Genomic DNA, 41,575 nt, shown 5'->3' on the forward strand with positions numbered 1-41,575 from the left:
ACTTGCCCATTGTTGAGGAAAAGCCTCACGGGTATGAACTTGAAGGGCAAGTTGAAAAACTTCAATTGCTTGTTCGAGGTTTTCTGCCCTCTCACCTCGAATTCGGTAAAGATAGGCATTTGCTAGATTATTCTGGCTCATTGCCCATTGTTGGGGAAAGGCTTCACGGGTATAAACTTGTAGTGCAAGTTCACAGGCGGCGATCGCTTGTTCGAGGTTTTCTGCTCTCTCACCTCGAATCCTGCTGTTGTAGGCATTTGCCAGATTATTCTGAATACCTGCCCATTGTTGGGGAAAGGCTTCACGGGTATAAACTTGTAGTGCAAGTTGACAGGCGGCGATCGCTTGTTCGAGGTTTTCTGCACTTTCACCTCGAATTCGGTCAATGTAGGCATTTGCCAGGTCATTCTGGGTCATTGCCCAATCATGGGGAAAGGCTTCACGGGTATAAACTTGTAGTGCAAGTTGACAGGCGGCGATCGCTTGTTCGAGGTTTTCTGCACTTTCACCTCGAATTCGGTCAATGTAGGCATTTGCCAGGTCATTCTGGGTCATTGCCCAATCATGGGGAAAGGCTTCACGGGTATAAACTTGTAGTGCAAGTTGACAGGCAGCGATGGCTTGTTCGAGGTTTTCTGCCCTCTCCCCCCGAATTCGGTAAAGATAGGCATTTGCCAGATTGTGCTCGGTCGTTGCCCAATCATGGGAAAACGTTTCACGGGAAAAGACTTGTAGTGCAAGTTGACAGGCGGTGATGGCTTGTTCGAGGTTTTCTGCACTTTCACCTCGAATTCGGTGAATGTAGGCATTTGCCAGGTCATTCTGGGTCATTGCCCAATCATGGGGAAAGGCTTCACGGGTATAAACTTGTAGTGCAAGTTGATAAGCAGCAATGGCTTGTTCGAGGTTCTCTGCACTCTCGCCTCGAATCCGCCTACTGTAAGCATTTGCTAGATAATACTGGATCGCTGCCCAATCGTGGGGAAACGTATCATAGGTCAAAACTTGCAGGGCGAGTTGACAAGCAGCAATGGCTTGTTCGAGATTTTCTGCACTTTCACCTCGAATTCGGTGAATGTAGGCATTTGCCAGATAACCCTGGGCCATTGCCCAATCGTGGGGAAACGTCTCACGGGTCAAAACTTGCAGGGCAAGATAAGAAGCAGCGATCGCTTGTTCGAGGTTCTCTGCACTCTCGCCTCGAATTCGCTTACTGTAGGCATTTGCCAGATTATTTTGGGTCATTGCCCATTGTTGGGGAAAAGCCTCACGGGTATAAACTTGTAGTGCAAGTTGACAGGCGGCGATCACTTGTTCGAGGTTCTCTGCCCTTTCACCTCGAATTCGGTAAAGATAGGCAATTGCCAGATGATTCTGAATACCTGCCCAGTATTGGGGAAACGCCTCACGGGTCAAAACTTGTAGGGCAAGATGAGAAGCGGTGATGGCTTGTTCTAGGTTCTCCGCACTCTCGCGATCGCCTTGAATTCCACAAAGATAGGCATTTGCCAGATTATTCTGAATACCTGCCCAGTAGTGGGGAAACGCCTCACGGGTCAAAACTTGCAATGCAAGTTTATAAGCAGCAATGGCTTGTTTGAGGTTCTCTAGCCTCTCTCCCCGAATCCGCTGAATGTAGGCATCCGCTAGATAAGCCTGGGTCATTGCCCAATCATGGGGAAACGCCTCGCGGGTATCAACTTGTAGTACAAGTTGATAAGCAGCAATACTCAACTCTATGTTCAGCCAGCACCGTCCTAACGGGAACTTGTTAATCAAATTACCAAACTCCACGAAAATAACTGCTAAAGTATGCTGCTCTGGCTTTTCTGACAACAACCATACTGCTTGCGGTGAAGTTTGCAGTAGTCGTTCATTCAGTTGTTCGTGGTGCTGTGCCAAAAACTGTGCGGCATTGCCATTGTTTTGATTCTCAAGATACTTTACATACTGCTGCATCACCCCTAGTAGTATTGCATCCACCAACTCAGCGTCCTGCTGCAAGACTGCTATTAACTCTTCCCCACTGACACAACCCACAAGCTGCTCAATCAGCTTCACATAAGCCTGCATCCGTTGTTCATCCATAATCCAGAGGTTTCCTAAAAGTCAAAGATTGAGAATTAACTGCGATTTTTACCCTAATATTTAGATTTAGTGAGTGCGATCGCTCTTAGCTCTTGCAAAAAACACATACTATGTCCACTGATAGAGGATAATAATTTTTTGACCTGTATTGCCGTGTTGTTAACTAGTGTTGAGTGTTGAGGTTGAACGGTTTTTGATGCAAACACAAGACAGGGTAAAAGTCAAGCAAGTCGCCCAAGCGATCGCGGCTAGCCAAGAATATCTGCTTTCAATTCAAAATCTGGCGGGTTATTGGTGGGCAGAGTTGGAATCTAATGTCACCATCACTGCCGAAGTCGTCCTGCTGCATAAGATTTGGGGAACAGACCAAAAAAGACCTTTGCACAAAGTTGCAGCCTATCTGCGTCAAGAACAACGCGAACATGGCGGTTGGGAGCTTTTTTTTGGTGATGGCGGAGAACTTAGTACCTCAGTTGAAGCCTACATGGCGCTGAGACTGTTGGGTGTACCCGCAAGCGATCCGGCGCTGGTTCGGGCGCGAAGGTTTATTCTCGAACGCGGTGGAATCGGCAAAACTCGGATTTTTACCAAGTTGCACTTAGCGTTGATTGGCTGCTACAACTGGCGCGGTATTCCTTCGCTACCACCTTGGATAATGTTGCTGCCCGAAGCTTTTCCAGTTAATATTTACGAGATGTCTAGTTGGGCGCGTTCCAGCACTGTACCGTTGTTGATTGTATGCGATCGCAAACCGATTTTTCTCACTGACCAAGGTATCAACCTAGATGAACTATACGTTGAAGGTGTGGATAAAGTCCAGTGGGAATTACCCAAAAATAACGATTGGACAGATTTATTCCTCGCCTTGGATGATGGCTTCAAGTTGGCAGAACGTCTCAATTTAGTCCCCTTCCGAGAAGAAGGCATCAAAGCCGCCGAAAAATGGATTTTAGAACGGCAAGAAGCTACAGGCGATTGGGGCGGCATTATTCCAGCGATGCTGAATTCCATGCTAGCTTTGCGGTGTTTGGATTATGACCGAAACGACCCCATTGTAGAACGAGGGTTGCAAGCAATTGATAACTTTGCGATCGAAACAGAGGACTGCTACCGGATACAGCCTTGTATTTCACCGATTTGGGATACAGCTTGGGTGATGCGTGCTTTGGTGGATTCTGGTTTTACACCAGATCATCCGGCTGTGGTAAGAGCTGGCGAATGGTTGCTGGAAAAGCAAATTTTGGACTACGGAGATTGGGCTGTTAAAAATCGCCAGGGAAAACCAGGAGCTTGGGCGTTTGAGTTTGACAATCGCTTTTATCCCGATGTCGATGACTCGGCTGTGGTGGTGATGGCGCTGCATCAAGCCAAACTCCCTAATGAAAAATTGAAGCAAGGTGCGATCGCCCGTGCCTTAAAATGGATTGCATCCATGCAGTGTAAACCAGGCGGTTGGGCTGCTTTTGATTTGGACAATGACCAAGATTGGCTTAACTCCATCCCCTACGGAGACTTGAAAGCCATGATCGATCCAAACACCGCAGATGTTACCGCCAGGGTAGTAGAAATGCTGGGTGCTTGCAATTTGTCAATTGAATCCCACAACCTAGAGCGGGCGCTTACTTATCTTCTAAATGAACAAGAAACAGAAGGTTGTTGGTTTGGGCGTTGGGGTGTAAATTACATCTACGGTACTAGTGGAGTTTTATCAGCTTTGGCGTTGATTGACCCTCAAAAGTATAAGCTCAATATAGAACGAGGGGCAGCTTGGTTAGTGGGATGTCAAAACCCAGATGGTGGTTGGGGCGAAACTTGCCGCAGCTACGACGATCCCAGTCTTAAAGGAAAAGGACGCAGTACTGCATCTCAAACTGCTTGGGCTTTAATTGGCCTGTTGGCAGCAGGTGAGGCAACTGGTAAATTAGCACTTGAAGCCATTGAACGGGGAATTAACTACCTTGTGACAACTCAACAGCCGGATGGTACTTGGTTTGAGGCAGACTTCACAGGTACTGGTTTTCCTTGCCATTTTTATCTCAAGTATCACATGTATCAACAATACTTTCCTTTAATTGCGCTAGGTCGCTATCAAGCAGTGATTGGAAAAGATTAATAGTTAGACTGATGACTGTTAAAAGTCATCAGTCTAATTTCGTCACTTATGATTAAAAATTTCTGCGTAATAAAGTCAGCCTTGATGATCGTTCTTCGACTTAATTTGCGGTAAATTCTGTGAGTAATGTATTGATTAAAATATTGATTATTGTATCAAATTTGAGGTAGAAAATAAGCCTCAGAGTTTTTCGCGATCGCTGATATTAAACTCATTAAAAGCTCAGCCAGATTGCTTTCAAGCTTCAATCGTTTGATAAAGTATACTAAACTCTAGTAAATTATTTACATTTTTGCGTTGGTTGGAGGTGAATTTGGGTGTTAAATATGAAAAAATAGATTCAATTATCAACGTCAAAAGTTTGACTATCCTGATTATGTCTCTATTAATGTTCAGATATTTTAGTGGTAAATAAAAAACTATAAAAAAATAGAAGATTAATCTAAAATTAACATATTTAAACCAACCAAAAGGCAGATTAAATTAGCTAGAATTAGCTCTAGCATATTGAAAACAAAACAAAGGGCGTTCCGAATTGAGGGTGCAACTAACCCAAGGACATAGATAATCACAGAGTAAGAGTTTTAGTTTTTACTCTGTGTTTATTTGTTTATACCAAGCGCAAAAAATTCAAAATGTTAGTTATAAATTGCTAAATTTCTGCACCTGCTTTTGCTTCGGCACCCATTGGTGCAACGTAATCACGGAAAAGAGTAATCTGTTGCTCAAAAGATAATCCTTGAATTCTGCTAAACAGCGCTTGAGATTCTGAGGAAAGCTGATAATCACCAGGTACAGGAATGACAGTGCCATTTTCCATACCTTCAGCTAGTAGATACCAAAAAAGTAGCTTTGTGGTATCACCTAAAGAACCATATTCGCGAGAAATTTGGGTATCCACTTTGTTAATCAAATCACGCTGAACTTGTAATTGTTGTTCGTGAGATAATTCTTTGACTTGATTAAATAAACCTTCAGCAATTTCTGAAGAAGCAGTACTAGCGCCAGGGGCTGCTGGAGTAATTGAGTTACCTATTTCTTCATAGATAAACCAAAACAAAGCCAACTGTTGATCTACATCTAATTTTTGCCAAGCTTGCACATGTTGACGAATAGTTGGATCGCCAGTTTGCGTGTATGTCATTGTTAACTCCAATTGCAATTAATTAAGTGTTATTTGTAACGTTAACAAATCTACATCTGGAGTTTTACCCTACTGAAGACAGATGTATCTGAATCACAAAGAAGAAGAATTTAGAAATAAAACATAAACAAATTGGGGGAAGTATAAGTAACTCAGTGGAAAATTTATAGGGCGTTGCATAAATGCGGGATGAATTGAGACTTTTGTACAAAGCAGAATATTGATTCTTTGCGTCTTTGCGACGGCAGTCGCTTCAAGTCGGCAGAGCCGCCCAACGCGCTGCCTCGCCTTTGCGTGAGACAAAAATCATCCCATTAATCAGCAACGCCATTTATATGCAAAATTTCCTGAATTACTTGTTGTACAGCCTGTTTACTCAAGCTACCATCTACCCGTGCAATTCGTGAGGGATGGGATGCTGCTAATTCTATGTATCCTTGCTGAACGCGGCGATGAAAAGCAATTGTCTCTTGTTCAATGCGGTCTAGTCCTACTTCACTTCCTCTTTTGCGGGAGAGTCCCACCTCGACATCGACATCCAGCCAAATAGTTAGGTCACTTTCTAAGCCACCAGTGGCAATATAGTTGAGTTGATTGATTAAGCTGATGTTCAAACCTCGACCATATCCTTGGTAGGCAATGGTAGAGTCAGTGTAGCGATCGCATAAAATATATTTCCCAGCTGCAAGATTTGGCTTAAGTTCTTGTTCAACGTGTTGGGATCTATCAGCAGCATACAACAAGAGTTCTGTCACTTCGGCAACTGGTTTATCTTCTGCCTTTTCTAATAGCAAGCGGCGAAGATCTAAACCTAACTGTGTTCCTCCTGGTTCACGAGTTACTACCACAGAAATACCTAAACTTTCCAACCACTGACAACAAAGCTGTATTTGGCTGGTTTTACCGCAGCCTTCCACCCCTTCAAATACAATTAATTTCCCACCCATGCTTTTTGCTGCAACAATAGCGCCAACTGTAAAATCCTAACCTGCAATTGCGATCGCTGGATGAAAAGGGTGTAGGCGGTGGGGAACTTTATACTTCAAAGCAGGGGTTTCAAACAAGGACGCTTTAAAAACACCCCGTTTTCGGTCAATACCGATGTTTCACTAGGTGCGTACAGCTTTTGCATTCATATTATCAGACTACACCATTGCCTTAAACTATCTAGAAAATCAAAGTCTGACAATTAAATTAAACTTAGACAATTATCAATCTCACTTAGCAGACATCCAACAGAAATACACAACTAGCGATTTAAAATTTCTCGAAAAGTTTAGCGAAAGTGAATTTTATGGCAAAAAATATCAGCGACAAGTAGAAGTAGATTATGCAATTCTCAGTCCTAGATTAACCGGCGTTGCAAAATCTCAATAACACCATCCAAGGTATTATCGACCTAGAACAAACCAAAAGCGATCGCACCCTCAATACCACTATAGCGATCGCAGGCGTCGGACTCGCCACCAGCCAAATAGCCTCCGCCGTCATTCTCGCCCAGCCAAATGATTATCAACAACATCTGCGGTTTCGGGCTGAAGTTTTTAGCTGGAGTGTAGGCATCGGTATCTTCTTTGCTGTGCTAATCTTTATTAGCCTCCGCTTTCGCCGCTAACAACTCTTCCCTTAGCGTCTTCTGCTTATTGAATATTTTAACCATGCCCATGCAACCCACAATCGAAAGCATATACACAGACGGTGCTTGCACTGGTAACCCCGGTCCTGGCGGTTGGGGTGTTGTCGTCTACTTCAGTGATGGCTCAATTCACGAAATGGGCGATGCATCACCTTACACCACTAATAATAAAATGGAGATGCAAGCTGCGATCGCTGCCCTCCAATTTTTGCAAACATCTCAACAAGCTCAACCCATCACCCTCTATACTGATAGCGAGTACCTCATTAACTGCGTTACCAAGTGGGTAAAAGGCTGGAAAAACAAAGGCTGGAAAAAATCAGATGGTAAACCCGTCCAAAACCAAGACCTTTTAGAAATCTTAGATGAACTCAATAGCCAACAGGTAAAATGGCAATATGTCAAGGGGCATTCTGGTAATATAGGTAACGAACGTTGTGATGCGATCGCTCGCACCTATGCCAGTGGCAAAATCCCTTCTCTAGAGCAATTTTCTCCCACAAATCTTTATAAAAATTTACCTAAAACGAGTGAAACAAATGTAGCAAAAGTAGCTGATTATGACAAAAATTCTAGAATAATTAACCAAAATACACACCAAGTCACTACTTCTGCACCAGAAACAACCGTTATGGAACCATCAACTGGGCCAAATGCGGCCACAATCGATGAAAAATCACCGGAAATAAGGGTTTTGCAACTTCGCAACTTGGTCGAAACTTTGCGTATAGCTGACGAAATTTCCGAAAAAGGCTACTTAATTACTAGTTCCGAATTAGCAGATCTAATGGATGTCCACGCCAGTGCTGTTACCAGTAGAGGGGATCAGTGGCGCTGGCGAAATTGGATAGTCTCACGTGTGCGCCGTGAAGGAAATCAAATTCTTTGGGAACTAGAACGCGGGGATCAAGTGGGAGGTGAAGAGGAGTGATACCAATTCAAAATTCAAAATGACGCTCGCGGACACGGCTTAGCTGCGCTAACAAAATTCAAAATTAAGAAAACTAGATATCACAAGGGTTTGAGCTTGTGTATCAGGAGTATTCTTTTTTCAAATTGGTTAGGACTTACGCACTGAAGCCTGAAACATAGATCCCCCCTAGCCCCCTTAAAAAAGGGGGAACCTCCAAGCCCCCTTTTTAAGGCAGGGCTGTTTCATTTCATTTCAAACACAATTTGTCAAGATGGTCAGCGAGAAAAATTGTAAGTGAGAGTGACGACCAGATGAACTTTTAAGCACTTAAACAACAGTAAAATTGTTCATTTTATCGGCACGTTGGTAACAAAATAATCAATCTTTAATTGCTATAACCCTTGATTTTTCAGGCTATTTAGGGAATGAAACAGCCCTGCTTTTTAAGGGGGTTGGGGGATCTGAGTGCGTAAGTCCTGTTGGTATGAGAAAGCAGGGTAGGCAGGGGAGAAGACCCTGCCCCCTGCCCTACCCATCACTATATTTTCTTCCCCGCCATTCCCGTGGGGTGCGGAATGCAGATAAGAAGATTCGTAGCACAGCTAGGGGATCAGCTAAAGGAGAAAGCCAGAATAACCAACTGCCTTTGGCACTTTGGCGATCGTATGAAGGTGCGATCGCCAATAGCATACCAAACCGAATCACCACCAGAAATAAATTCAAACCCAGTAGGAGAAATGATGGAGTCGGTAGAGACGCGACGCCAGTCGCTACAACGGGGGGAACCCCCGCAACGCGCTGGCTCATTAATCGCGTCTCTAGTGAAGGTGACAGAGAAATCAACAAGTAAGTCAGGATTATTAAAAGTGGTAAACCTTGGACTGCAAAGAGTAGCCACAAATCACCCCATAGCTGAGAACGAGAGCTTGCATCTTTGAGGTCAAGACTCCGCCCCCATTCCTTCCATGTTTCCATCGCCCCTTCATACATCCGTACCTTTAGTACTTTTGCGCCATCTAAAAATCCAACTTTATAACCTTGAACAGCAATATTTCGTGCCAAAGTGACATCATCACAAAAAGAACTACTTGCGCTGCTGTAACCACCCACAGCCGCTAAAACAGAACGACGGCACAAAAAACACTGTCCATTTGCCATTACCCGTTCTGGCTGCTGTGTATTGATCCCAGCTGGGTCAAATCGGTAAAGCAGAGTCATCAACAAAGCCGGTTGTAGCCAGCATTCCCCTGGATATTTGAGAATGAATTGGGGTGAAAGGGAAACTAAGTCATAACCTTGTGCTTCGGCCGTCTTCATCAAGCCAGCAACCAAACCAGAATGCGGTTGAATATCAGCATCCAGTCCCAGAAACCATTCACTAGCTTCTGAGCTATCTAGAAAACCATTATGCAACGCCCAAGGACGTCCCACCCAACCAGAGGGTAAGGGGTCATCTGTCATCAAGCGAAAGCGCGGATCTTTTTGCTGCATCGCCTTTACCAAGTCGGGAGTACCATCACTGGAATTGCTATCTACAACAACAATTTCGCGAACTTCGTAGCTTTGCCGACTCAAACCAGCTAACAGAGGGCTAATACGAAGCGCCTCATTCAGCGTAGGAACAACAACACTCACCCTACCCAACAATTCTGGCGTTGGCTGTTGCGGTTCTATTGGCGGATGGCGTCTTGGCCCCTTTAGCAGACGCGAAAGTAAAATTGCCGTTGCTGGTACTTGGATAATTAGCAATACAAGGGAGATGGTGCTTTCTAGTATCAAGGCGTTGTCATTTGTCATTTGTCATTTGTCATTTGTCATTGGTTATTCTCCGTGTCCCCGCGTCCCCGCGTCTTCTCCATCTCCCCACTCCCCACTCCCCAATCTATCTATTTCAAAACAACTTTAACGCTTGCTGCTGAGACTTCTTGAGTTACTGGTTCAATAGCAACTTGAGCGGGTGTGGTTGAACTCCTGAACCACAACACCACTGCGGGAATTACACCTAGCACTGAGCCGAGTAACACAGGGATAAAGAACCCACCTGCTAAGCTGAGTCCGGCGGCGAAGGCAAAGTTACTTAAATAAACTACTAAAGGAAGATTAAGTTGCGATCGCTGTAATTTTATCGAAGTTTTTCTCCACAATAACCCTGCGATACTCATAAACACTGCACTAGTGCCAAACCAACCTGCATAGTTCTGGTAAGGTGTTCCAAAGAAATCTCCTGGTTGCTCCCAATACCAAAACGGTAGAGAAGATTGACTCATTGCTGGTTCAAGGGCAAAGTCCCAGCAAGTGAACAGCAAGGCGCCAACAGCTATAGCAGCAATATGGCGTCCCCAACTCGGTTTTTGGGCCACCTTCAAACCACATCTGGCAATTAAGTAAGACGATAAGCCAACATAAAACCAAGACAAAGGAATTGTAAAAGGAACTAACCCGCCAATCTTGTAACCTAAACCACTCAAGTAACCATAATCACCAAATGGAAAACCTGTGCTGGTTCCTAATAATTCACTTCCCAAAGAGATAAACACAGCCGGGAGCATAAATGCCAGCCAAGTTCCTAGTCCCAGCGTCCGGTAGGCATAAATAGAAACTGCTACTGTTCCAAAGATAATATCAACTACACCACCGCCAGCCATACTTAACTGTATGGCAGTTTCTCCAACCTGGGATAAATTTAAAATTATTTCGGCATGAGGTAAGACCAGTAGCATCCCTGCTAGTCCAAAAGCTTTTGACAAGATATGAGCAATGAGGCATACGCGCTCAGCAATAACAAGTTGTCTCATGATTATTCCTTAACTAAGATGTGACACGCGGCTACTCGGCTGCTAACAGTTTACAAATCTTTATCAATATATTTAACTACTTTGTGTTGAAATTCTCTACAAAGTTATCGTAAATTCAAGGGTTTAAGACCCCTCTGTTACAAAGTTGTCTTCGCCCTTGGCATTGGCCGAGCCAGACGCTCGCAAGTTCGCTATCGCCGGAAGCTTGCTACAGACGCAAGCGCTACGTCTACACGTAGACTCATTTTCAGTCGGGGTTTAAATCCCCCCGTCTGAAATGTTTTTAATTTTGACTCTTCTCTGCGAGACGCTATGCGTAGCTTGCTTCCCCGTAGGGGTACGACTCCGCTCAGGGCTAAATTTTGAATTTTGAATTGTTAATTGCTTTGCTTGACAAAAGCATGACAGGCTATAAGTGAAATAGAGTCTCTATTAACTCGACTTAGGGATCAAATAACGCTTTAGCCCTGTACTGGCAATATCAACCCATGTCAATTTTGAAAAGAGTTCCTTGGGTGTCCCTAGCGCTAGTGCTGCTTAGCTACAGTACTTTGGGCTGGGTAATATCTGAAACGCATCCTCCTATGTTTGTGTGGTCGGCGATTGTAGTTGGTATCTTGCTTTTAATACTAACTTTGACAACTCCTTGGCCAAAGGTGACATACTACTACACTCTTGTCTTTGAATCAAATATCCGAGCTTTTGGCGTTGCCGTTTTAGCAGCTTTCTTGTTCTTTATTATGCTTGCCTGGTTTAGGATATTTCTTGATACCTTACTGATTGTTTCGGCAACTATATTAGTCAGGATAGACTTTCAAGTAGCTGATTTGAAGAAAAAACTAGCTTTTTGGAGTGCGTCTATAGCTTCATTGACAGGTTTGGTCTTGGGCGTCCTTGTCTACAAGTTAGTAAATTCTGAAATTTTACTAATGTTATGACATAAAGAACATGATCATTCATGAAAACAGGCTTGACACAAGGGTTTGAGACTTAGATTTTGTTTTGAACTTTCATTAAAATATCCTGTAAAATTCCCGACTGCTGATACAAGTTGGGAATTCGATTGTTCAAAATTCAACGTGTTCAAACAGCAGCACAGACAGAAAAAAATCCATAATAAAAATTGACACCCAACTAGTAACAACTGCTTTTGTTGCTGATTCTCCTACTTCCTTTGCTCCTCCTTTAGTAGTTAATCCCCAACTACAGCCAATAACAGCAACTAGCACCCCAAAAATAAAACCTTTGAGCAAAATAATCAACAAATCTGAGGGGTCTAAAAAATCTCTGACTGATTCTAAAAAAATTTCTGGAACAATTTGATAAAACTCCCATGCAGCAACAACTCCGCCGATGATACCCGTAACTAAAGCAAAAACTGTCATCAAAGGCACCATCAAACAACAAGCAATTACTCTAGGAAGTACTAGATAATCAATTGGATCGGTTTTGAGCATATAAAGTGCATCAATTTGCTCTGTCACTTGCATTGCACCTATTTCGGCTGCAAAAGCAGAACCTACTTGTCCCGCCATAATACTAGCAGTCAAAATTGGAGCCAATTCTCTGCAAAAAGCCAATGCAAAAGCACCTCCCACAGCATTAACAGCACCAAATCGCACTAATTCTCTGGCTGTCTGAATAGTAAAAATCATTCCTGCAAAACCGCCCACAAGCAAAACTGGAGAGATAGAATCTGGGCCAGCAGTCACCATATGTTGCAAAATCTTGCGGTAGTAGGTTTTTCCCTGGAGTAAATGCAGCCACACTTGACCAAATAGCAGTAGTGCTGCAAAAGAGCGTACAATCCAACATTCTTCAAAATTTGTTTTTGGTTGCAATTCAAAGGGTTTGAAATTTAATAATATTTCCCATAATGTAATGTTAATAATCGTTTATGAACAGGATAAAATTTGTTATTTTTGTGTTGCTATTAATACTTTCGTTTTTAGTGGCACTTCCGGCTTTTGCATCTGTATGCAAGAATTACGATGTCTACGATGGGCTACGCCTACGCCACCAGATTTGTATTCTCAATATTAACCGAAGTGCAAAAACTTACTTTAGCCAAGCTTTTACGCATTTAAATTGTATATTTTGTGCTTAGGTTGTCAAGAGTCCAGACATCCGGTTCGGTTAAGATCCCCCCCTTAAAAAGGCTACGGTGTATACACAAGTCTTCTAGAGTTGCGCTACACGCTTTTGATCCCCCCAATCCCCTTTAAAAGGTGGGCAAAACAAAAGTTCTCAAAATCCTCCTTAAAAAGGAGGATTTAGGAGGATCGACGATGATTTTGGTTTTCTATAGAGATGTATGTACACCGTAGCTTAAAAAGGGGAGCGACTGCGGTCTTTTTCGTTTATACACAGATCTACCTGAATCTTTGTATCAAAATAGTTAATTTTTGGTCTTTGAGTGAAATTTTATCGAAAAATCATCATATATAGCCGTAGTCACACAGGTTAGGACATTTTGAAAGCATGGAAGCTAGGAATAGTAATACTTTTACCTCCTGCCTCCTGCTATAGTAAAAAAAATCTAAACAATATATTAAATTTGCATTCTCCATAATTCTTTTACCAGGCAGTGTTTTCTCGAAATTTTATTAAGTATTTATAGAGAGTTAAATGACCGAGGCGTTTATTTCTTACTCCCGCAAAGATAAAGACTTCGTTAAAAGACTTCATGAAGCGCTCAAGCAACACAAGCGTGATATTTGGGTGGATTGGGAGGGAATTCCGTTTACGGCAGATTGGCGCAAAGAAATTTATGAAGGAATTGAAAAAGCTAATAATTTTATCTTTATTATTAGTCCGAATTCAGTCGTTTCTGAAGTCTGCGGTGAAGAGATTGCATACGCCCTCAAACACAATAAACGTTTAGTGCCAATAGTGTGGCAGTATGTTGAGGGTGTTCATCCTGAATTAGCCAAAATTAACTATATTTTCTTCCAGGAAAGTAATGATTTCAATACAGCCTTGCAATCATTACTCCAAGCGCTTGATACTGATTTAGCTCATGTTAAAGAGCATACCCGCTTACTCATGCTGGCTTTGGAGTGGGATCGGCAAAAACGCAACAATAGTTACTTGCTGCAAGGTAGCCAACTAGAACAAGCAGAACAGTGGTTCACTACAGGAGCAGGGAAAAAACCTTTAATTACACCACTCCAACAAGAGTATATCGGCGAAAGTCGTAAAGCCCAAAGGGCACGTCACAGAACAAGACTCATTCTTATTACTATAGGGTTGGTTATTTCAACAGGATCGGCTATTGTTGCAGCAATTGGGTGGAAGGAAGCCGATCGCCAGCGCATAGCAGCACAAAAATCCGAACTTCAAGCCATAATTTCAGCGTCAGATGCACGTTTTACCGTAAATAGAGATACCGTTGATGCCTTAATAGAAGGTTTAAAAGCCGGGAAGAAACTCAAAGAACTGGATACAGCCAAAATCACGATTCCAAATCAGGAACGGGCAGAAGTGATGAAGGTATTGGGACAGGCGATTTATTGGGTAACGGAACGCGATCGCCTGAACGAAAACGATGCCATCAATAGCGTTAGTTTCAGTCCTGATGGCGAGATTCTTGCTACTGCTGGTGCAAACAGGACAGTGAAAATCTGGAATAAGCATGGTCTTTTACTCAAACCTTTAGAAGGGCATCAAGATACTGTTATAAGTCTAAGTTTTAGCCCTGACAGTCAAATACTTGCTTCTGCCAGTTTAGACGGGACGGTGAAACTCTGGAGCAAACAAGGCAAGGAACTTAAAACTTTTGAGAAGCTCAATACTGGAGTTCGCACTGTGAGTTTCAGCCCTGACAGCAAAACCCTTGCCTTTGGCAGTGAGGACAACAATGTGAGGCTCTGGAATCGAAAGGATCAAAAATTCCAAATCCTTAAGGGTCATAATTATGAAGTCTATAGCGTGAGTTTCAGCCCCGATGGTCAGATATTACTCTCTGGTAGTAGAGACAGGAAGGTAAAACTGTGGAACAAACAAGGTAAGGAACTCAAGACTCTAAAAGGGCATACTAATACAGTCACTAGCGTAAGTTTCAGTCCCAACGGCCGTATTTTTGCCTCCGCCAGTTTAGACAAAACAGTGAGACTCTGGAATCGAGATGGTAGCTTCATCGAAAAATTGAACACACAAAATAGGCAGGGCAGTTCTATCTACGGTGTGAGTTTTAGCCCTGATGGTCAGACTCTTGCCACAGCGAATGATGATAGCACTGTAACACTCTGGGACATAACAAACCCCCAGAAACCCCAGGAACTAACTACCTTCAAAGGACATAGTAGTACAGTCAATAGCGTGAGTTTCAGCCCCAATAGTCGTACCCTGACTTTGGCCTCTGCTAGTAAAGATAAGACACTAAAACTATGGCAAATTAACTATCCTTGGCTAACCCTTCTTAAACACGATGATGCAGTCAATCGCGTCAGCTTCTCACCCGATGGAGAGGCGATCGCCACTGTCACTAATAACGGGATGGTAAAACTGTGGAACCCACACCAGAAGACTAGCAAAAACTTACAAGAGATTTCCTATCCAATATGGGATGTCAGTTTCAGTCCTGATAATCAGATATTTGCTACTGCTAGTGAGGACGGAAAGGTGAGACTCTCGAATCGGCAGGGTAAGGTATTTAGGACTCTCAAGCACATGAACAATAGCGATCGTGTCCGTTGTGTGAGTTTTAGCCCAGACGGCAAGATAATTGCCACCGCAGGTGACGACAAAATGGTGAAACTCTGGAATCGCCAAGGACGGCTGTTAAAATCCCTCAAGCATAATCATGCTGTCTTTAGTGTGAGTTTTAGCCCCAACAGCAAGATGATTGCTAGCGCTAGTTTCGACAAAACTGTAAAATTCTGGAACCTTGAGGGGAAGGAGCTAAACTCCCAGAATTATGGTGATGTTATCTATAGCGTAAATTTTAGCCCCGACAGCAAAATAATTGCGATCGCTGTGGGCAATAGCGTCAAACTCAGGCAGCTTCATGGTGGTGAGATCAGCCTCAATGGACACACTGCTGCAATTTCGCAAGTAGCTTTCAGTCCTGATGGTCAAATGATTGCTACTGCTAGTGATGACAAAACGGTGAAACTCTGGCACAAAGACGGTACTTTGATTACCACTCTGATTGGACACTATGCTGAAGTCAATAGTATCAGTTTTAGCCCTGATAGTAAGACTCTCGTATCTGGTAGTAAAGATGGCACAGCAATTTTGTGGAATATAGAAAATCTTAACTTAGATGGGCTAATGGGACGAGGGTGCGATTGGCTACAGGATTATTTACATAATAATACTAGTAATAGGAGCGATACCTACGACAAGCATCTTTGTGATGGAGTGAAAACTCAGATTGGCTCTTAATTCAGCCAAATTGTGCTTTTCTTCTAAGTATATTGTGAATAATCGCTTAATAAATTATTTGTGCTATTTTTTACATTTTTTAATAATCTCTAGCTTGATTTTATTGTTTATATGCTTAAAAAATTGAACTATTTTGCATAAAGTTTAGGGTAAAGCTAGTTAAATATAACAACATAAATATTAAAGGAAATCATGGTAGATAAAAAAGGGACAGGTTGGATACCAGACTACCCTGATGTTAGGGACTACCACATAGGCAAAATCAAAGATAAGCTAGGGACAAAATTTCAGGATCTACAAATAACCAATGATGCACAAGAACCTCTAGCTGAAATTTTAGATTTAATCAGAAATACCCCAGGTATCTCCCCAGATAAAATTGAGAAGATTGAGAAAACGATACGTGGAAGTTTTAAGTTAGTTAAAGCTTTTACTTTGACTAACCAAACTTTTTTAATTTATGGAAGTGTAGGTTATGAAGTATATGAACTTCAAAAACTTTTGCTAAAACTTCTCAAATATAAAGATAATTTTGAAAATCCCACCAGTGAAATTTGTGATTTCATGAAATCACTGGATGAATTAAATCAAGTTTTTAACTTTAATTTAAATGAGGATTGTAAAGTAGATAATTTCCAATACATTATTGAATATGGTTATTTTGGTAAAATCACTGAAGAAACTGTAAATAAATTCAATAAAGCCTTTAGAGATTTAAATGAATTAACTAATAATTTTGTTGATAAAACTACGCTTTATATTCTAACATGTCTCAACCAAATTTTAGAAGCTAGATATCCAAATGAAAGCCAGGAAGTGGAACTTCAATCACAGCAATGGCAAAAAAATCTTCAAGAAATTCAAAATCAAATATTAAAATTACCAAATTTAAAAGAGTTAAACAACAACAAAAATTTTTCAAAATTATTGGATACATATCATCCATCAATCGAGATATTTCCTGACAATCACTCTAACATAAATGATAATGAAGAAGATTATATTGGTAGTTGTAACAAAAGAGTTGAAAAATTACAGTTCCGGTTGATACAGTTAGAAGAATTCAATGGATTAGTAACAGGATATTTTGACTCACTGACAGAGCAAGCAGTTAGATATTTTCAAGCTAAGTATGGACTAAAAGTGGATGGTATAGTTGGCAAAGAGACTTGGAGAGTTTTAGATAACCTAGTTATTCTAAAAAATCTATCGCTAGGTTCAAAAACTCCAGAGTTAGATTCTCAAACTGTACAGAACAACAAGCTGTTAATTATTGCAGCTTCTTCACCAACACCTATTGTACTTTATGAAATTATTTTAAAAATTTTTCAAATAAGTGAATTGAAAGTAGAAGACTTTATTAGTGACAAAGGATTTCAGCGACAAACGCTTAGCGATGAAAAAAATCAAGAAGAATTGAAAAAAGAATATTCTAGTTCTCAAAATGAGTTTCAACGAGCAAAGAAAGAATTGCAAAAAGCAATTGATTTGATAGTTACATGGGTTTATAGAATAATTTCTCCTGTGGCTCAACATACAAATCTTGAAACAGCTGTAAATAATAGTTTAGAGCAGCTGGACAAATCATTTGATAAATGGTTATCTGATAAATTCCCTCAAGCTCAAAAACAGCAAGATGAAGAAAAAGTTCAAGCATTTATGGAGGTAATCAGAGAACTGCAAAAACAAATTCCTTCAGAAAAATCAAACATTTATCGCAAAGTAGAACAACAAACAAAATTGTTAAAAGAGTGGAATTTTAATCCATTATTTATACCTGTAGCCCTTTCCAGAATTTTAAGCTTTAAAGAAGCCGTTAAGAATATTAAGAGCAAGAGTAGTAAATCACTACAGCAAAACAGGATATCCAATTCTCTACAAAAGATAGATGAAATCTTTAAGTCTCTCATTTTTTTACAAGAGAGAATAGAAAATAATAAGGCTAAGTTCAAGGCGCAACAAGAAAGAGAAAGTAATAATACTCAATTCCAGCCAGAAGAAGATAAAATAGAAGTCTTATATCGTAAGAAATTGAGAACAGTTATCCAAATTCTACCACCGCAAACCCATGTAGAACCAGAGTTAGAAAAAGAACCTGACTTTCAAGGTAATTTACAAACTATTCTCATAGAATGGGATTTAGAAAAAAGAATCAGAGAAAAACAACAAGGCCAGCCAAACGCTCAAAAAATTGTAAATTTATTATTACCAGAATTTGTGGATTTAAGCTTTTGGTGTTCTCCTATTGAAGACCAAGGCTCATTGGATTCATGTACAGCACATGCTGGGATTGCCTTAATGGAGTATTTTGAAAAAAGAAGTTTTGATAGGCATATCGATGCTTCTCGACTGTTTCTTTACAAAGTAACACGCACTTTAATGCATCGCCAAGGTGATGTGGGAGCATCTCTTCGAGAAACAATGAAGGCAATGGCATTATTTGGTGTGCCTCCAGAGGAATACTGGCCTTATCAAGAAGATAAGTTTGATGAAGAACCAACTAACTTCTGCTACTCTTTCGCCCAGAGTTATCAAGCGCTGAAATACTTCCGTCTAAATCCTGCCGGTACTTCAGAAGATATACTGTTATTTCGGATTAAGACGGTTTTAGCTGCTGGTTTTCCTTGTGCATTTGGGTTTACTATTTATGATTCCATCGACAATGACTCAAACCAAAAAGGTCATATCCCTTACCCAGTTGAGAAAGATAAGGTAAAAGGAGGTCACGCTGCTGTTGCAGTTGGCTATGAAGACTATAAGGTAATAGAAAATGCTGATGGTATGGTGTCACAAGGAGCATTACTGATTAGAAACTCTTGGGGAAATGATTGGGGAGAAGGCGGTTATGGTTGGCTTCCCTATGACTATGTATTGAAAGGGCTGACAGCTGATTGGTGGTCGCTGCTCAAATCAGAGTGGTTTGAGACAAGAAACTTTGGGTTAGTAGACGAGAACAACTGGGCGTCTGATTTGGGAAGCCCACCTCCGCCTTATCAACCTAAATCCAATCCCGTGCCTTCTGGGAAGGGAAATAACCAAACGGAATCTGATGCCAAGAAAGTTAAAAAAAACAAGCAACTCGACTAAATCGCTTAAAATAGAGCAAAAAATGGTTCCTTCCAAACGAGTTGATTTTTTATTAATATCGGGAATTGCGATCGCTCACAATTCGCCTGATATTAGGTTCGGATGAATACTTATAGTTAGGACAGACCCTGAGACAGGGAAACGCAAAGACGCGGAGAATTTTGAATTATAAGTAGTTAAAGGAACTTGATATGACACTGCAATCATGGGAAAGTAGCGATCGCTATTTTTAATTCTAGTATTTCAGAGGGTACAACAGACGGTTTATGTTTTTATGGAACTCCATCATAATTAAACCCAGATTAAACAGAAAAAACACTGAGAACAATTTAGAGTGCCTGTGACAGGGATCGCTCTGATTTAGGAGGCTCAATTTACAAAAGATCGAGTATTCAAAGCTATTTATCTACAACCTCATAAATTCTAGAATTATTTACCCCAGCTTATTTATAAACACGATGAAATATGCCACTTTTGTATTGCTATTAATACTCTCTTTTTCAGTGGCACTTCCGGCTTTTGCATCTGTATGCAAGAATTACGAGGGTCACCAGATTTGTATTCTCAGTATTCACCGTAGTGCTAAAAACTATTGGGAATACAGGGCATCTGTGAGCATAGATGGAGTAAAAACACCTATTGAAGTCTATAATTGCCATCAACGAGTTAAAATTCAACAAAATGGAACTGTTTTGCCTTTTGAGCAAAAAAGTGCTGGTGAAATGATATGCAACTTTTTTAATTCTTCTCGGCGCTAAAGACCCGCCAGATAATCAAGACCGTAAAACCTAGATAGGCTAGTACAGTTAACCATTCTTGCCAGCTACCGAATATATTGTTCATCACCAAAAGCCAAAAATAAATACTTTTATAACAGGGAACAGGGAATAGGCTTAAAAGATGTTGTTGCTCTCAAACCTTTTGTGCCTAGTCCGTTTAATTTTACTTTTTACTCAGCATCGTTTCGGTGAAATTATCAAATACTCTTTTTTTTGTACACCTGCGTCTTCTTGAAGCTGCTAGTTGCTTGCTGTATTTTGCTCATTCGGTTAGAGATCAAAATTACTCTAAAAATTTTTCGCTAATTTTCCGGAATCAATAATACTAGAGTGGTATTACATATCAGAGCATCGATAATTATACTGAACTTCTATAACTAACCTACGGGGAATATAGCCCCATTATTTCAAAAGCCCGGTCATCAAAACTGGGCTTTTGATATTTAATACACTCATTAAAAGGCAATAAAAATGGTGCAACTTGTAGGCGCGACAACTTACCCCATAATTAAAATCCCTTGATTTTAGGACGCATTTACACTGTGTAAGCAATCTCGTTTAAAATATTTATTTGATTTTTTCCATTAGAGCCTTATAAAGTAAAAACAAAATTACTCTAGGGTCACACAGCTAGCTGTGCAACCCTAAACAATGGTTAAGTACAACAGTGGACTTACTTAGCCTGGATTGGTGTTAGAGCTACACCTTTGTAATAATGTCCCAAAATTTGCAGGTGGTTGACTCCTTGACGAGCCAAATTGTATGCTCCCCATTGACTCATGCCTAAACCATGACCGAAGCCAAGTCCTTGGAGGACAAAACTACCATCCGCTCCTTTGGAAACATTAAAGCGGGTACTTTTGAGTTTGAGCGCTGTCCGCACTTGTTCGCCCTGTAAGACTTTCGTGCCCTTGTTGCCGACAATTTTCAGGACTTTGACACTCCTAAAAGGCGAAAATGTTTCTGGAACGATCGCCGTTACACTACCTACCTCAGGAAATTTAGAGCTAATTTCGCTAGGGGAGAAGCTTTTGACCCAATTACACTCACTGATATTTTGGTCGTAGTCTTGAACAGCACGTAGGTAGGGTAAGGCATTTCCCCAAACATCTTCCACGTTTTCGGTATGTCCGCCAGAACAAGCATGGAAAACTGAGAGAATAATCTTGTTTTTATAAGTTAGTACTTGCCCTCCTGTTTCATCGACTGCTTTGTAAGTAGCAGGAGATTCGCTAATCACACCTTTGTAAATTTGCCAGCGGTCGGGAGTGTTGCCTAAATCGTAAACGGGATTATTCCGTTGTTTTTCTCGTTCGTAAAGGGCATAGGTGCGGGCTGCGATCGCCTGGGCTTTCAAAGCTTCTTGAGGCCAACTAGCATTCATTTCACCACCGAGAACGCTGTAGAGATACTCTTGGTCATCAACCCAGTTAACAGCAGTTAAGCCTTTTTCTGTGGGGACGACCAAAGTTCTGCCCCGATACCAGCGATCGCCAATGTAAACAAATCCTTTACCTGTCGGCTCAATCCAAAATAAACCAGACTGCCATTTATCTAAAGCCACTCCGCCAGGAACCGCTTGAGCATAAAACGCACTCATGGCCGGTAATTGTCCCAAAGTCCGGCCAGTACTATCCTTAACGATCCCAGTTGTGGAACTGCCGACTTTTACCTGATTAACCCCCCTCTCAATTGCTACGCGCAAGATTACAGCCGCTTGAGCTGGGGCAACCAAAGCTATCCATAAGAGAATGCTTATCCACCAATGACGTACTTTAATCTGGGAAAGTAAAGAGCCTAAGTAAAGTTGGAATTTCATGCTGGTCATCTAAACATCACATTAGTATTTGTTTGACGCTCTCGATTATGGCGTCTACTACTTTAAGATGAGACACTTCTCCAACGTCGGAGGTTGCCACCTCTTACTAATTATGCATTTAGGTTTAGCTATCAGATGGCAGCCCATAGTAAATACTTGCCAAAACATTACAGCTTTTGGCAAGATCTTTAAATTTGAAACCCTATTTTGGCGTTAGTCCCCGCAGGCGGACGAGAGTTTGTGTAGTCGCGATTTCTAATCGCTTGGATTATTCTCTCTCCAGAGTCATAGAAGAGCGTTAATAAAACCTTCTGCCCTCTGCCCTCTGCCTCCTGCCTTCTCAAATGCTACAGCCAGGGCCTTCAAGACCTTCTGGAAAACTGATTAATTCCAAGTAATCTGGATTTGCTAGGAACTGTTTTGCTGCTAGTAACCCGGCAATGCTCCAAGTTTGATAAATTCTCGCTTCTTTGCCAATTAAACGACCATTATTACCATCGTAGTATTCCGGGAATTTATCTTCAAATAAACGACTTTCGGCAATGGCGATCGCTTCTTGGGCAAGTTCTATCCTACCTGTTTTCTGTGCGGCAGCGGTAAATAACCACAATAAAACAGGCCAGTTCCCACCGTTGTGATAAGACCAAGCAATGTTCTTAGTGTCACATCCTGTAACAATTCTCCACTCCAAACCTTCCAAAGCTGGAAAGCAGATTTTGACAGGCATATAGCCAATCAAGTCTTGCCAGCGTTCGGCAAACAAATTCATGATACTTTGAGATTCCTTTTCGCTTGCCAAGGAAGCTAAGATTGCCATCAGATTTCCCAAAGTAAAAAAGCGAAAATCCATCCGTCCCGGCCCCAAATTCCCGGCTAAATATCCTCCAGTTTCAGGTAACCACTCGGTCAACCAACTGGGGATAGATTCTGAATGGATGTTAAATTTATTCGCAACTTCTTTACCAAATTCGTTACCTTTGTAACGATAAATTTCCCGCAATCGCTGTACGTCTAGCCAGTAGTAATTGGCGATATGGTATTTTAAAGCTCCCAATCGCCGATTAACTTTATCCAGATAACTCTCACCATTGCCATCTGGTAAAAGTAATTCCTTAGCTGCCCTCAAGGACGCATAAAATAATACCTGAATTTCTAAAGGATGTTCGTAAACTCCCAGGCGACGGTCAATCATAAACGCGCCATCGGGAACTAACATTGTTGGATACATGGAAAAGCGATGTACCAAACAAAGATCTAAAATTAACTTGATTCCTACTTGAAAATCTGGCTGACGCGCTAAAGCCAAATCGCCTGTAGCTTTTTCATAAGCCCGTAAGAGCACAATCCACCACATAAAAGAATCAACTGGAGGAACACGAGCGATGGCTTGTTCGCCAAAATCAGCAACCAAAAATTCCTCACTTCCATTGGATTGGACTTTGAAACTGGCAGGCATTAACCCTGCCCCTGGCTCAAAGCAGTCCATCTGCTTTTCATGACTTTGTAATTTCAGTGTTTCTATTAAAAAATTGCGGACAATATCTGCTTTGCCGTACATGAGAAACACTAAAGCAGAAGGTACAAAATCCCGGAGAAAACACTGGTCATAATTGAGTGCATCTGAATGTGGATCGTGAGCGGCTACCGTACCGATGGGCTTTCCTTGATAATAAATTATCGACTTTTCCAGAAATTTCCAAGCTTCTGCTTCTAGCAAACTGTTCTTATTGCTTGTCCGAGTCATAGATGTCTAATTCCACTAATGGTATGTATAGCAGTTGAAGCAGAATTTAGGGCATAAATTAATCTAAAACCCCTATATCAATAGACTTTCAAGCGTGTTGCCTATTGCCTATTCCCTGCTATATCGCTCAATCGTGGAAAGTACGCCAGCTAAACTCTTAAGCCGACCAGGTTTCCCGGAAATCAGCATACAGAGTCAATCCACCATCGACAAACAGCGTTTGTCCGGTGATGTATGCGGCTTCATCTGAAGCTAAAAAAGCTACTGCGTTTGCCATTTCTTCAGTAGTGCCAGCCCGCCCCATTGGGATATGACTTTCCACGATCGCCTTTTTTTCAGGGTCATCTATCCAGGCTTGATTCATTGGTGTGATTGTCGCTCCGGGGGCAACGGCGTTAACACGAATACCTTGACTAGCGTATTCCAATGCTAAACTTTTGGTCAGATTTTCCATACCGCCTTTGCTAATAGAATAACTGATATACATCGGTCGAGGAATAATTTCGTGAACGCTGGAAATATTAATAATTACTCCCCGACGATTAGCAGACAGTAAGTGTTTAATAGTTTCACGGGCGCAGAGATAAGCACCCCGGAGATTTACTGCAATCACTCGGTCAAAATCTGCTGTGGTAACTTCATGAGAAGGACTTTCTGTTTGAATGCCAGCATTGTTGACGAGAATATCTAGACTGCCAAATTCCTGAACAACAGTGTTGACCATCTCAACAATATCTGACTCTTGGGAAACATCTCCCTGAACTAGCAGGGACTTCACACCACAATTTTCAATATCTCCACAGGCTTTCTGCAATGCCATCTCTTGTGTTTGTGCCGCGGTATCAGGGTCTTTGCGGTAATTGATAGCGATATTGCACCCTTGTTGAGCAAATTTGATAGCGATCGCTTGACCGATACCTGATGTTGCACCTGTAATTAAGGCATTCTTTCCTTTTAACCCTATCATATTTCCTCACTTAAAAGATTTTGTATTTTAGATTAAAAGTTTTAATTACTATCTTGTAAAATAGAATTCCAAACAATAAGTACATAAATAAAAGTATTTACTGTTATTCGGAACAATCACAATGGCATTGTGTAATTAATTATATCCCGCTACTTACTATAGGAATCCGATTTGATTTATGAAAAAAATCCATACACTTCTAATCCTCTTCTTCACTATTGCCTATTGACTATTGCCTGTTCCCTGCCTCTACGAGTAATTTCAAAAATCAAATACTAGTCCTATAGTGCCTGGAATTTACTATGAATCCAAGAATTTGGATTTTGGATTTTAGATTATTTCTTGAATCCAAAATACAAAATCCAAAATTGACACGATTCCTATCGCAAATTCGCTGGTATCTCTTGAGGAACTACCCAATAGTAAATAGTTTTGCCCTCTACATTCAGCGTTTGCTCTGGTTTCCATTTGCCCATATCGAAAGCGTGGGAAACAATCCGAGTACCAGGTTTGAGTTGTTTTAGAAGTATGGGGCGGAGTTTCTCGTTGATTTCTGGTAATAGGTAAAGTGTGACTACTGTTGCTTCACTAAAATCAGTGTTGAACAAGTCCTGCTGGACAAATTTCACGCGGTCTGTGACTCCTGCTTTCTTCGCATTCTCATTAGCTTCTTTGATGCGTTGGGGGTCAATATCTATGCCCACACCCCGCGTACCAAAATTTTGTGCCGCAGTAACCACAATTCGCCCGTCACCACTCCCAAGGTCGTAAAGTACATCATTTTTGCCCACTTTTGCCACTTTTAACATTGCATCCACCACTGGCTGTGGTGTTGGCACATAAGGAACATCACCAGGGCGTTCTTGCGGTTGAGTTGTTGGTGTAGCTGTAGGAGTTACTGTTTCAGTCTCAGCCGTTAAAGTAGAAGGTTCTGTCGGAGTTTCAGTACTACGCTGTTCCGTCGTACACCCAGCAATTCCGAAGCTGCTAATACTAACCCCTGTAACCAGTAAAAACAGAATTTTTTTGAAGTTCATGAATTTTCTCCTTTGTGATTTGTAATTGGGCATTGGGCATTAGTTATTTATTCTTCCTCCCCCTGCTTCCCCTGCTCCCCCTGCTCCCCCTGCTCCCTCATCTCCCCCGGTGGTTATTCCAGAGCAACAGTGGAATACCTGCTGCGACAACTAAAACACCTACAATTGCTCCTACGCCTGTGTAAACTAAGCTGGAATACAGTAAGTAACCGCAGACGGCGCAAAAAAGTAATGGTGTGAAGGGATAAAATGGCACGCGGAATGGGCGCACTATGTGGGGTTCCCGCATCCGCAAGACGATTAGTGATACGCCTGAAAGTAAGAAGAAGAACCAAAACACCGGGGCGGTGTAATCCACCATTGTTTGAAAGCCTTTGCGGGTGAGTGTGCCTAAAACAACTAGTGCTAAGGCGATCGCTGCTTGCAACAATAAGGCATGGGTAGGGCTGCTAGGACGTTGCTGCCAGCGTCCCATAAAACCAAATAGAGAAAAATCTTGTCCCAGTGCGTAATTGGTACGCGCTCCAGTAAAAATTGTGGCGTTAGTTGCCCCTAAAGTGGCGATCGCAATCAGGATGCTGATGAATAAGGCTCCCGGTGCGCCCCAAAGCGATCGCATTAAATCTGCGGCTACTGCTTCTGACTGTGCCATGTTGGCTAATCCCAGTCCCCGCAGGTAAGCTAGGTTGATCAGCAGGTAAATGGCGGTGATTATACCAATACTCCAAATGAGCGATCGCACGATGTTACGTCGTCCATTCTGAATTTCTGCCGAGATGTAAGCGGCTTCATTCCAACCGCCGTAGGACAGCAGCACAAACACCATCGCCAATCCCCAAGTTCCTGATGATGCAGATTCTATGGGGGCGGTAAAATTAGGAGTGGCACTCAGCCCAAGAATTACTACCAGCAATAAACCCAGAACTTTGGCAACACTCAGTAAGTTTTGTGTCCACTTACCTTGCTGCAAACCGACAATGTTCAAAGCAGTTAAAAGGGCGATCGCTACTGCTGCGTAAATAGAAGCTGAAAACGTGCCTAGCCGCCATATTTGTGAAACATAATCGCCAAAAACAAATGCCAAAATAGCAATGGAACCAGTTTGAATTACTGTCATCCGTGCCCAAGCAAATAAAAAGGCGACTCCTCGCCCGAATGCACGTTTCAAATAGTAGTAAGCACCTCCAACATCAGGATAAACTGTTGCTAATTCTGCATAGCACAGCGCTCCTACCAGAGATATTACGCCACCGATGAACCAAAAAAGTAGTACCGCAATATCACTACCCGCTTGATTTGCTACTAAAGCCGGGGTTTGAAAAATCCCCGCCCCGATGACAATACCAACAATCAGAGCTACTGCATCTGGTAATGTCAGTGATGGCTTGGGTGATGCTGTTTCAATTATCTCTGTTTGATCAAGCAAATTGTAGTCTTTAGGTCTACTCACATTAGTTCCTCATTTAGTGTTGAGCAGGGACTTTTTGCTTTGTTTCATCAAAAATTACCTCAGATAATCAATTTCATTGAAATGAGAATATGAAACTCATATCCATATCTCGATATAGAATATAGTTAAATATAAATGTGACGCAAAAATGACAATCAAGATAATCAATTAATTACTAATTCATGATTATCAGCCAATACAAAATGTAGATAGTGCCAGTTATTTTGGCATTATCACTGTTTGCATATTAGCTTGATTTCAGTCCTTCTAAAAGACTAGAAAAACTCACTCATAAAAACTTCTCCCACGAGTGTGATTTTAAGTAGACTAAAGAATGATAAATAAACTAACTAAAGAATGATTGACTAACAAAGGGTAATTGTGCGTTGCTCGCTAGAGCGGGTAGAGAGAGGGAGAGGCAACAGGCAATAGGTAATTAGTACTTTTCATATTCACTATTGCCTGCTTGCGTGACTTATCGAAATTAAAGCGGATTAGTATAATTAAAAAAATCTCTGAGAATTTGCACAAACTTCAAAGTATTTTCAAAGTGAATATTATGTCCAGCATTCTCAATTATTTTTAGCTGGGCAAATTTACATACTTTAGACATTTCTATATTAATACATACAAATTTTTCATCATATTCACCAGCTAATAAAAGCGTAGAGATTGTATTTTCTGGTAGCTTTGACCATAAATTAGGCTGGCGTCCAGTACCCATGAAGCGCAATGATTTATCCAATTCTTGAGGATTGTTGTGCAAGCGATTTTCTACCATTTTTTCATATTGTGGATGATTTTTTATATAACCAAAAATTGGTTGATTATACCAATTTGAGAGAAAATCAGCAAAAATAACTTTATTAGTAATTCTTGTCAATTTCTTGCCTATTTGCGTATCACGCTTAATTCGTTCTAATCGTTCTGCTTCTGTTGCCAAACCTGAGGTAGCTGATTCGAGTATCACTTTGAAGAAACGTTCGGGAAAATGTAAAGCTAAGTATAAAGCTAATCTCCCACCCATTGAATAACCAACTAAAAAGCATTTGGTAATTTCTAATTTATCTAATAAGTTAATTATCGCCTGGGCGGTGTTGGGCATTGAATAGTATTCATCTCCACCTAAAACTTGAGTTTTGCCGTGTCCAGGCAGATCAAGTGTTAAATAAGAAAATTCATCAGATAATAATTTTATTGCTTCATCAAATTCATCAATGTTACCCATGAAGCCGTGTATAAAAAGAATTAGTTGTTTATCTGTTTGATTAATTAAAGAATAGTTAAAATGATAATTTTCTAAAATCATAAATTTAGGTTTTTGATAAATACAAATTTAATAAATATCATCTAAAATCATATATTTAGTAAGTAGAACTGTGTGAAAAATTAAATGTTTGTAGTCAGGAGTTTAGTCCTAAAAAAAAGGGCTAGAGCCTCTTACTAGTAGCTAAGTTTAGCTAACGTTGTATTAGTTAACATAGTTTGATTTATTTTCACCGACTTACTTAAATTGAAAACCATAAATTAACCCTGCCGCAGACAAAAATAGCACACTACCAAAGATAGATGTAATCAATACATTATATAGTTTATCCAAATGAGAACATTCAGAGAATTTATAATTAATACTAACTTTTGTTAAAAAACAAGTATTATTCAAAAATATTGTTTTTGAATAGTTAATATGTATAGTACTCCTATTTGATTGCGTGAAAAAAACTCGCCCTCATTTCAAAAAGGCTGATTTACCACTGCAAAGATAGCAAGGAACAGGCAACAGGCTGAAAATTTTTTGATAGCAAGGTTTGAGGCTCGGTTTTTATCCGCAACTATGCTTGAACTGCTAGAAATTCAAAAATCAAAGCCGATTGCTATCTGAAGTCGATATTAGCTATCGATTAAAAGTCTAAATAATTAAAAATTGTCTAAACTTTTGAGGCAACACCAATGATTCACCACATTTCTATTGCAGCAAATAACCCCCGTCATGTTGCTGAGGTTTTAGCTAAAGTTTTGGGCGGAAAAACTGCTCCATTTCCTTCACATCCTGGAAGCTATGTAGCAGTAGCTTTGGATGAACAAGGCACTCTGATTGAAGTTTATCCACTGGGTACTGAGTTGATTCCTGGTGATGGCGAACAACAAGTTCAATTTCGTGAAAATAATAATATTAGTGAATTTAATGCAGTCCACGCGGCTGTGAGTGTACCTATTAGTCAAAAAGAGATTGAAGAAATTGCTGCCACTGAAGGATGGCGGATATTGCATTGTAGCCGAGGCCCATTTGAAGTGATCGAATTTTGGATTGAGAACCGCCTGATGATAGAATTGCTCAGTCCAGAAATTGTGTATCAGTATCTCAATTTTGTTCAAAAGCAAAATTTGGAAAAGTTTTTTGCTCCTGCTGCTGAAGTAATTGCATGAGTTGAAACTAATAAGTCAAAGTTCAATAGTAAGAACAAAAAAAATTCTTGTTTTACTTTTGAGTTTTGACTTTTAATTATTTGTATATCAATCGACTGCAAAACCTATGCAGGTTAATCAAGATTGAGGCATTGCATAACACTAGGATGAATTTAGGGAGGCAGAAGAAGCAGGAGGAGAGACTTTATGATTTCCTAAATTATCCCGCAAATATGCAACACTAATATTAAGCTATCTTAAGTTTAGGAAGATAACAAAAAGCTAAATAAAGTCTCAAATGTTTGATTTACAAATTCCTACAGCTACAGAAAATAAAGCTATTGTGATTGGGGGAAGTATTGCTGGACTGTTGACAGCTCAAGTACTGACCAAGTACTTTGATCGCGTGATAATTGTAGAGCGCGATCGCTTTCCCGAACAACCCGAACAACGTCACGGTGTACCCCAAGCTTATCATGTCCATGTTTTACTCATTCGGGGTCAGCAAATTTTAGAGCAGCTGTTTCCTGGCATCATCGCAGAATTAACTAATTCAGGGACACCGATTATGGACTCGGTAGCAGATTGTCCTTGGCTGGGTTTTAACGGTTGGGCACCACGCTTTTCTTCTCATTTAACCAGCTGCGCTTGTAGCCGTAATCTCTTGGAGTGGACTATCCGCCGCCGTCTAGCAGCTAATGACCGGATTGTATTTGTACAAGCAGCACAGGTAACTAACTTGCTGTCTAACCCTAATAAAAGCAGCATTACAGGAGTACGAGTCAGCTTTCGCAACGAACCCGAAGCAGAGATACTTGCTAATTTAGTTGTAGATGCCAGTGGGCGCAATTCTCATACACCAGAGTGGTTGGAGGAATTGGGTTATCAGTCACCACAAAAGACAGTTGTCAACTCTTTTTTAGGCTATGCCAGCCGTTGGTATCATCCTCCTGAGGGTTTTAAGTCAGACTGGAAAGCTTTTTTAATTACCTCAAAACCACCACATAATACTCGTAGTGCTGTGCTTTATTCGGTTGAAGGTAATCGTTGGATTGTCACACTCGCTGGTATAAGTCGAGATTATCCACCAACCGACGAAGCCGGATTTTTAGACTTTGCTCGGAGTTTGCGATCGCCTATTATCTATCAAGCCATAAAAGACGCTCAACCGATCTCACCCATCTACGGTTATAAACGCACAGAAAATAGCCTGCGTCACTACGAAAAACTTTCTAGATTACCAGAAGGTTTGATAATAGTAGGTGATGCCGTTTGTGCCTTCAATCCCGTCTACGGTCAAGGTATGACTACCGCTGCTTTGGGCGCTTTGACTCTGGATGAGTGTTTGAACAAGCAATTATCTAACCAATCCAACGGTAATTTAATCGGTTTGCCACGATATTTTCAAAAGCAACTAAGCAAAACCATTTCTGTACCCTGGTTGATGGCCACAGGTGAAGACTTCCGTTGGCCTGCCACCGAGGGAGAAAAACCTGATTTGATTAGCAAATTTATGCAGTTGTATATGGATCAATTATTACTACTGCAAGCTGACAGTGCAGAAATTCATCAGCTTTTCTTGGAAGTGATGAATTTACTCAAGCCACCCAGCGCATTTTTCCAGCCAAGTATCCTGATGCAAGTTTTGAAGCAGATAATCAATTCACGTCATCCATCAGACAAGTTTATTGATGGAGAAAATATTCCTAAATATCAGCCTTTGGTAATTCGTAATTCGTAATTCGTAATTCGTAATTCGTAATTCACCACTCATCATCTTTAGACCTGCCTTGAAAATAGAGACTTCCCCAGTCCCCAGTCCCCACTCCCTATTTTCAAGGCAGGTCTCTTGTAGAGACGTTGCAATGCAACGTCTCAAAATATGTCTAATGCCTAATAGCACACGATCGCGACTAAGTGTAGGATTGTGACATGATGAGAGCAGGTCATGTTTTCCTATTATGAAGATATTGGTGCTAAACGCTGGTTCGAGCAGCCAAAAGAGTTGTCTGTATGAAATTGCAGATGAGGCTCTCCCCACCCAAGCACCCCAACCTCTTTGGGAAGGGAAAGTCAACTGGACTCAAGACCACGGTGTGGCAGAAGTTGAAGTGAAAACTGCTACAGGTGCAGGGCTGGAAGAATCAATTTCTGGTGAGTCTCCACAAGCACACCTCACCTATATGCTCAACACACTCACTCGCGGTGCTACTAAAGTCATTAATCAGTTGTCAGAAATCGATTTGGTGGGGCATCGCGTAGTACATGGTGGACAAGATTATCGAGAAAGTACGGTAATTACGGAGGATGTGAAAAAGGCGATCGCTCGTCTGTCTAACATAGCTCCAGAACACAATCCCGCCGCTTTAGCAGGCATAGAAGCAATTGAAAACATCTTAGGAAATGTAAACCAGGTGGCAGTATTTGATACTGCATTTCATAGTACTATCCCCGATGCAGCAGCAATTTATCCCGGCCCCTATGAATGGGTAGAGCAAGGTATCCGCCGCTATGGGTTTCATGGTATCAGTCACCAATACTGTTCTGGTCGTGCTGCCCAAATTCTCGATCAAGATTTAGCATCCTTGCGATTAATCACCTGTCATCTCGGCAACGGTTGTTCTTTAGCCGCGATTAAAAACGGTTGCAGTATTGATACTACTATGGGATTCACGCCATTGGAAGGGTTAATGATGGGCAGTCGTTCTGGCTCAATCGATCCGGGGATTTTAATTCACTTATTACGGTACTGTAATTACTCTGTAGAAAAATTAGATTATGTTTTAAATAAAGCTTCAGGTTTACGAGGAATTTCGGGCATATCTAGCGATATGCGTGAGGTGACAAAAGCGATCGCCCAAGGCAACACCCGCGCTAAGCTAGCGTGGGATATCTACATGCATCGCTTACGTTCTGGTATCGGTGCAATGCTTACCAGTTTGGGAGGATTAGATGCTTTGGTGTTCACCGCAGGGGTGGGTGAAAACTCACCAGCAATTCGCCAAGCCGCTTGTGAAGCTTTGGGATTTTTGGGATTAAAAATAGACCTGGAAAAAAATCAACACCAGCCAGTTGATGAAGATATTGCCACACCTGACTCACTAGTGAGAATATTAGTAATACATACTCAAGAAGATTGGGCGATCGCTCAACAATGTTGGCAATTATCAAAAAAGTAACATAAAACAAAAAAATCTTTATTTCTTCCCATCTCCCCTACTCTTGTAAAGACGCGATTAATCGCATCTCTACAATCGCGTCTCTACCCTACGGTACATGGCTAACTTTTGCTTGTTCAAAATAGCCATATACGACTTTAGATACTTGACGAATAAAATCTCTTGCTCTGAGGTCATTATTTGGTCTTCTCACAAAAATTCCTGCTAAGTAACGCTTACCTGAAGGCGTTTGAATAATACCCGCATCACCCAATACAAAACGTAAAGTTCCTGTTTTGTGAGCTATCTTTGCACCAGAACCTAAACCAGATGGCAGCAATTTTCTATTGTGACAACCATACATAATACCTAAAACTTGAGACTCACTTTTATTAGAAAGTAGTTGATTATTTACCATCAAAGCAGAAAGTCTTACTAAATCTTTTGCGCTAGTTTTATTAGTTCCATTGAAGTCCCCTAACATCCGGCGCAGAGCAGTAGATTGCAATCCCCAACTGCGAAACCGTTGATTTAATTTAGCAATTCCGCCTAAGCGAGCAATAATCATATTTGTCGCCGTGTTATCACTAATAGTCATCATCATAGTTGCAGTTTTTAAGACACTAAACTTACTCCCCGCTCGCTTATACTGCATACTACCCGAACCACCGACGACATATTTCCGCTGCATTACTAGAGTCTCGTCTAGCTTAATTCTTCCTGCATCTACTTCTTGAAATAAAGCAATCAAAATCGGATACTTAATTGTACTAGCCGCTGGAAAAGCTTTGTTGCCGTTGATACTGATATAGTCTCCTGTTTCCAAGTCCATAAAAAATATTCCAGGAGTCAGGAATTTATAGCGAGAAACTAATTTATTAATTGGAGTTTTTAGTTCTGATATCTCACGTCCTAAAGAAACTATACCAGTGAATTTAGGTGTATTTGTTGGATTAACAACATTACTGGGAACTGGAGGAATAAATTGCAGTGGCGGTAACTGTAAATTAGATTGATTTCTATTCCAGTTATCAGATGAGTAAACTTTATTACTGTTAGGATTTGCTTTTACTGGCAACGAAAGCAGAAGAAAACTGATGAGGCTAAGTGAAAACCAGCGTAGTTTCATGTATTATTGCTAAATTGGTCTTATATTTACTTACAAGATTGTCCAGTAAGAAAAATAAAATCAGGACATGCAAGATGATAAGCAATAAAATATCTCATGTCAACATTTATGAATCAAGACTCAAAAATAGTTTCATCGATATAAATTAAAACTTGGTTGATTCAATTGAGAGTAATTTAAATAACATCAATTGGAAAAATAGCTTGAAAACGTTAATACTTATAGCAAAAACATTGACAAAGTAGTAGTCTGTCAATCCAAAAATAATAGGTGAAAGTAGGTAGTGGGGAAACAGTTTTTCTATTTATCACATTTACTTATCCCGAAAGGCTTTATAAGTTGCAATTAATTAAGGTTCTTGGCAACTTTTGGTGATGATGAAAGGTTACGCGCTTTAGAGGATGTTTGAAAAGTCAAAATGTATACCAAAAACCTCACTTCCATTCCTCTCTCCTGCAAGGAGAGAGGCTTTGAAACCCCCATTCCCTTGTAGGGAAGGGGGGTAGGGGGGTTAGGTTTTTGAGGTTTAAATGTTACCAAAAATACTTTTCAAACAACCTCTTAAGGCAGAAGGATTTTAAACCTGAGTGCCTGTCGTTGTGTAACTGGAGGCAGGCATATTGTAGCTGGTCTATCGAAAGGTAAATGAACTTTAGGAAGTACCACCCAGATGATGATTGTGTTTTAATAAACAATGAGGCGGTTTGTTATGCTCGATACCAAAACCGTAAAATTACTGACTGTTGTAGTCGAGGAAGCTCAGATTTATTAAAATTAAGATTGAGAGCAGTTATTTACGGACGAGAGTCTAATTCATATCTTCATTCAGGAAGACCACCCTTCTACAACACCTTTGAAAAAACCGTTATGAATCATTCATTGATAGTTAAACCAGGGCTACTACTTGCAATCCTGACAATAGGATTGGTTAATTATTCTCCCGTGCAAGCAGGCGTCAAAGATACGACACCTCAAAATCAGAACCAGCTAGAACAACAAAGTAAACAGTTGGCAAAACCACAATCTTCTCAACAACTATGGCAACAATTTCGGAGCCAGCAAGATGGAGACAGACTACGACAGCAACATCGGATTGAACAAATTCGCTTGCAAAATCAACTCAGACAACGACCGTTGGGGCAACATACTACAATGGACCAACTAAGACAACAACAAAGACTGGAAATGGATAGATTTCAACTTCAACAACAATCTCAACAAGAGTTCAGACAACAACAACTTCAACAAGAATTCAGATAACCGCACTAAAGGTCATATAGGACTAGTATTTGATTTTTGAAATTACTCGTAGAGGCAGGGAACAGGCAATAGGCAATAGTGAAGAAGGGTATTAGAAGTGTACGGATTTTTTTCAGAAATCAAACCAGATTCCTATATTACAAAATTATTGACCGAACAAGGCAAAAGTAAAAAATAAAAAGTTAAAAGGCAAAAGAAATAAAGAAAGAAAAATCAAACAAATCCCTAAATTGATTTATGAGGATTATCTTTTGAATTTTGAGTTTTTACTTATTAATAATATTTGGTGACCTAAGACTATTGTGGTAGTAAAAATCCTCTTGCCCAAGAAATCCACGACTTTGAGTAGATACCCTAGTTGCTCACTCGTGTTGCCATTATTGCTGCCGCCGAATAATCTATTACTCTACAGATGTTTGCTTTCCTTCACCAGTTAGATGCCTTTGATTGTGCAATATTGCAAAGCTATGAGAGTGAATTCTCATAGTTTTTTTTAAAGGACACATTTGTGGATATCAGCAGACGGGATTTGTTAAAGTTTGCTTCTACTTCGGGTTTGGTTGTAACAGGAGTGGCAACTTCAGAAGGAATTACCAGACAAGTTTTAGCCCAAAATCAACCTACTTCAACTCAGACCAAAAGCGGCGAAATGATCTACAGGACGCTGGGACGTACAGGAGAAAAAGTATCCGTAATTGGTTTGGGTGGTCATCATATTGGACGACCAAAAGACGAGCAAGAGGGTATTCGTCTGATTCGTACTGCCATCGATCGCGGCATCAATTTCATGGATAATAGCTGGGACTACCATAATGGCGGTAGCGAAATTCGGATGGGTAAAGCTCTCCAAGATGGTTATCGAGAAAAAGTTTTTCTGATGACCAAAATCGACGGTCGCACAAAAGAAGCTGCTACTAAGCAAATTGATGAGTCTTTAAAACGTTTGCAGAGCGATCGCATTGATTTGTTACAGCATCATGAAATAATTCGTATGGAAGATGCAGATCGAATTTTTGCTCCTGGCGGCGCAATGGAAGCTGTCGTCGCAGCACAGAAAGCAGGCAAGATTCGCTACATCGGATTTACCGGACACAAAGATCCTCTAGTTCACTTGCGAATGTTGGAAGTTGCTACTCAAAACAAATTCCGTTTCGATACGGTGCAAATGCCATTAAATGTGATGGATGCCCATTTTAGAAGTTTTGAGAGGCAAGTTCTACCTCTTTTAGTAAAAAATCAAATTGGCGTGCTAGGTATGAAATCAATGGGTGACCAAAACATTCTCAAAAGCAACACAGTCAAACCCATCGAATGCCTACATTACGCAATGAATCTACCAACCTCAACAGTAATTACAGGTATTGAGAGTATGGAAATTCTCAACCAAGCCTTTGAGGCAGTACGCACATTTAAGCCAATGAGCCAAGAACAAGTCAGCGCGTTGCTGAATCGAACTCGTCAGCCTGCTGCAAAAGGGCAGTATGAATTATTTAAAACTACTAGCCAATTTGACAGTACAGCTAAGAATCCTGAGTGGTTGGGATAACTATATAAGCTGCTTTTGCATCTAACGCAGCTCGTTTGAGGGAGTAATACCAATTCTCTCTCCATTTGCACTCTTCTAATTACCCTTATCTTCCTTGGCGTTCTTCTCTACGAGACGCTGCGCGTTGGCGGAAGCCTACGGCAAGCCGCAAAGCGTTTACTACAGCACGGCGTAAATAAACCACCCATTCTAAATCAACGAAACGCTGATGCTGTATTAATTTTGAATTTTGTTAGCGCAGCTAAGCCGTGTCCGCGAGCGTCATTTTGAATTTTGAATTCTGCCTTGCGGTACTACGTTTAATAAAATTAAGTGCATCTTCATAGAGAATTGGTATAAGTATTTTTAGTGCTAACTGCTCACTGATTTAAGATAGTAACCGATGCAGAATTAATTTACCAACTCGTGGTTGGATAAAACTTAAAATGTACTCTACCAGTTTTGGTGCAACAACTGACAATAATGGCAATAATAAAGCATTAACTTCGCTAAAGCCATTAATACCGCCAACAACAAAGCTAGGAATTAGACAAACCAGCGCCCACGCCAACCAATTTATAAATTTAGAGTTGATAGAAGTAAGTCTTTGAAATTGATTAACAAGTATATAGCGGGTAGTAGCAAATAATATAGTTAAGCCCAACCAAGCAAATATTGATAGCATCCCATTTGCTGGATTAAGATTGTAAACTACAAAACCAGCAGTAAACGACGAAGCTACCTCCCAAATTAATAAATTGGGTTTAATTTGAAAGCTACTTATTAATTGTTCAGTCAGCCAATAGTGAGCAGAGACAATTATTGAAAAGTTAGAATTTTCCAAACAATCCCACTTGATTTTATGAAATATATCACCATCAAAAATTACTACGGTTTGCAAAACAATATCTTCGTCTTTATAAGCAGATAAAGCTGATTTAGCCTGTTTGTAGTAAGAATTGAAGGTGATTCCCGATTGTAAGCTTGTTTTTTCTTGTGCCGTTTTACTGAAAAAAAGCTGTAAGATACCTAAATATAAATTTTTACTTATTGAATTTTTATTTTCCAATACTAGATAATTACTGAAACAGGTATAATACCAAAGATAAATTATCAGTTGTGGGCTAATTTCAAGGAAAACACCATTTTTTTTTGCTTGCTGAATTTGTTCTATAATTGTCTCATTTAAATAAAAACTACACTGTCCTCCCTCAAGCTTAAGTTCAAAGCGATCGCCTTCAGGAATTTGTAGTAATATTTTGGGATCTATTTTTTGTAAATTGCCGTTCACGCTCAAGGTAATTTTGCAATATTTTGTACTAAATTAATCAAAAAACTAAGTGTTCCACGCCACTGTTTCTCTCCAGCAACCAGCCCTTCGTTATGTGTATTAATGATGGAATTTTTAGCTTCCTCAGTTAAATTAAACAATTCTTTATTATAACGAGTGATAATATCTCCATCTAACTGCATCACAGTTTGGACATAAATAATATCAGTTTGAGTACTTGTAACGTTACCACCATCAAGGGCTGCTTTCAGTTCAGATATTTTACGCAAACTCCGAATAAATTTACCATTGTTTAAAAGTTTTTGAATTTCTTGATAATTTGCAATCCAATCTTCTTGACTGTTTCCATCTTTTTCATCAATAACCGGAGTTGGAGCAGGTAGTATTGGTTTGGCTAACTTGATGTTGTTTTCATCAGCTTCAACTAGATTTTCTTGATGTTTCTTTGCGTCTTCAAGGTTCTGGCGATATCGTTTTACCCTCTCATCCTCAGGATTATAAAAACCTGAACCCTGTTCTAGCAAAAGGTAAAAATATTCTCTTTCAAGTTGGTCAAATAGACTTTTATAATGCTGACGCAGTTCTTGGGCTTGGGAACCTTCTTTGGGAATTCCTTTTGCCTCAAAATAGTTTGGGTCATGTATAGAATAAATTTCTTGATATGCTTGCCAAGGATTAAATTTTGACCCATTAATCCTATCCACAACTATAGTATTCACTTCTAAAGCTGTGATGTCACATACTAATGTCTTTACAGAAGATACTAAATTATTTAACACTCCTCTCGCTAGGTTTTGAATATCTTGGGGTTTAGCACGATTTTGGCTTCGAGTCTCAATCCCATTTAGGTCTTTAGCTTGAATATCATTAGACATAATAGTATTTCCTATACTTTGGTCACAGCAATAGGTTTAAATCACAACTAAACTTAATTTTGGGACAATGTTAAAAATTTTACTGGCTTTATATAAAAAATTAAGTAAAATCCAAATAACTTAATCATTGAAGAAAGTATTGATAAAGAAAAGTAACGCTATAATTTCCAAGAATAAAGATATCTATGCAAACATTAAAAAAAGACATTAAACACAATCTACTCTCGCTTTAATCTATTGATTAAAAAGCTAGTTATATTTGGCGTTGCTGAATTGTGGTATGAATGCAAATGTAGAGACGCAGGAATTTTTGGCGTGATGCAGCTTTTGGTAATAGCCAATTTGACCAAGGGAACAGGACACTTCAATCTCGCCCAGGGAGCAATTGGCGCTGCCGTTGGTATTGGTGCGTCTCTCAGTAACTCCCTGGCTTGTTTTGTAGCTAAAGAAGCTGGCTATAACGCTAGCTTCTTGAGTATGGCAGCGATCGCCATCTCTGCCTTGGCTTTCTTTTGCTTGTTTATGCCGGAAACTAAATCTACATCCCATTCGCTAAACTCTCAATCTGAGTTAACTACGGTGGGGGAGTAGGCAATGGTAGTTCTGCGATACCTTGTGATTTTACTAACTTACATCGGGTTGGGACTCGGTTATTTACCTGGACTGCGGATGAATCGTGCCACAATTGCCATTGCGGGTGCGGCTTTGTTGATGGCATTAGGATTGTTGGATCTGCGTGCGGCGTGGAGTGCTATTGACTACAAGACACTGGTGTTCCTGTTCGGCATGATGATAATTAGTGCGAATCTGACAGTTTCGGGTTTTTTCCAGTTGGCTGTTGATTACACTATCTGCCATATCCACAGTCCATTTGGATTATTAATAGTACTAACTTTTGGTAGCGGCTTTCTCTCAGCACTGTTCCTCAATGACACGATCGCCCTAATTCTCACACCTTTAGTAGTTAGTCTTACACAATTGCTGAAGCTCAATCCTGTTCCCTACTTATTGGCACTGGCTGGCGCAACTAATATTGGTTCTGTTGCCACCCTCAGCGGCAATCCTCAAAATATCTTAATTGGTTCGTTCTCTGGCATTAGTTATCTAGACTTTGCCAAAGCCTTGACACCGCTAGCTTTGGTAAGTTTAGTAATCCAGGTGGGTTGGTTGTGGTGGTTGTATCCAGAAGTGCGTTCCCTACGTCCCGATCTGAAAGTCGAATCACCTAATTACCGTCTTTTCAAACCACTTTTAATCAAGAGTCTGCTAATTACAGGCGGATTACTAATAGCTTTTTTGATTGGCATTCCCACTGCGGAAGCAACGTTAATTGCCGCTGGACTATTACTAGTAACACGTCGTCTCAAGCCAGAGCGAATTTTACAAAAGGTGGATTGGGATTTGCTGCTGATGTTTTGTGGCTTGTTCATCCTCACCGAGGGCGTGCAGAAACTCGGTGCGCTGGAATGGTTTTCCCGTTTCGTTTACGATCCCTTGAGCATTCTGGGAGTAACCGTATTTTTGTCGAATCTAGTATCTAATGTGCCAGCGGTACTGCTGCTACATCACCTAATTCCCCATCCCAATACGCAAACTTGGCTACTGCTAGCGGCGGCTTCTACACTGGCTGGAAATTTGACGCTGCTGGGTTCTGTTGCCAATTTGATTGTAGCGGAGGCAGTTGCTAAGCGAGGATATCGGCTGAGCTTTGGGGAGCATTTACGATTTGGACTACCGTTAACTGCTGTAACTCTAGCACTTACCTATTTTTGGATTTACTAAGTTTACGTGTGTGCGACGAATCAATCCCTGCTAGCTGTCGGTACTTGACGACAGTCCGGCAGGCAATGTTGACTCCAAATCGCAACTTCAGTAGTGGTTTATCTCAATTAAATATGATAAATGAACTCATTCTTAATTTTTCTTCCTTCGCGCTCTTTGCGTCCTTTGCGGTTCGTTTCTGAAACCTCTCGAAACTAATGGGACAGACCACTAGCTATTAAAAATACTTACATCTTTTCTCACCAATGATTTTGGATTGGGATATTCTAGAATGCCAAACGATTTGAAGTATAATACAATACTTCTAGTTTGGTATAGAGTGGGCAGATATGTTGTTATCGCGTAAAGCCATTGTCACACCTTTTATAATCTTTGCGTGTATTTTAGGAGTTGGCTTGATTCAATTTCCCCGACTGGAAAAACTGCTCAATAGTAAAAAGTCTGCTTCCTTAGAAACTCTAGAAAAAGATATTAAATCAGAAAAAATCAGGCTTGATTTTATCAAAAGAATGCCTAGCTTTGGTTATAAAAACTTGATTGGAGATTGGGTATATCTGAATTTTTTACAATATTTTGGAGATGATGAAGTCCGGGATAAAACAGGTTATAGTTTAAGCCCAGAATATTTTGAAGTAATTCTAGAACGCGACCCGCGATTTTTGGCAGCGTATCGCAGTCTTTCCATTAGTACTTCATTATATGCTGCCATGCCAGAACGAGCGATCGCATTATCAGAAAAAGGCTTAAAATCCCTATCTCCATCGGTTCCCGAAAAGTCTTATTACGTGTGGCGTTATAAAGGAACTGATGAGTTATTATTTCTAGGCAATCCTCAAGCTGCCCAAGAGTCTTTTGCCACAGCCGCAAATTGGGCGAGAAACTTTTCAGATGAAGAAAGTCAGTTTATAGCTGCTACTTCTCAAAAAACTGCTGAATTTCTCAGCCGGAATCCTAATAGTAAATATGCTCAAATCTCTACCTGGACGATGGTGTTAAATAATCAAGTTGACGATAAAACTCGGAAACGTGCAATTAGGGAAATCGAAGCCTTGGGAGGGAAAGTAATTCAAACTCCTGAAGGGAATTCTAAAATTGTCTTTCCTCCAAAAGATTGAATTTAGGGAGTGGGGAGTGCCTGACTTTTCACGGTATCTGGAAAACCCCGCTTCCATTCCTCTCCCCTGCAAGG

31 protein-coding genes are annotated in these 41,575 nt (G+C 40.6%); 15 read left to right on the plus strand and 16 right to left on the minus strand.

Annotated features, from left to right (window positions below):
* Positions 1–2,088, minus strand: a 2,088-nt coding sequence (locus ACM0OY_RS28535) for a tetratricopeptide repeat protein (protein WP_414572155.1), incomplete at its 3' end; no start/stop codon positions are given.
* A gap of 196 nt (positions 2,089–2,284) precedes the next feature.
* On the opposite strand from ACM0OY_RS28535, the gene shc reads away from it, so the two are divergent.
* On the plus strand, positions 2,285–4,201 hold the full coding sequence (shc, locus tag ACM0OY_RS28540; RefSeq protein WP_414572156.1) for a squalene--hopene cyclase: 1,917 nt from the start codon (positions 2,285–2,287) through the stop codon (positions 4,199–4,201).
* A gap of 652 nt (positions 4,202–4,853) precedes the next feature.
* Here shc and ACM0OY_RS28545 read toward each other — a convergent pair.
* Both ACM0OY_RS28545 and tmk read right to left on the minus strand, forming a co-directional pair.
* The gene (locus ACM0OY_RS28545) at positions 4,854–5,345 is read right to left on the minus strand and encodes an orange carotenoid protein N-terminal domain-containing protein (protein WP_414572157.1); all 492 of its coding nucleotides are present in this window, start codon (positions 5,343–5,345) and stop codon (positions 4,854–4,856) included.
* Positions 5,346–5,659: 314 nt separating this feature from the next.
* Positions 5,660–6,292 carry a dTMP kinase gene (gene tmk, locus ACM0OY_RS28550; RefSeq protein WP_414572158.1) on the minus strand — a complete coding sequence of 211 codons (633 nt, stop codon included), beginning with the start codon at positions 6,290–6,292 and terminating at the stop codon, positions 5,660–5,662.
* Between the two features lie 166 nt (positions 6,293–6,458).
* Here tmk and ACM0OY_RS28555 point away from each other — a divergent pair, with 166 nt between their 5' ends.
* From ACM0OY_RS28555 to rnhA, 3 genes are read left to right on the plus strand one after another with little or no spacing between them, the layout of a single operon-like run.
* Positions 6,459–6,722: a hypothetical protein gene (locus tag ACM0OY_RS28555; protein WP_414572159.1), complete on the plus strand. Its 264-nt coding sequence runs from the start codon at positions 6,459–6,461 to the stop codon at positions 6,720–6,722.
* A complete protein-coding gene (locus ACM0OY_RS28560; protein ID WP_414572160.1) occupies positions 6,706–6,960 on the plus strand; it encodes a hypothetical protein in 255 nt (84 codons plus the stop codon). Before ACM0OY_RS28555 ends, ACM0OY_RS28560 begins: the two co-directional genes overlap by 17 nt.
* A 43-nt stretch (positions 6,961–7,003) precedes the next feature.
* Positions 7,004–7,912, plus strand: coding sequence for a ribonuclease HI (gene rnhA / locus ACM0OY_RS28565; protein WP_414572161.1), 909 nt, complete (start codon positions 7,004–7,006; stop codon positions 7,910–7,912).
* Positions 7,913–8,422: 510 nt separating this feature from the next.
* Here the strand turns inward: rnhA and cruG are convergent.
* Both cruG and cruF read right to left on the minus strand, forming a co-directional pair.
* On the minus strand, positions 8,423–9,691 hold the full coding sequence (cruG, locus tag ACM0OY_RS28570) for a 2'-O-glycosyltransferase CruG (protein ID WP_414572162.1): 1,269 nt from the start codon (positions 9,689–9,691) through the stop codon (positions 8,423–8,425).
* Positions 9,692–9,780: 89 nt separating this feature from the next.
* Positions 9,781–10,689, minus strand: a complete 909-nt coding sequence (gene cruF / locus ACM0OY_RS28575; RefSeq protein WP_414572163.1) for a gamma-carotene 1'-hydroxylase CruF — start codon at positions 10,687–10,689, stop codon at positions 9,781–9,783.
* A gap of 488 nt (positions 10,690–11,177) precedes the next feature.
* Here cruF and ACM0OY_RS28580 point away from each other — a divergent pair, with 488 nt between their 5' ends.
* Positions 11,178–11,627, plus strand: a complete 450-nt coding sequence (locus ACM0OY_RS28580) for a hypothetical protein (RefSeq protein WP_414572164.1) — start codon at positions 11,178–11,180, stop codon at positions 11,625–11,627.
* A 129-nt stretch (positions 11,628–11,756) separates the two neighbouring features.
* Here ACM0OY_RS28580 and ACM0OY_RS28585 read toward each other — a convergent pair whose 3' ends face one another.
* Positions 11,757–12,530 carry an MlaE family lipid ABC transporter permease subunit gene (locus ACM0OY_RS28585; protein WP_414572165.1) on the minus strand — a complete coding sequence of 258 codons (774 nt, stop codon included), beginning with the start codon at positions 12,528–12,530 and terminating at the stop codon, positions 11,757–11,759.
* 787 nt (positions 12,531–13,317) lie between these two features.
* Between ACM0OY_RS28585 and ACM0OY_RS28590 the strand changes: the two genes are divergently transcribed.
* Positions 13,318–16,077: a TIR domain-containing protein gene (locus tag ACM0OY_RS28590; protein WP_414572166.1), complete on the plus strand. Its 2,760-nt coding sequence runs from the start codon at positions 13,318–13,320 to the stop codon at positions 16,075–16,077.
* Positions 16,078–16,269: 192 nt separating this feature from the next.
* Positions 16,270–19,164 carry a peptidoglycan-binding protein gene (locus ACM0OY_RS28595; RefSeq protein ID WP_414572167.1) on the plus strand — a complete coding sequence of 965 codons (2,895 nt, stop codon included), beginning with the start codon at positions 16,270–16,272 and terminating at the stop codon, positions 19,162–19,164.
* Between the two features lie 1,452 nt (positions 19,165–20,616).
* Here ACM0OY_RS28595 and ACM0OY_RS28600 read toward each other — a convergent pair.
* The 6 genes from ACM0OY_RS28600 to menH form a co-directional block, all read right to left on the minus strand.
* A complete protein-coding gene (locus ACM0OY_RS28600; RefSeq protein WP_414572168.1) occupies positions 20,617–21,762 on the minus strand; it encodes a SpoIID/LytB domain-containing protein in 1,146 nt (381 codons plus the stop codon).
* A gap of 340 nt (positions 21,763–22,102) precedes the next feature.
* Positions 22,103–23,506 (minus strand): glycoside hydrolase 100 family protein, encoded by a 1,404-nt coding sequence (locus ACM0OY_RS28605; protein WP_414572169.1) that lies wholly within the window; start codon positions 23,504–23,506, stop codon positions 22,103–22,105.
* A 157-nt stretch (positions 23,507–23,663) separates the two neighbouring features.
* Positions 23,664–24,473 (minus strand): glucose 1-dehydrogenase, encoded by an 810-nt coding sequence (locus tag ACM0OY_RS28610; RefSeq protein WP_414572170.1) that lies wholly within the window; start codon positions 24,471–24,473, stop codon positions 23,664–23,666.
* 380 nt (positions 24,474–24,853) lie between these two features.
* On the minus strand, positions 24,854–25,510 hold the full coding sequence (locus ACM0OY_RS28615; RefSeq protein WP_414572171.1) for an SAM-dependent methyltransferase: 657 nt from the start codon (positions 25,508–25,510) through the stop codon (positions 24,854–24,856).
* Positions 25,511–25,607: 97 nt separating this feature from the next.
* Positions 25,608–26,960 (minus strand): APC family permease, encoded by a 1,353-nt coding sequence (locus ACM0OY_RS28620; RefSeq protein ID WP_414572172.1) that lies wholly within the window; start codon positions 26,958–26,960, stop codon positions 25,608–25,610.
* A gap of 484 nt (positions 26,961–27,444) precedes the next feature.
* Positions 27,445–28,269, minus strand: a complete 825-nt coding sequence (menH, locus tag ACM0OY_RS28625; protein ID WP_414572173.1) for a 2-succinyl-6-hydroxy-2,4-cyclohexadiene-1-carboxylate synthase — start codon at positions 28,267–28,269, stop codon at positions 27,445–27,447.
* 641 nt (positions 28,270–28,910) lie between these two features.
* On the opposite strand from menH, the gene ACM0OY_RS28630 reads away from it, so the two are divergent.
* From ACM0OY_RS28630 to ACM0OY_RS28640, 3 genes are all read left to right on the plus strand, one after another.
* Entirely contained in the window at positions 28,911–29,387 is a 477-nt protein-coding gene (locus tag ACM0OY_RS28630; protein WP_414572174.1) for a hypothetical protein, read from the plus strand.
* 277 nt (positions 29,388–29,664) lie between these two features.
* Positions 29,665–31,107, plus strand: coding sequence for an FAD-dependent oxidoreductase (locus ACM0OY_RS28635; RefSeq protein WP_414572175.1), 1,443 nt, complete (start codon positions 29,665–29,667; stop codon positions 31,105–31,107).
* 220 nt (positions 31,108–31,327) lie between these two features.
* Positions 31,328–32,545 (plus strand): acetate kinase, encoded by a 1,218-nt coding sequence (locus tag ACM0OY_RS28640; RefSeq protein ID WP_414572176.1) that lies wholly within the window; start codon positions 31,328–31,330, stop codon positions 32,543–32,545.
* 88 nt (positions 32,546–32,633) lie between these two features.
* Here ACM0OY_RS28640 and ACM0OY_RS28645 read toward each other — a convergent pair whose 3' ends face one another.
* Positions 32,634–33,653 (minus strand): serine hydrolase, encoded by a 1,020-nt coding sequence (locus tag ACM0OY_RS28645; RefSeq protein WP_414572177.1) that lies wholly within the window; start codon positions 33,651–33,653, stop codon positions 32,634–32,636.
* Positions 33,654–34,520: 867 nt separating this feature from the next.
* Between ACM0OY_RS28645 and ACM0OY_RS28650 the strand changes: the two genes are divergently transcribed.
* Positions 34,521–34,913, plus strand: a complete 393-nt coding sequence (locus tag ACM0OY_RS28650) for a hypothetical protein (RefSeq protein WP_414572178.1) — start codon at positions 34,521–34,523, stop codon at positions 34,911–34,913.
* Positions 34,914–35,421: 508 nt separating this feature from the next.
* Entirely contained in the window at positions 35,422–36,459 is a 1,038-nt protein-coding gene (locus ACM0OY_RS28655; protein ID WP_414572179.1) for an aldo/keto reductase, read from the plus strand.
* A gap of 367 nt (positions 36,460–36,826) precedes the next feature.
* Here the strand turns inward: ACM0OY_RS28655 and ACM0OY_RS28660 are convergent, their stop codons facing one another.
* A complete protein-coding gene (locus tag ACM0OY_RS28660) occupies positions 36,827–37,729 on the minus strand; it encodes a hypothetical protein (RefSeq protein ID WP_414572180.1) in 903 nt (300 codons plus the stop codon).
* Between the two features lie 2 nt (positions 37,730–37,731).
* Entirely contained in the window at positions 37,732–38,604 is an 873-nt protein-coding gene (locus ACM0OY_RS28665; protein WP_414572181.1) for a hypothetical protein, read from the minus strand.
* A 237-nt stretch (positions 38,605–38,841) separates the two neighbouring features.
* On the opposite strand from ACM0OY_RS28665, the gene ACM0OY_RS28670 reads away from it, so the two are divergent.
* Both ACM0OY_RS28670 and ACM0OY_RS28675 read left to right on the plus strand, forming a co-directional pair.
* Complete coding sequence (locus ACM0OY_RS28670; protein ID WP_414572182.1) at positions 38,842–39,195, plus strand: hypothetical protein; 354 nt, start codon at positions 38,842–38,844, stop codon at positions 39,193–39,195.
* 3 nt (positions 39,196–39,198) lie between these two features.
* Positions 39,199–40,386 carry an anion transporter gene (locus ACM0OY_RS28675; RefSeq protein WP_414572183.1) on the plus strand — a complete coding sequence of 396 codons (1,188 nt, stop codon included), beginning with the start codon at positions 39,199–39,201 and terminating at the stop codon, positions 40,384–40,386.
* Here ACM0OY_RS28675 and ACM0OY_RS28680 read toward each other — a convergent pair.
* Complete coding sequence (locus ACM0OY_RS28680) at positions 40,364–40,471, minus strand: hypothetical protein (RefSeq protein WP_414572184.1); 108 nt, start codon at positions 40,469–40,471, stop codon at positions 40,364–40,366. The genes ACM0OY_RS28675 and ACM0OY_RS28680 overlap by 23 nt on opposite strands.
* Positions 40,472–40,715: 244 nt before the next feature.
* Between ACM0OY_RS28680 and ACM0OY_RS28685 the strand changes: the two genes are divergently transcribed.
* Positions 40,716–41,501 carry a hypothetical protein gene (locus ACM0OY_RS28685; RefSeq protein ID WP_414572185.1) on the plus strand — a complete coding sequence of 262 codons (786 nt, stop codon included), beginning with the start codon at positions 40,716–40,718 and terminating at the stop codon, positions 41,499–41,501.
* Positions 41,502–41,575 lie beyond the last annotated feature (74 nt).

Source organism: Nostoc sp. CCY 9925 (assembly GCF_963920935.1).
Lineage (GTDB): Bacteria > Cyanobacteriota > Cyanobacteriia > Cyanobacteriales > Nostocaceae > Nostoc.

Coding starts and splice junctions, on each gene's coding strand:
- shc (WP_414572156.1), top strand. CDS start 2,285: ATGCAAACACAAGACAGGGTAAAAGTCAAGCAAGTCGCCCAAGCGATC.
- ACM0OY_RS28545 (WP_414572157.1), bottom strand. CDS start 5,345: ATGACATACACGCAAACTGGCGATCCAACTATTCGTCAACATGTGCAA.
- tmk (WP_414572158.1), bottom strand. CDS start 6,292: ATGGGTGGGAAATTAATTGTATTTGAAGGGGTGGAAGGCTGCGGTAAA.
- rnhA (WP_414572161.1), top strand. CDS start 7,004: ATGCCCATGCAACCCACAATCGAAAGCATATACACAGACGGTGCTTGC.
- cruG (WP_414572162.1), bottom strand. CDS start 9,691: ATGACAAATGACAACGCCTTGATACTAGAAAGCACCATCTCCCTTGTA.
- cruF (WP_414572163.1), bottom strand. CDS start 10,689: ATGAGACAACTTGTTATTGCTGAGCGCGTATGCCTCATTGCTCATATC.
- ACM0OY_RS28580 (WP_414572164.1), top strand. CDS start 11,178: ATGTCAATTTTGAAAAGAGTTCCTTGGGTGTCCCTAGCGCTAGTGCTG.
- ACM0OY_RS28590 (WP_414572166.1), top strand. CDS start 13,318: ATGACCGAGGCGTTTATTTCTTACTCCCGCAAAGATAAAGACTTCGTT.
- ACM0OY_RS28595 (WP_414572167.1), top strand. CDS start 16,270: ATGGTAGATAAAAAAGGGACAGGTTGGATACCAGACTACCCTGATGTT.
- ACM0OY_RS28600 (WP_414572168.1), bottom strand. CDS start 21,762: ATGAAATTCCAACTTTACTTAGGCTCTTTACTTTCCCAGATTAAAGTA.
- ACM0OY_RS28605 (WP_414572169.1), bottom strand. CDS start 23,506: ATGACTCGGACAAGCAATAAGAACAGTTTGCTAGAAGCAGAAGCTTGG.
- ACM0OY_RS28610 (WP_414572170.1), bottom strand. CDS start 24,473: ATGATAGGGTTAAAAGGAAAGAATGCCTTAATTACAGGTGCAACATCA.
- ACM0OY_RS28615 (WP_414572171.1), bottom strand. CDS start 25,510: ATGAACTTCAAAAAAATTCTGTTTTTACTGGTTACAGGGGTTAGTATT.
- menH (WP_414572173.1), bottom strand. CDS start 28,269: ATGATTTTAGAAAATTATCATTTTAACTATTCTTTAATTAATCAAACA.
- ACM0OY_RS28630 (WP_414572174.1), top strand. CDS start 28,911: ATGATTCACCACATTTCTATTGCAGCAAATAACCCCCGTCATGTTGCT.
- ACM0OY_RS28635 (WP_414572175.1), top strand. CDS start 29,665: ATGTTTGATTTACAAATTCCTACAGCTACAGAAAATAAAGCTATTGTG.
- ACM0OY_RS28640 (WP_414572176.1), top strand. CDS start 31,328: ATGAAGATATTGGTGCTAAACGCTGGTTCGAGCAGCCAAAAGAGTTGT.
- ACM0OY_RS28645 (WP_414572177.1), bottom strand. CDS start 33,653: ATGAAACTACGCTGGTTTTCACTTAGCCTCATCAGTTTTCTTCTGCTT.
- ACM0OY_RS28650 (WP_414572178.1), top strand. CDS start 34,521: ATGAATCATTCATTGATAGTTAAACCAGGGCTACTACTTGCAATCCTG.
- ACM0OY_RS28665 (WP_414572181.1), bottom strand. CDS start 38,604: ATGTCTAATGATATTCAAGCTAAAGACCTAAATGGGATTGAGACTCGA.
- ACM0OY_RS28675 (WP_414572183.1), top strand. CDS start 39,199: ATGGTAGTTCTGCGATACCTTGTGATTTTACTAACTTACATCGGGTTG.
- ACM0OY_RS28685 (WP_414572185.1), top strand. CDS start 40,716: ATGTTGTTATCGCGTAAAGCCATTGTCACACCTTTTATAATCTTTGCG.